The organism is Synechococcus sp. R5-15, assembly GCF_047462035.1.
Lineage (GTDB): Bacteria > Cyanobacteriota > Cyanobacteriia > Thermostichales > Thermostichaceae > Thermostichus.
The window spans coordinates 1-45,656 of sequence record NZ_JANSIK010000093.1 but is presented as its reverse complement, the minus strand read 5'-3'; the positions used below and the strand labels follow the sequence as shown (position 1 = coordinate 45,656).

The following is a 45,656-nucleotide window of genomic DNA, read 5'->3' as shown; positions in this document are numbered from 1 at the left end:
TGCTTTGCTTTGGCTACCATGTTGGCAGACTCGAAAGTAAACAGAAAGATCAACTGGTAGTAATCCGTACCGAACATATTATACATTATTTTCAGTATAGTTGAGCTTATTATTGACTAGAGTCATGCTCCTGCTTAGCAGCTCCCTATGGTTGTCTCGGATCCCTTTGGCCTTGTTGTGCAAGAAGTGCAGCAGGGCGGGTACGCAGACCGAGTGAAAAAGCTGGTTTACTTTGCCTGCACCAGCACTTGGGAAAGCGATGTCAGCAAGTTGAACCAGATAGACCTGAAAGCTCTGCTGGAGCAGCTCTGCCGCCAGCACGCTACCCTTGATGCTTTGGGCCAGCGCTTTCGAGATGCCATTAGCCGCATCAACAAAAAAGCCGAGTATGCTCGCATCGCCAAGATGCTGCTAAGCAAGCTACAGCCCCTGTATCAACAGCCCCAAGCGGATCCCTCTAGCCCACTCATGCCCTCGCCCAAGGAGCCATCAGCTTGGGCCGCACCCTCGCCTATCTTGTCCTTGGAGTATGGAAGCCCACGACTGCAAAAGCAAGACTACGATCCCTTCGAGCTGCGGGCAGGGGTGATGCGGCAAACCAGCCCTTTGCGGGCCAAGCTGGTTCTGTTCACGGCTTTGTACCACAAAGTAGAGCCTACTCTGCAGGGGTTGGCGGCCCTGCGGCGCTACAGCCTGGACGAGCTGCTCAGAGCCCTCTACGATGCCTGCGCCTCCCCCCAAGAACTGGAAGCCCGGCTGAAGGAGGCGGTGCAGCAGTTGCAGGAGCCGGATCAGGATGGCCAAGCCGCCAATGCTGTGCTGCAGATGCTGAAGCCTCTTTACGTTGACGTGTCCCCAGCGACCCTCCCCGGCGGAGGATTGGCTGCTGAGCCTCTCTCCGCCAATCTGGATTGGCTGAATACCGAAGATGCCGCTCGCGCGGGCGAGGCAGAGTCCCTGGCCAGCCCCATGACTTGGATTGACGCTGGGATCCCAGAAGATGAGGAAGAACCTGCAGATCCTCTGGCTTTTGCAACCTGGACAACACCACCCGGCCCCTCTTCTGACCTGCGACAGGAGATCCCAGAGTCCTGCCGCCAACTGCTCCATCACAGCGCCGGATCCTTGATGGTTGCCATCGAGAACACCCTAAGCGAGTTGGGCAACGCCCTGGACGAAGGTCTGCAGGATGAGGATCCCGTCCAATATCTGACGCTCAAACACCAGGTGCTGCGCGGCTTCTTGAGGGATGTCGAGGGATCCGCCGCAATGTTCATGGGGATCTTGAAAAAGCTAGAACAATCGGAGTGGCGCCTGGTGCAGCCCCCTCACGTCAGCAGTGGGGAATACGCTTTGCCGGAGGCGATCACTGAGGTGCCCACCAACCTTGCGGATCCCTATGCTTCCCTGAGACAAGTCTTGGCCAGCAGCGAGCTGGCCCGGCAAAAGCCGCAGTTGGAGCAGGAGGTGATGCGCTTGGTGCGGCGCAGCGTCGGCTCTGTCAAAACTGCTATCGAACAGGCCCTGAGCGAGTTGGGCAAGGCGTTGGATGAGCAGTTCCAAACCTGCACCCTAGAGGAAGCCTTGGTTCTCAAGTACCAAACACTACGCGCCTTTTTGCAGGAAGTGGGGGAGATCTCCACCAAATTTGCTGCTTTCTTGGATCGCATGGAGGAGGCAGAGCGCCGTCTGTTCGGGCTGGTTTGAAGCTCAAACCCGCTGTTCGGGGATCCCGTTCAACACTGGCGATCAGCTGCGCAGAGTGCTGGGGAAACGCCCGGATCCTTATCTAGAATAACCACCAGTGCAGCTCCTCTCTCACTTCTCTGAGCTCTCCCCTCTCTTCTATGGATGCCAAGGATCTGCTTCGGCTTTACCGGGCAGGACGGATCAACTTTGCCGGCGAGAACCTGGCCGCCCTTGACCTGAGCCGGGCCGATTTGATCGGGGTGGATCTCTCCCAAGCAAACCTGCACAGTGCCAATTTGATCTTCGCCTTCTTGGGGCGGGCCAAGCTGCAGAAGGCCAACCTCGTCGGGGCTAACCTTGGTGGGGCCAACCTCAGCCAGGCGGACTTGAGCGAGGCGGATCTCAGAGATGCCCAGTTGCACGGCGCCACCCTACAAGGAGCAGATTTGCATGGGGCCAACCTGACGCTGGCTCTGTTGATCGATGCCAACATGCTGGATGCGGATTTGCGTTGGGCCAACCTCACCAGTGCCAACTTGGGGGGAGCTTGCTTGCGGGGGGCTAATCTCCGTTTCGATAGCCGCCGGGGAGCGGTATTGCGCAACGCCAATCTTAGCCGCGCCGATCTCAGCGGAGCCAACCTGTCGGGAGCGGATTTGACGCGGGCCGACCTGAGCGGGGCCAACCTGAAAGAGGCCAGTCTGATCAAAGCCAACTTGCAAGGGGCCAATCTGCAGCAAGCCCGTTTGCAAGGGGCCATCCTGAGCGAGACCGACCTGAGGGGGGTTTCTTTTTTGGGGGCAGACCTGCAAGGGGTGCAGATGGCGCGGGCCAACTTGAAGGAGGCGATACTTCGCCAGGTGAATCTGACAGAGGCCAACTTGAGCGAGGCGGATCTGGCCGCAGCCGATCTTTCCGCCAGTTGTCTGTGCTCGGCCAAACTGGCGCGGGCAGATCTGAGTCGGGCCAATCTGGCCGGGGCCGATTTGCGGTGTGCCAACCTGGTGGATGCCTATTTGGGCCGCACCAACCTGGAAAATGCCGATCTCGGCGAGGCAATCCTAACCCGAGCCGATCTGAGCACAGCCAACCTCAGCGGGGCCAATTTGCGCGGGGCAACTCTGCCGGATGGACGGGTAGGCTGATTGGACAGACTCGCTACCGTATGAGGACGAGGATTCTTGTCCCTGAGTGAGACGGGGATCCGCCCCGGAAAAGGTGAGGTTTTCCCCTGCCCCAGAGGGGCCACAACCGCTACCCTACAAGGGAAGGATGGGTCAAAGAGATCCGTGAACAGCCGCCGATTTCTGTCCTTGATGGAAGCTTTGTGGGCCGATCTGCCCTTGCCGGAATGGTTGCCGGGGGCAGGAGAGCGCTCCTGGCAGCAGACGGTGGCAGCCCTGCTCCAGCTATGGCAAGAAGTTGGACAGTTTGGGGTGGTGATCGGTGGGCCGGTGTCTTGGTGGCCCCCCTGGGTGGTTCGGGATCCGCTGCCTCAACTGCCGTCGCCCATTGACGCTCCAGAACCGAACCTGAAGCTGCGGGAGCTGGCCCGTGAAGATCCCTGGCTGTTTACCCCTGACTTGTCCCCTGAGTCGATTCTGACCCCTGGCCAGACGGTGATCCCTCTCCTGCCGCGGGATCCCCTGGTGGAGGAGCCTTTTTTGCTGGTGCTCACCCCTGTTTTTTCGGCGGTGGCCGCCCAAGGGCATCACCCCCACACGCGGCAGAGGGGGATGATGGTGTCTTTTGAGCCGGAAGTGGTGCATCGGGCTTGGCAGATCCTAGAGCAGCGGGTTCAACAGGGTAGGCCGGATCGCTTGCCCTTCTGGCAGGAGCTGATCAAGCACCATCCCCTCATGGAGCCTCATGTGCGGGTGCTGGCCCGCTTCAGCAGCCTTCTTCTGCTGGGAAACCTGGCCGAGTCGGGATCCCCGCCCGCTCGCTTACCCCCCGCCAGAGCCGAGAACTCCCCTGCGCCCACAACCCGGCCAGAAGATTGGCAGAAGCGGCGGTCTCCTCCTTCCCATGGCCAGCCTGCCGGTCAAGGCCAACAGAACAGCCTTTCGGAGGCAGAACTGTTGCGGGCTCTCATCCACGAGATCCAGACGCCCCTCAGCACCATCCGCACCTTGGTTAGTCTCATCCTGAAGCGGCACGATCTGCCGTCGCGGGTACGGGAATACGTGGAGAAAATTGACCGCGAATGTACCGAGCAAATCAACCGCTTCGGGCTGTTTTTCCAGGCTACAGAAACGGTGATGCCCGCTGCTACCCCACAGGAGGGGCGTCGGCTTCAGCTAGAGCCCATTGCGCTGGTGGACTTGGTGCGGCAAAACCTGCCTCGCTGGCAGGAGCAGGTGGAACGGCGGGGATCCCAACTGGAGCTGGAGATTCCCGATGAGCTGCCGGATGTGGTCAGCGATCCCAAGGCGCTGGAAGCGGTGCTGTTTGGCATGGTCGACCGCATTGCCCGCAGCACCCCGGCTGGCAGCCACATTCGCGCCCAGTTGGTCAGCGCAGGGGAGCTGGTCAAACTTCAGTTTCAGGTCAACACACCTGAGGGCAGCGACGCCACTGTTGCCTCAGAGCCCAAATCCCCTCAGGCGATTGGGCAGTTGTTGGTCGTGCAGCCGGATACCGGTGCAGTGAGCCTCAGCCTTCCCGTCACCCAAACTCTGTTCCGCGCCTTGGGGGGCTACCTCACCGTGCGCCATCGCGCCCGTCGGGGGGAAGTTCTCAACATCTACCTGCCCCGCCAGCTATAAGCCACCCAGTTGGGATCCCGATAGCGTCTCAGGATTGATATGGCGGATTGCAGGGGAGGTAGGGCTAGGATCGATCTGCCAGCGCCGGGAGAGTCTAGAGATTGGATCCATGCCGAGAGCCAGAAAAGTTGCTGAACACCATCCAGAGCCTGAACCCGTCTGCGGAGCCGGAGAACCCAAGGTTAAGGGGGTCACTCTCTCTGCCCAGCAGCTTTCCACTTTGCTTCACGAAATGCGCAATCCTCTCACCGCCCTGAGCACGCTGGCCAAGTTATTGCAAAAACGCTTGCCCCCCGAGGATCGCAACCACTGGATTGGCCTGAGCATTGAACAGGAGTGCAAGCATTTGCAGGAGCTGCTGGCGGAGTTCGAGCGTTTGGACGGGATCCCGGCCCCCCTCCAGCTTCAGCCCCTCTCCTTGGCCGACCTGCTGCGGGAGTGGATCCCCATTTATCAAGCCTTGGCCGAAACGCAGGGACACCACTTTCAAGCCGTCCTGCCCCCTTCCCTACCCCCTGTACAAGCCGATCCGCGCGCCCTGCGCCAGGTGCTTGATAACCTGATCGACAACGCTTGCAAGTACACCCCGCCCCCGGGTGAGATCCGGCTGAGGGTGGAGTTGGGTGAAGATCCCTCAACTGCTTCGCAACGGGAAGTGTTCGTTGCCGTCTGTGACAATGGCCCTGGTATTCATCCTGAGAATCTGGAGCGGATCTTCGATCCCTTTTTTCGGGCAGATCTTTCTAAGCCAGGGCAGGGGCTGGGGTTGGCCATTAGCCGCGACCTGGCCACCCGGATGGGCGGAGATCTCCAGGTGGAAAGCTCCCCCCAAGGCTCCTGTTTTCGCCTGAGATTGCCCACAGGTTAGTAGGAAGATTGTAGAGATATGGGATGGCAGGTGCCGCCAAACGCTTGAACGCTACCCAGGAGCTGCAGATGGCCTCTTCTCCCCCAGCCAAACCCGAACCCCCTGCTGCCAGTCCAGCAGCCCGCATTCTGCTAGTAGATGATGAACCCGGCTTACGGGAAGCGGTGCAAGCCTACCTCGAGGACAGCGGCTTTGAGGTGATCCCGGCGGCCAACGCCCAGCAGGCTCTGCAACTGCTCAGCACGGCCCAGCCTCAGTTGATCATCTCCGACATCATGATGCCGGGCATGGATGGCTATCAATTTTTGGCCCAACTGCGAAAACTCGAGCCCTACAGCCATCTGCCGGTGGTGTTCCTCACCGCCAAGGGGATGACCGCCGACCGCATCCAGGGTTACCGGGCCGGTGTCGATGCCTATTTGCCCAAGCCCTTCGATCCGGAGGAGCTGGTGGCCATCGTCTCCAATCTCATTGAGCGATCCCGCGCTGCCAGCCCTTCGGAGGTGGTGGCCCGCGAGCTGGCCTCGATTCGCGCCCTGCTGTCGGAGCGCACCCTTGCCACAGCCACGCCTGCCCAGACCTCTGCCCCCACCCCCCTGCCCCCACCCATCAAGGTAGAGCTGACGCCGCGGGAACAACAGGTGTTGGAGAAGGTGGCAGAAGGGCTGATGAACAAGGAGATTGCCAAGCAGCTGCAAACCAGCGTGCGCAACGTGGAAAAATACGTCACCCGCCTGCTGAACAAGACAGGCACCAGCAGCCGCACCGAGCTGGTGCGCTATGCTCTCACCTATGGCTTGATTCGGCTGTAGCTCTCACCCCCAGCCCCTAGGAAGACTGAAGAACGTGAGACACGGTTTTATCGCTGGGGCTTTGGTGGCACAGTAACCAGCAGCTCCAACCCAAAGGCGTGATCCCCGGCAGGGTAGCTGGTAATGCCCAGCCCATCGACGCGGGTCAGCAGCTCGCGGGCCTCCGGCTCTAAGCTTGCCAAACCGCCCGGCAGCGTAGCCTCCAGCACTGTGCGGATCCCTTGCCAATTCAGCAAAAAGTAGCCGTAGTTGGGCTTGGGCAACTGATCGTAGAGGGTTTTCAGCGGCTCGGTTTGGGGAAGCAAATTGCCCTGGCGTTGGGCGAGGGTTTGCAGCGCCGCCGTGCTGCTGGTCACGATCAAATAGTTGCCTTCCCAGGCGCGGGTCAAAAGCGGGCGGTTAAACAAGGGATCCGCCCAGATCACCTGCCCACCGGCTTCCGTTACCCCTACTCCCGATTCTTGGGCCAGCCGATCCAACTGAGTCAGGGCCGCGTTGGCCTTGTCTTTTTGGCTGGTCTCGATCACCAAGGCTGCTCCCATGCCCTGCAACAGGGGATGGGCCTGGGCATCCGGTGCCACCAGCAGGGCCATCTCCCCATCCATCCAAGCCAGTAGATCTTTTTCCAAGTCCAAACGGGTATTGGCGCGAAACTCAGCCCGCAGCTCCTCTAACGACTCCTTGACCGGCGGATCTTTTTCCAGCTCAGGCATAACGGCTTGCCAGCGCTGGGCGATCTGTTGGGTGGTCAGCACCGCCAGGGCATTGCCGGGCAGCCGCTGAATAAGTTCGCCGCGAGCCGGTTGCCACCCTCCCTGCCCCTGGGTTTTCCGATCGGTCTGGGTCAACATGCGCAGCCGCAGGCCCTGCTCCTGCCAGTGGGCAGCCATGGCCAAAGAGCGCAGGGGTTGCAGGGATCCCAGCGTCGCCGGATCCAGATCCTGCATCCAGTCTTTGAAAGATTCGGGATCCTCCTGCAAAGCCTGGAAGTTGAAGTAGGCAAAGGCCAGCGTGCCGCTCTTATACAGATCGCCAACAGCGGTGCGGAAACTTTCGGAGCGGCCAATCGGCTCTGCTTCGCCGCGATACACAGCAATCGCCTGCTGCATCACCCTTGGGTCGTTGGCCACTGCCACAAAGCGGTTGCCAAACTCAGCAGTTACCCATCGCTCGCCCGGCTCCCCGTTGGTTTGCACATAGAGGGTGACCCCCTGCTCCTGGCGCTGCTCGAAGTTGGCCCCTTCTGCTGCTGCCTGTTGCCGCACCTGGGCCAAGAATTGCCCAGACAAATCAGCGTTGCGGGTGCTGGCTCCAAACAGGATCCCAGGCACCGGCTCGGCAGCTCCGGGCACCAGATTGGGGATCACCACTGCCATCGTGAATTGCTCGCCAGCCCAAGCTTGCATCTCTTCCCGAGAGAATTCCTTGTCGGTTTCAGCCAAAGCTTCTGCCGTCCAGCTCTCCCACTGGGCCAAAAGGTCAGGGTGAGTGCGAAAAGATTCTTCCGGTTGGGTAGAAAAGGTCAGCACCAGGGGCGCCGACTGGGGAACCAGCGCGGTTTCCGGCAGAACATCGCCGGGCAACTGTACCTGTGGCCCTCTGAGTTGGCAGGATCCCAGGAGCCAAGAGCCCCCCACCGCCATCAACGTAAGGGAGAGAGGACGAAACCGGCACTGAAGTTGGGTCTTCATATCACACCTGCGACGAGCCGTCCTCTTGAGGATAGGCGATGGACTCAGAGCCTGTCTGTGATCGCAGCCTCATACATCGGAATATGTAGAAATTGTTACTTTGGCCGGGCGCGAGCGACCAACTCATCCACGTACTCGTTCCAGCGCAACCCTTCGTGAGCCTGGATCCAAACCACCTGCACCTGAGGGCACTGCTGCTTTAGTTGATACAGTTCCTGAACCAGATCCAAGTTTTCCACCGGCCCGGTGCGCCGCCGCCACCCCTGCGCTGCCCAGCGATCCATCCAGTCGTTGTAGGTCTGTACGCAAAGGTGGGAGTCGCTGTAGATGGTATCTACGCCGTTGCCCTGGGTGTGGCGGCAATATTGCAAAGCCCGAATTAAGCCGGTCAGTTCCATGCGGTTGCTGGTGCTATCGGGATCCCCTCCCCAAAACTCTTCCACAACCCGATCATCTTGAACCACCACCACGGCCCATCCCCCTGGCCCCGGATTGGGAGAACATCCCCCGTCGGTGAAGATGCCACTGTGGGGGCAGGCAACCAGACGGCTGGGGCCCGCTCCTTTGCGGCTGCGCATCCGTGAAATCTTGGTCATGGTGCTCATCCGATGCTAACGGGAAGATTTGGGATCCCGGCTCGACAACAGACACTGCATCTTACCGCACAAGGGCGTGCCAGCACCACTATTTAGTGTATCTAGTTCCGGGAAAGTTTTACTTTACACTATCAGTAGTATAAACCTCGTCAACACCAGCTCACGTGACGTAAGGTTAGAGAGACAGGGAAATTCTGCCAAAACGGCGCGAACAAAAACCCCCAGAAAATCTGGGGGAGGAGTGGTGTGTTGAGGTGATGAATACTCGCATGATATCTCTCGAATTCGGTGAGTAGGCCAAACCGGCGATAGATCCCTGCGTTTTTTTGCAGAAATCATTGCAGATACTGGAAAGCATCAGACACTAGAAGCCAGCGCATCAAAACTGAGCTTATTTCATCTTGATCAGGTATAGTGCTCGCTCTCGGAGAACTACCTATTTAGACACCAGATGTAGAGAAGCCTTAATGACTTTATCCTACGCACCTGCCGCCGACACTAGGGGTTGTGTTAAGCCCAAATGGGCATAGAGACGGGAAAAGTCAAAATTCGCTGACATTAGCTCTTGGATGCAGCGGACTTTCACCTCCTCGTGCAGGCGAATCTGCCCAAAAACCCGTTCGATGCGGTTGATGGTGGTGAAGGTGTCCAGATCCACCGAGAGGATCGGCACTTCCAGCTCTTCTGCTCGAGACTGAATGCGGGGATCCAGAGGGAGCTTGCCGGTCAAGATCAGGCAGAGGGTGGAAGTTTCTAGGGCGGCCAGTTGAATATCGGTGCGGTCTCCGCCGGTGATCACCGCCTTGTGATCCAGCTTACGGAAGTACTTCAAGGCCGAGTTGACGTTCATCGCCCCTACCGCAATGTCTTCAACCATCAGGTCCATCCGATCCGGACAGCAGAGCACCTCGGCATCCAGTTGCCGCACCAACTCCCCAACGCTGATGCTGCGCAAAATGCGATGGGAGGGCAAAATCCCCAGCACCGGGATCCCGTGTCCCTCCAAAAAAGGCCGAATGATCGTTTTTGCCGGTTGCACCTGGTCGGGCGGCACATCGTTCAGCAGCACGCCTGCCAAGCGGGATCCCAGTTGGCGATGGACAAAGAGAAGAGAATCAACAGCCAAGGAGGAATGGTAGCGACTGATCAGCAGTACCGGAGCATCCAGGGCTTGGGCCATCTTGGCCAGCGACAGGCCAAACAATTCCCCCTCGTAAAGATCGGCTGGGCCTTCCAGCAGCACCAAATCGGCAGGGGAGCGCTGGACAAACTCCAACAGAGGGGCAACCGGGCACTCTGGAGCTGGATCCCCGGGAGCTCGCTTCATTTGAGCCAGCAAAGCCTCTTCGTTGAGCCGGAGCAGCATCGGCGGCATTTGATCCATCGTCAGCCGCAGAGACTCCGCCACAAAGCGCATATCCGGATCGCCCCCTTCCAGCGAGCAATCTTCCCGCTCGCAAGAACCGATGGGCTTCCCATAGGTGACTTTTATCCCTTGCTGCTGCAGATGCTTGGCCAAACCCAAGATGGCAGCCGACTTACCGCTGAAGGGCTCAGTAGAACCAATTAAAAGGAACTTGGACACGGATGGCTCCCGGTAACGAGAGGGACGAAGGGATCCCTTACTCAGTCTAACGGAGGCTGCTCTCTCCTCAGTTCTGGACTAACCGATTAGGATCGACTCTTCAGGGTAGGTTACCAACGGGCGGGGCTGTTGTTGAGCCAAGGCCAAGACAATCGTCAATGCCCCCAACCGGCCCCAGAACATCACCAGCACAATGATCAGTTGGCCAAACCAGTTGAGCTCCCCGGTAAAGCCCGTCGAGAGGCCGCAGGTGGCAAAGGCGGAGATCACCTCAAACAACACCGGATCCAACCTACTGTTACTGTGGGTCAGCAAAATCAACCAAGCCGCCAACAATACCACAAACAGAGAAACCGTTAACACCGCTGCCGCCTTGCGCACCATGGAGGGATCCAAGCTGCGCCCGGCAATCTGAGCGCTGGGCAAACCGCGGGCATAGCCCCAGAGGGCCAACACCAACACCGCCAAGGTGCCGGTGGTCATGCCGCCCCCCATAGAAGCTGGGGCTGCCCCAATAAACATGAGAGCCATCAGCAGCAACTGGCTTGCCGGGGTCAAATCCTCAATGGGGATCCCGGCAAACCCAGCCGTTCGGGCAGAAACCGACTGAAAAAACGTCAGGCCCAAGCGGTGGGGCCAGCTCACCTCCAGCAGGGATCCACCGGGCAAGCTCTCTCCCAAAAACAAACCAATGCCGCCCGTGCAGAGCAAAACCACCACCACGCCCAGGGTAATCCGGGTGTGCAGAGAGGGGCGGTGGCCCCGTGGCCAGGTTAACAAATCCGACAAAACTGGGATGCCCAAACCGCCGATAAAGATCAGACCGGCCAAAATCGCCAGCGACAGACCGTCTGTAGGGATCCCTTCCCGGCCAAACAGGTCAAATCCTGCATTACAAAAGGCCGACACCGCGTGAAAAATAGCCAGAAAAACTGCCCGCCCCGGCCCATAGAGATCCCGCCAGTGCACCCAGAGCAGCAGAGCCCCCCCCAACTCAATGAGGGTGACCCCCAGCAGCACCCGCCGAGTCAATTCCAGGATCGCCCCCGGATCGATTAGACCCAGCGAATTGCACAGCGCCAAGCGATTGAGGAGGGAAATGCGCCGCCCGATCAATTGAAACACCACCACCGCCAACACCATGAAGCCCACCCCGCCAATCTGAATCAGGATCAGCAGCACAATCTGGCCCAACAGGGTGAGATCCTCCGCCGCCACAATCGTCGAGAGCCCCGTCACGCTCAGGGCCGACATGGCCGTAAACAGCGCCTCATTCCAGCTCAAGGGATCCCCGCGCCCGATCCCCGGCAACATGAGCACCAAAGTTCCCACCACTGCCAAGAGCCCCAACCCTACAACCAGGCGCAATGGCGGTGGCAGCGGGCGACGCCTGTCCCCCCCGAAAAACCACTGCAGACGATTCCCGAAGGCCCTAGAGGACTGAGACAATGCCGAGCCCGGTGTCGGCAGGTAGCGGGCGCGGGATGGTACCGGTGGAACCAAGCGCTCAGAGCCCTCCTCTCGCGGAAGCGGGGCGGAGCCCTCTCTCATCGGATCCCTCCCTACATCTCATTCAGCCGCGAGATATTGGTATTGGCCCCCAGCACCACCAGCAAATCCCCCTTTTCCAATAGGTAGTCTGCGGGGGGAGAGACCACCAGCGATTGCTTTCGCTTCACCACCAGCACCGTGATGCCGAAGCGGCGACGCAGATCCGACTCCGCCAGCGTATGGCCCACCAACGCCTCCGGCACCTGTAATTCCGTAATGCTGTAGCCCGGCTCCAGCTCTAGCTGATCTAGGATCCCCGGTGCTGTCAACACCTGAGCCAAACGGCGCCCTGCCTCTTGCTCCGGCAACACCACCCGATCTGCCCCCACTCGCAGGAGAATAGAGCGTTGCCGCTCGGTCGACGCCTTACAGACCACATTGCGCACCCCCAGACTTTTCAGGGCCACCGTCGTCAGCAAATTGCTCTCAAAATCGCTGCCAATGGCCACCACCACCGTGTCGAAGGAGAGGATATCCACCGCTCGCAGCGCATCTTCATCGCTGGAATCGAGTGCCACCACCTGCGTCAGCTGATCCGCCAGGCGCTGCACGATCTCACGGCTGCGGTCGATCCCCAAGACATTGTGCCCTCGCTCCATCAAGGTGAGAGCCAAGCTAGAACCAAAGCGCCCCAGACCAATTACCGCATATTCACGATCCACCCGCTGTCGTTCGCGCCAGCGGAACGCAGTCCCTGCCATAGGATCTCCTGCCCCCTCTTTCAAGAACAGATCATAAGTTCATCCAGCAGGGATCGGAAGGGCCGCGACTCTAGGCCGACTCAGGCTTGGGCAGCGTAGAGGGGTGAGGAATCAGCTCGCGGGTGGAACGGCGCTCCACCATCTCTGCGGTGATGCGGATGTGCTTTAGGTCGCGGCGGGAGGGTGCCTCGTACATCACATCCAGCATTAGCTCTTCCACAATGGCCCGCAGGGCGCGAGCCCCGGTCTTGCGGCGATAAGCCTCTTTGGCAATGGCAGCAATGGCGGCAGGTTCAAACTCCAGTTCCACCCCGTCCATGCGCAACAGCTTCTGCGCCTGCTTGAGAATGGCGTTTTTGGGCTGCGTCAGGATCGCCTCCAGCGCCTTCTCATCCAGCGGATCCAAAGTCGCCACTACCGGGAGCCGCCCCGTGAATTCGGGAATCATGCCGTACTTGATCAAGTCTTCAGGCTCCAAAGCCTTGAGGGCATTGGCCATACGTTGCTCGCGGCTAACCGACAATTGCTCCCCTGGCTTGATAAAGCCCATCGATTTCTTGCCAATGCGCTGCTCGATTACTTTTTCCAGGCCAACAAAAGCCCCCCCGCAAATGAAGAGGATGTTGGAAGTGTCGATTTGAATGCAGTCTTGATAGGGGTGCTTGCGCCCTCCCTGGGGAGGCACGTTGGCTATTGTCCCTTCCAGCATCTTCAACAAAGCCTGCTGCACCCCCTCGCCGGAGACATCGCGGGTAATGGAGGGGTTCTCGCTTTTGCGGGCAATTTTGTCGATTTCGTCGATGTAGATGATGCCGCGCTGGGCCTCTTCTACGTCCATGTCCGCCACCTGCAGCAGGCGCAACAGGATGTTTTCCACATCCTCGCCCACATAGCCAGCTTCCGTAAGGGTGGTAGCATCTGCAACCGCAAAAGGCACATCCAACATGCGAGCCAGGGTTTCCGCCAGCAGGGTTTTGCCGGAGCCAGTGGGGCCAATGATCAAAATGTTGGACTTCTGTAGCTCCACCTCATCCAGTTCCGAAACTCCGACGCTACCGGGGTTGGCCTTGGCAGCCAGACGCTTGTAGTGGTTGTAAACCGCCACCGACAAAACCTTCTTAGCTTTTTCTTGGCCAATCACATATTGGTCGAGATAGCGCATGATCTCCTGCGGCTTGGGCAACTGCGCCAAAGAAGGCAGGCTGCGGGAGGATTTTTTAGGAGCTTCACGCCGGCCGCCGGCAGGGGCGGCAGCAGGAGGAGTGTTGCCGTCGTAGAGTTCCTCATCCAAAATCTCGTTGCAGAGCTCCACGCACTCGTCACAGATGTAGACCCCCGGCCCCGCAATCAACTTACGCACCTGATCCTGTGACTTGTTGCAGAAGGAGCACTTTAGATGGGAGTCATATTTGGCCATGGGATCCTCGTTGCTGCTTGCTCTTGGCTATCCTAATCCGGCAAAAGCCAGAAGAAAACTAAACCTTCCAATCCAGTCGCAAATTGGCTGCGAAAGCGTAAGGAGGCCGAAGTTGGTGGAATCTCACTGACCTACTAGTCTAGCATCTCCACTGGGCTCGTAGGGCTTGTTTCCGGATCCCCAAGGGGGCAGGGTGCCAAGAGATTCCCATGGGGATCAACTGGAAAGACTGGAGATATAGTCATTTCAAACTGGATTGAGACACTTCCCAAGCGCTCCGTGCCGCTTCCGCGACCACCCACTCTTCAAAAGGGAGCTGGAAGCAATGCAACGGAGGTGTTTCATTCTTGCTTCAAAGTGACCATAAGCTTCTCCAGCGCTCTGCGCTACCCGTGCAAACGCCACAGCCTCGGTTCTCCCCAAGTGTCTTACAAGGAGGAAAACTGGAAATGGAAGGGGTGAGCCGTTTCGCTGCTATCGGGAATGGTCATACATCCTTTGGACGGATTTATAGAAAAACCGCCCGACTTGACGCCGAGCGGAAGATGGTGTGAGGAGTGAACGGAAACATGCGTCTCCGCTGATCCCATCATAGTTGAACTTATCTGGCACTGGCAAAGGAATCCTTCAGTTAAGTTGGATACTTTTTGGAGGTGTGGCCGCGCCTTTTTGTAACCAAAAAGGGGAAGGAACTGTCCGTGTTTCGTTCGCTTCCCCCTATTGGCGTCCACTCCTCACTAGAGGTGAATCATAAATTATCCCTGCCGCTAAGACAACCCACCCTACCCAAGTTTTTCGGGGATCCACCCTGTCAAGGATGCAGATCACCGGATTCGCCGGTGGGATCCAGCGCCAACAGCTCCGCTTCGGTCAGCAGGGGGATCCCCAGTTGTTGGGCTTGCTCTAGCTTGGAGCCGGGGTCAGAGCCCACCACCACGTAGTCGGTTTGGCGGCTGACGCTGGCGGTGACTTTGCCCCCCCGACTCTCAATCCAAGCCTTGGCCTGCTGGCGGGAGAGAGTGGGCAAGGTGCCGGTGATTACGAATTTTTTCCCGGCCAGGATCTGGGAGACGGCAGGGTTCTCCTGCTGAGGAAGAGCGGGGATCCCGAGCGCCTGCAACTCCTGCAACAGGCGACGATGGGCCGGATCGGCAAACCAGGCCACCACCGCTTCCGCCACTTCCGCACCTATCCCGTAGATCTGGGCGATGGTTTCTGCGCTGGCTTGGGCCAAAAGCTCAGGGGTGGGAAAATGGCCAGCCAAAATCTGGGCAGTGACCACCCCCACATGGGGGATCCCCAGCCCGTAGAGCACCCGTTCCCAGGGCTGCTGGCGAGAGCGCTGAATGGCTTGCACCAGCTTTTGGCTGGAGCGGGATCCCATTCCCTCCAAACCCTGCAACTGCTCTGGGGTGAGGCGGTAGAGATCGGCTACGGTGCGCACTCCCAAGTTCTCCACCAATTGGGCTGCCCGCTTTTCCCCCAAGCCTTCGATATCCAAAGCATCGCGGCTGGCCCAGTGCTGCAATTGGCCCCGCAGCTTGGCCGGGCACTCGGGGTTGGGGCAGCGGGTCACGGCTTCGCCAGGGGGACGAACCAAAGGGGCGTGGCATTCCGGGCACTGGCTGGGCAGGCTGTAGGGAACGGCATCGGCAGGGCGCAATTCCTTCAGGATCCCGACCACCTCCGGGATGATCTCCCCGGCTTTGCGCACGATGGCAGTATCGCCGATGTGCACGTCCAGCTCCCGCAGGCGATCGGCATTGTGCAGGCTGGCGCGGCTGACAAGGGTGCCGGCCAAAGGAACCGGCTCCAGCTCTGCCACCGGGGTGACGGCGCCGGTACGGCCCACGCTGGCCACGATGGCGCGGATGCGGGTGGGGACTTCCTGGGCAGGGTATTTGAGGGCAATGGCCCAGCGGGGAAATTTTTGCGTAAAGCCGGCCTCCTCCTGCAGCCGCAAGGAGTTCAATTTCACCACCACCCCGTCGCTGGCGTAGGGGAGCTGGGCACCCCGCCACCGCTCATAAAATTGGATCACTTCTCCCAAGCCCCGACAGACCTGGGAAAGGGGGTTGACCGGAAATCCCAATTCCTTGAGCTGCTGCAGACACTGCCACTGGGTTTGCGGGGGATCCCCGGCGGGCCATCCTTCCGGCCAGTGGAGGGCGTAGGCGAAGAAGCTGAGCTTGCGGGCGGCCACAACGCGGCTATCCAACTGCCGCAGGGTACCGGCAGCACAGTTGCGCGGGTTGGCAAAGGGGGGATCCCCGGCGGAACGACGCTCTTGGTTGATCCGTTCAAACTCGGCTAGGGCCAGATAGACTTCCCCCCGCACCTCCAAAACGGGAGGCGGATCTGCTGTCGCCAGCCGCAGGGGAATCGAACGAATGGCGCGCACGTTGGGGGTGATGTCCTCTCCGGCCTGTCCGTCCCCCCGAGTAGCACCCCGCTCCAAAAGACCCTCGATGTAGGTTAGGGCCAAGGCGGCGCCATCAATCTTCAGCTCACAGACATATTCCAGCTCTCCCTCTGTCCCGCCGTCGGGAACAGGGGCACGGCCCAAAACTCGCAGCAGGCGCTCTTGCCACTCCTCCAGTTCTTCTGGGTTGAAAGCGTTTTCCAAACTGTAGAGGGGGATGCGGTGGAAGACGGTGGGAAAATGCTCTGCAGGTTTTTCTCCCACCCGCTGAGTAGGGCTATCGGGAGTGACCAGTTCAGGGTAAGCCCGCTCCAGCTCTTGCAGCTCGCGGTAGAGGCGGTCGTAAACGCTGTCTTCCAGGATGGGCGCATCGTGGACATAGTAGGCAATGCTGGCCTTCTGCAGCAGGGTGCGCAGCTCGCGGGCGCGTTCTTCCAACTTGGGATCCATAACTCCTTGGGTGAGCAAGGTCTACCCCTAGGTTAGGGCTCCTGAGGAGCGAACAAGTAGGAGCCGATATTCTCCAAGCTGGGAGGATGTAGGAAGGGGATGGTCAAGATGGCCTGCTGGGAAAATGGCTGGGGGAGCTGGGCCAGAAGAGTCTGGTGACGACGGCGGAGGGCCTCTCCAAAGGGGGTAGAATCCTCCAACCACACCCGATTGAGAACGGCGTAGGGATGAGGGATCCCCAAAGCATCCAGTTCCGCCAAGAGACGCTCGGTTTCCGCCAGAACTGCTTGCTCGGGGTTAAAGACGGGGATAAAGGTAACAAACTGGGGATCCTGGAGCTGCTGCCGGAGCTGTCGCACCTGGGCCAAGAGCTCCCGCATCCGCTGCGCCCATTCCGACCTGCCCACCACATCCCGATATTTCAGCCACAGCTTCAGGGCCAAGCTTACCCAACCTTCCAGAGCCTGGGGCATCTGCAGAAACCGCAAGAGATGGCCTGTGGGAGCCGTGTCCAGCACCACCAGGTCGAACTGCCCGCTCGTCTCCTGTCGGAGAACACTCAACAGGGCCATCACCTCATCCAAGCCGGGTGGGGGCATCTGCAGCAGTTGCCGCCACGCCTGTGGGTCGTATTGGACTTCCACCCCTGCCGTCCCCTCCCCTGCCAAGATGGCCGCCACCTCCTCCAGATAATCCTGCCGGAATTGCTCCAGCACCGCCGCCGCATCGACCTCCTGCCCCAGCAGGTTGGGCAGCAGGGGAATGGGATCCTGACCCAGTTTCGTCTGAAACAGATCCCCCAACGAGTGGGCCGGATCGATGGAGACCAGCAACAGCTGCTTGTCGGGATGGCGCTTGGCCAAGGTCCAAGCCAGGGCCCCGGCCACCGTCGTCTTGCCCACACCCCCTTTGCCCCCCACCAACACCAGTCGGATCCCTTGGGCCAAAAAGTCCGGTAGAGCCGGGATCCCCCTGAAGGAAGGGAAGAGGGTGGAGAAGAGAGACTTTCTCTTCTCTTGGCTCTCTGCTTTTTGCTCTGGGATCCCTTCCAACTGCAGCAGCACCTCTGGCAAGGGGCGAAGCTGCTGCACCAGCCCATCTAGGGCCGCCAACCCAACCGGCTCCTGCAGTTGATAGGGACAGATCCAGATAGGATATCCGGGCAGCTCCTCCTGCAGGGCTTTGAGCACACGCCGCTGTTCCTGTTGCCGCGCCGAGTAGAGAGGAGAGGGGAGAGCAGCGGGCAGCGAAGGTTGGCTGTTATTCTCTCTTGCAAGCAGCACCTGATTGACCAGAAGACCGCCGATGGGCACGCGGCGGTTTTGCAGTTGCTGACAAAAGCGGCGGGTTTCCGCCACGCTCAACTGGTCCGGGATCATCACCAGCCAAGCAGAGGTGCTCTCCGGAGTGGTCAAGCGGGCTTTGCCCCCCTCCAGTTCCCTCTGCAACTGGGCTAAAAATGCATCCGCCTCATCCGGTCGATAGGTGCCCGTCAGGGCTTGGGCGATTTCCCGGTGCTTGGCCTGAAAGGTGGCAAACACGGCCAGCAGATTATCCAAAAAGTCGGGCAGCTCCAACAGCCGCAGGGTATGCCCGGTGGGGGCCGTATCCAGAATGACCGTATCCACCTCCTCCCTCGCCAGCAGCCGGTTGACCTCCAGAATGGCCATCAGCTCATCCACCCCCGGCCACGCCAAATCCCAGATCGGCAGCAGATCCTCTCGGCCAAACCAACTGCCCCGCTCGGCAATGAGCTCCAGGGCCGGCCCATAGGTTTGCCGAAAAGATTGCAACAAAATCTCCGCTTGCAAAGCCCGCACCTGTAAATTGGGGCGATCCGGCAAGGGTTGGGCCACATCCGTAACCGAGATTTGCAGCACGTCCCCCAACGAGTGGGCGGGATCCGTGGACATCAGGAGCAGACGGCGCTGGGGATCCACCTGGGCCAGTTGGCGAGCCAGCGCGCAGGTCAAGGTTGTTTTGCCCACTCCCCCCTTGCCACTGAACAGCAGGAGACGTTGGGAAGGAGAGAGCAGAGAAGGACGGTAGGCACTCCTGCCACTGTTGAGATGAGAAAGCTGCAAAGGGATCCCCTCCCACATAGGTCGCCCCTATTTTGGCCTGGATCCCTCTTGGGGATGTTCCAGATCACTGCAAAAGTGCTCCGCACCGCTGACGGGATGGGAAGAGCTTGTACGGGAGCAGCTCACCGCAGTTTCTCCTCTCCAAGCCACACCCGGCGACGTCCTCTGTCCCACACCAGCAGGGTGTGGATCCCAATCCAAAGTCCTGTCCACAGCCAGTTGTGCAGCCAGATTTTGCCTAGAATGGGCAGGGTCAGGCCCTCCGTTCCCCCCAAAACCAGGCCGGCTGCCAAAATCAGCCCTTCAAAAGCCAGAAACCCCAAGATGAGCATGGCCGGGATCCAGAGATAGTTCAGCAGCAGTTGCCTTGGCCGAAGCGGCTTGGACTGAGAAAACAGAGGTCGGTAACCGCCAGCAAGAGCAATCCCCACCGTGCCGATCCCCAGCACCAACCCCCAGGCAAACGAATCGGGAGTGCGGGGATAGTTGTGCCAGGTGTAGCCAAAGATTTGGTTTGCCAGCCAAATCATCAAAGCACTAATGGCTGCCCTTTGGCGGGTTAAAGTTGTGCCCGCAACAATACCAACAGTTACAAAGGGAAGGGTACATGTATAAGCAATATTGCTGAGGCAGCCGACGGTGGTAAACAAGCTGGGCCAGAACCAGCCTCGGGCCAAATCTTGAGCAGCTTGTATCCAAAGTGGGGCTGAGATCAAGCGGCAAGATCTGGGGATAGGTTGAGCACTCGATTGCAGGCCAATCATGCTTTAATCTCCTGGAAAAAGGTGGTCTTTCAGAGGACAGCTATTAAGCAAATGCTCAAAAACAATTTGCCGAGCTACTTGGGGAGTAACCCGCTTGTACCAGGTGCGATCCCCAGAGTAAAAAACCACGGGCCCCTGTTGGCAAACTTCCAAGCAGCCTGAGGTGATAACCTGTACGTCTAGGTTGGCTTCTCGAAGGGCGGATTCCAGAGCTTCTACAACCGGTTGGTAGTTGCGGGAAGGATAACAACGGCTGGAACGACAAACAGCAAGGTAGGGACGTTTAAGAGGGTTATCCTCATAGGGGATCCGCTCTTTCCCCTCCACATAGATGGCGCGGATGCGCTCGTAAAGAGAAAGCTTTTGGTAATCTGCTTTGCCTTCCGGCAGGTAGTCTTCCTCTGGCCCCAAAAAGGGGCTGGGCAGAAAAATCTGCAGCAAAGGCTCTTCTGCTCCATTCCAGAATTGGATCCCCCACATGCGGGGCTGACCTTGGGGATTGAGGCGCCGGTAGAGAGCAGCACGGCTAACCAATCTTTTGCGGCGCAGCTCGGGTGGGGTCTTGCGATGGGGGCCGCCTTGGTGCTCCTCCAGGCACAAATGCAGGTGCCAAGTTTCGGTGGCAACGGTTAGATAGCCATCGTAGAGCACGCACAAAGCTGGAGGTTTCTTGAAAGCCAGCTCCAGCACCCCGCCTTCCGCCACATGGCCCACCTGGATCTCGGCCCAGTGCTCTTGAAACAGCTCGTAGAGCAACGGCCCCAAGCAGTCGATGTGGGCAGGGATCCCTTCATAAAGGGTTGTCCAACCCGTTAAAGAAACTTCCTGCCAAGTTTGATGGAGAGGGGTTATCCAGGGCGTGAAAGCGGCCATGAGAGAGCTCCTCAAGGTAGTGGTGGAATACGAGTAATCACCTCTTTTTTCAGAGGGCGCTCGGCCCAGGGTAGGATCCCATCCAACTTGGTTAGGTAGAGCTCTGCTGTCTGCAGAATCAGCTCCACATCTTTTGGATCCAGATCTCCAAAAACATAGGTCATCTTTTGAGGTGCTGCCAACGCAACAACGCAAGCATGGCTGCAGGCGCTCATACAGGCAACTGGTTTTAGAGTTAGTTGGGGGTGGAGGGTTTGGGATTGCAGGGCAGACAGCAGCATTTCTCCCTTGCTAGTCCCTTCTTTTTGGCCGTTAACCCACCGAGATCCGCAAGTGACACAAACCCAAAGACAATGGCTGCTGGGTTGCTGGGCAGCGCTGCCAGCTTGGATGGGCAACTGGGAAGTTGATCGAGACATGGTGCTCCTTGATATAGTCATAGGTTTCTGTCCAAGCAAAGGGTGTGAGAAGAGGCAAAGACGATCTCAATGTCTTGGCCAAGAATTCAGCAGTGAGTTAGACAGCTAAAAGTCAGCCTCAAGTCGCTCTAAAATTGGCCCCTTAAATTAAGCCGAACGGTGCGACCCACTCCTGGGTAGCCGGGGAAAACCTCATATTGCTCATCCAGCAGGTTATCAACCCCCACTTCTAGAGCGAGATTTTCTGCTACTGGGATCCCTCCCCGCAGAGCCAGGTTGGTGTAGCCGGGCAGAGATTGGGTATTGGCGTTGTTGGTAAAGAAAGTGCCAATGTGATGCAGGAAAACTGAGGCATACCGATCCTCTGCATCGCGGTAGCTCAGGCCCAGGTTGAAGCTGTCTGCTCCCACGAAGGCTAGCTGTTTGCCAACCGTTTTGGGATCCAGCGCCGAGCGGATGATGGGATCGTTTAGGGTGTAGTTGGCAAAAAGAGTCCAGTTTTCCCCCAGCCGCAAATCCAGGGCTGCTTCTATGCCTGTGTATTCCACGAGCTCAATGTTTTCGTAGGTTCCCCTGCGCGGGCCGGTGCTGACAAAGGTGATGCCATCGCGGATGCGGTTATGGGCAAAGGTCAAGCGCAGTAGGCCAAAATCTCCCAAAGCCTGATCCAGGCCAATGTCAAAACTCTCTCCCCGCTCCGGTCGCAAATTGGGGTTGCCGTCGACTTCAAAAAAGCCGCGCAGCCGAAAGAACAGGTTTGAGATCAAGGGGGTGCGAAAGCTGCCGGCATAATTGGCCCTCAGGGTGGTGCCTTCTGCCAAAACCCAGCGGATCCCTGCGGCAGGAGAGGTGGCCGAACCGTTGACCAGATTGCTCGAATCTTGGCGAACACCTAAGTTGAGATAAAAGTTGGGCTGTGGCTTGTAATCCAGACGGGCAAAGAGGGCCCCTTGGTTCACGGTATTGTCGTAGTTGACATTGGTGGATCCCCTGGCAAAGGAGAAGGTGGTGTTGCGAGCTGAAATGGATCGGTAGTCTGCTCCTAGAGTAAGCTCCAGGTTTTCAGCAGCCTTCCAGGTGTATTGCAGTTGGGATCCCCACCCCGTTCGCAGGATCTCATCCCGGGATCCCTGGCTTTGTGGGGCGCTGAAGCGATAGTTGAGGTCGTCAAAAAATACCCTAGCTTGCAGGGATCCCTTCTCTTGATTCCACAGCCAACTGAGATCTAACAGCAGGTCGTTGGTGTTTTGCCCTGCATCGGGGGAGGGAAACTCGGTGCTGCCGGGCACCTGAAACGCTTTGTTGAGATAAAGGGCATTTCCGGTTAGGACCTGGCCTTCTGCCAGTTGCCAGGTGAGCTTGGCTTGTAGGTTGTGGTACTCCACTGCCGAGTTCTCCCGCCTGCCTGCTTTGCCCAAACGCCTAATTTCAAAGGGAAAGTCGTTGTTGCTCTGCAGACGGCGATAGCTGACCACCCAGCCCAGATCCTGCGCTTGGCCGCGGTTTTGGATCCCTTGCTCGTTGAGGCCGTAGCTGCCGATAGCCGCTTCCAGCACGGTCTCGGATCCCGGCTTTGGCTCCAGGGTTACGATGTTGATGACCCCGCCAACGGCATCGGAGCCGTATAAGGTGGAGCCCCCACCTGGAGAGATCTCAATACGCTCGACCACATCTGTAGTGATCTGAGACAGATCGAACCCGCCAAAAAAGCCCAGGTCGTTAATGGGGCGGCCATCCAAGAGCACCAACACCTGGGCCGTTCGTCCTCCCCGCATAAACTGGGAGCTAAGGGCTCCCAACTGGGTTCCCGCCGTGCCGTCGCTGAGGATCCCGGGCAGGTAGCGCAGGGCCTCCTGAACCGTTCTTGCCCCTTGCTCTCGAATTTGCTGGCGGGTAACGACGTAAACCGGGCGGGAAGAATCCCGCAGCAAGCCGGGGCGACGAAAAGGCGTGGTGACGGGTTGATTTAAAATCTCGGCGCTAACACCGGTTTCCAACACCTCTTGAGCTGAAGGTGAAGAGGCCGCCGGCTGCGCCCACGCTGGGATCCCCAAAACAAAGCCCCCCAGCGCCAGGCTGAGACCTAGAATGGGATTCATTTTCTTTCTTGAAGCTCCTGATTCCGTGCGACGCGGAAGAAATGCGAGCCAAAACCGCAGGCGGGCATCCTGACTGAGGGCATGGGTCTAGCCCAAGCCCATCACAGTTGCGGCACAGCGCCGGATTTGCACCGGACTTTCCCCTTTACATGCCCTGGCTGATCCCCAGGACAACCTGTCGGTACAGCTTTCTCTGCGATTGCTCCGAAAAAGCCGTGCTAGGCATCATACATCCCCTGCTCTGGAGTTCCTATCCTGCCAGGGGGGATGTCATCCCCAGGGGTGAACGGGATCCCAACGGCAATCCCAGGGCTTCGGATGGGCCACATCCCATTTAGGCCAGATTTCTTCACTGCTTTGTAAGCAGTTGAAGGATAGCCCGCTGCTACTCCAGATCGCGAGGCCCAGGGATCCCTTAGCCTTTTAGAGAACAGAGATACGCTGAGACTTCACAAGACCCACAGCTTTTGGGAAAGCAAGATGGGGACGCTGGCCTAGCCGTCATGGGCGGGATCCGTATGAATTAGTACCCAACCGGATAGAAAAGAGGGGCTTTTTCGATTTCTGGCAAAGCCGTTGCCTGGTGGGCTGGATCCGGCTCAACTTGGCTGGGAGAGGCAATCGGCACCTCGATCATCCGATCCGGTACCAGCGGCACCATTTCGGAGCGGTCGGCAATTTCCCGCAGAGAATTGGCAATGGATTCTTGAGTCAGCAGAAACTGTCGTTCGTTGCGCTGCATCTGCTGCCACACCTGGTAACGCTGGCTCCACCGGCTTTGGGTATGCACAGTCCAACTGTAAAGGCTCAACACTGAAACGCCGGAGAGGATAGCCATCCCTGTGGAGATTTGCTTCCACCAGGCTAGGTGTTCTGCCCAAGCAAGATGCTGGCTGCGAGGATGGGCTGATTTCAACTTCAAATCCAAAGGCTGGGTGCGGCTGGCTTGAACTGTACCGGAGAGGGGTCGGCTCAGAGCAGAAGACCGTCTGTGGCGACGAGGGCTCTTGGGACGATCAAGACCTGCGTTCAAAGGCTGGCTAACCATAGGGCTTAACCTCACACACACCAAGGGATCCGACGGTGCAGGACTGCCGGTTCCGCTTCACCCTAGTTCCCCGCATCCCCCAATAGCAACCCCCTTCTCCCGATTCCTGGTCTCGGCGGGCTAGCCGTCCGCTTCACAGTAGCCGATCTCTTGAGAGCGGGAGAACCAACCTAAACCTACATCTGACTGCTGCGGGCAGCCACTCGCAGTTTGGCAGAGCGGGCCCGTGGATTGCGTTGCCGTTCCAGTTCGGAAGGGGACAAGGGCTTGGGGGTGAGCACCTGCCAACGGGGATCCCTGCGAAAGGCCCATTTCACCAGGCGATCTTCAAGGCTATGGAAGCTGATTACGGCCAACCTGCCGCCGGGTTTCAACCAAGTGGGGGCTTGGGCCAGCAAGGTTTCTAAAGCCTCCAGTTCTCGGTTCACGGCAATGCGCAACGCCTGAAAGACGCGGGTGGCCGGGTGGATGCGGCCTCGCCGAGCTGCCGGAGGTACCGCCTGCCAAACCACCTGGGCCAACTGAGTGGTTGTGGCGAGGGGACGAGCCTGCTCGATGTGATGGGCGATGCGGCGGGCAAATCGCTCTTCGCCGTAACGGGTGAAAATCTCGATCAACTCTTCGACCGGGCGATGATTAACCCAATCGGCGGCAGTCTCCTGAGCTGTACTGGGATCCATGCGCATGTCCAGCGGCCCCTCCCCGCGAAAGCTAAATCCCCGCTCAGGACAGTCCAGTTGCGGAGAACTCACCCCCAAGTCGGCCACGATGCCATCGAAGGGAATCCCCTGCCCCTGCTCATCCCGAAAGCCATGCTGCTGCAGATCGAAATCGGCAAAATTGAGGTGCCACAGTTGGATGCGGCTGCCGGGGATCCCTTCTGCTGCAAAACGCGCTTGCGCCGCCTGTAGAGCCGCCGGATCCCGATCCAACCCCACCACTCGGGCAGCTCCCCCCCGCAGCAGCGCCAAGCTGTGCCCACCCCCTCCCAACGTCACATCCAAAAAAATACCGCCCCCCTGGGGTTGCAGGTAGGCCATCACCTCCTCGGTCAAAACGGAATCGTGTTGATACACCTCGCCAAGCACGGTTTGCGGGGGTTCTATTTCTGCTGCTACAAAGTTCAGTATCTGCAAAAAAAAGGCCGAGGCCAGGCCCCGACCGAGGAATCCATGTTGTTAAGGTGATCCTCTGAGAAAAGAGGGGTGGCCGTCAAAAGACAGGCTGTCTTGGGATCCCCGGCAAAATCTCTGGGGCGCGAGTCCCGCTCTGAGTATGATGAGACTGCTCCCGCTTTTGCCAAGTCTGCCGTCAGGGTTGCTGTGTTGACTCACTCTTCTGCTACTGATATCTTGACCCTCTCGCCGGCCAAGGGCCTGCGCGGCCAAGTCAGCATCCCCGGCGACAAATCCATTTCCCACCGCGCCCTGATGCTGGGATCCCTGGCCGAAGGAGAAACCACCATCCAAGGGCTGTTGCTGGGAGAGGATCCCCGCAGTACGGCAGCCTGTTTTCGGGCGCTGGGGGCAGATATTTCGGAGCTCAACAGCGAGTGTGTTCGCATTCGGGGAGTTGGCCTGGGCCAGCTGCAAGAACCGGCAGACGTGTTGGATGCAGGTAACTCCGGCACCACCTTGCGCCTGATGCTGGGGATCCTGGCTGGCCAGGCCGGGCGCTTTTTTGCCGTCACCGGCGATCGCTCCCTGCGCTCGCGGCCCATGGGGCGGGTGGTAGAACCGCTGCGGCAGATGGGGGCCAGCATTTGGGGACGGGCCGGTGGGACGTTGGCACCTTTGGCCGTACAAGGGGGATCCCTCAAGGGCATTCACCATCGCTCCCCGGTGGCTTCGGCGCAGGTGAAATCCTGCCTCTTGCTGGCGGGCCTGCTGGCAGAAGGCACCACCCAAGTCACCGAGCCGGCTCTCTCTCGGGATCACTCGGAACGGATGTTGCGGGCCTTCGGAGCCGACATTCACGTGGATCCAGAGGCGAAAACCGTGGCCGTGGTGGGCGGATCCCGCCTGGTGGGCCAGAGAGTTCAGGTGCCGGGGGATATCAGCTCGGCAGCCTTTTGGCTGGTGGCCGCCTCCATTGTGCCCGAGAGCGAATTGCTGCTAAGGGATGTGGGCCTCAACCCCACCCGTACCGGTGCGCTGCAGGTGTTGCAGGAGATGGGGGCCGATATTCAAATTGAAAACTGCCGGGAAATGGCCGGCGAGCCCCTGGGAGATCTGCGGGTGCGTTCGGCCCGCTTGCGCGGCTGCACCATCGCCGGCGATCTCATCCCCACCCTGATCGACGAGATCCCGGTTTTGGCGGTGGCAGCTGCCTTTGCCGAAGGGATCACGGTGATTCGCGATGCCGCAGAGCTGCGGGTCAAAGAAAGCGACCGTCTGGCTGCCATAGCCCAAGAGCTGAGCCGCATGGGAGCCCAGGTCACTGAATATCCCGATGGCCTGGAAATCAAGGGAGGGATCCCTCTTCACGGGGCCGAGGTCGATAGCCACGAGGATCACCGCATCGCCATGAGCCTGATGGTGGCAGCTCTAGGAGCGCAGGGATCCACCCTCCTCAGGGGAGCCGACTGTGCCCGCATCTCCTACCCCGACTTCATTCCCACCCTGCAACGATTGACTGCTTCCCCCCTGGAGTCTTGAGAGGGCCCATCTTTAACTTTGCCGCCTCTGCTCCTATGTCGACCTGCCCCAGCCCGCCCGGCCCTATCGCCATCGAACATCTCTGCTTCCGGGTTCCTCCCGGTGGGCAAGCAGCCTTTCTTGAGCAAGACGAGCGGGTTTGGGGATCCGCCCTGCGCCGGCATCCGGGTTTTCTGGGCAAAGAAGTTTGGCTGGATCAAGAGGATCCCGAACTTGTCCACCTCATCCTCCGCTGGGCCAGCCGTGCTGACTGGAAGGCCTTTCCCTCCGAGCAAGTGGAGGCATTGGATCGGCAAATGCGGCCTTTTTATGTGCGCTTGGAACAGGCCAAAGAATACCAGCTCTGGCAGCCCGGCCCTTCTGCAGGGACAGGAAAGCAGGATTAAGGGATCCCTTCAGTCTCAAAACCTACCTCAGAGCCCACCGAGTCAGCCCTGGGGGATCCTGCCACCCGCTCCTGCTCCACCAGCTCCCGCAAGCTGGGCATGGTCACGGCCAAAGCTCCTTCTCGCCGCTGCAGCCCCGCTTCAAAACTCTCAGGGGTGACAATGCCGCCGGAAATGAGCATCTTAAAAGCATCTTCCACCGGCATGAACACTTCCACCACCTGGTCTTCCGGCACAATGGCGTACCAGCCCGTCGTTGGATTGGGGGTGGTGGGCACAAACAGGCCAAGGGAGCGCTGCGGCCCATCGGGCCGAATGGGAGTTTGAATGGTGCCCGTCACAAAGGCCAGCGCCCAAGCTCCTGGTCGGGGATATTCCACCAGCACCACCCGCCGAAAGCGCTGATTGTTGGGGGCAAACAAAACACTGACCAATTGCTTCAAGGTCTTGTACACCAGCCCCGCCACCGGAATCGCATGGAGCAACTGTTCGCTGAGATTGAGCAGCCACTGGCCGACAATGTTGCGGGCCATGAAGCCAATCAACAGGATGAGCACAATCGGCGTCAACAGGCCCACCGCCAGATCGATGAGGTTGATCAAGATCGGGTGCAAACCCTGGATGGGATTAAACTGCTTGGGAATGCTGGTCAGAAAGCCAATGCTCCAGGTGGCCACCTCCACCGTCAGCCAAATGGTGGTTGCTAGAGGGATCACCACCAGCAACCCCGCCACGAAGTAGTTCTTCAGATGCTGTTTCCATTGAGAAACCATGGTGAGGTCGTTCCGTCAAGTCAACCGAGTGGATGCACCGAACCCTTGCAAGTGGAGCTTGCAGATGGCAATCATGATACCTGCCTTCTGCATTGCCCTCATGGGGGGCAGCCGCAACTTGCCGGCAAAAGAAACCGGGCTGCCAAAAAGCGCAGAGCCCCAAACTTTCATCAGGCCGATAATGCTATCTTAGGTCGATATAAAATTTTGTAAAGGCAGGGATCCCGTCCCGAGGCGTTGTGGCCAAGCCCCTGGATGGTTTGTGTTTCTGCTGGGTGTTGCGTGGGAGGCCCTATGTCAGAGTCGGATTGGCTAGAGCATACCTGTCAGGTGGAGGTACCTGTTCCCATCGAGCAGGTATGGGATTTGTGGGCCAACCTCACCCTCATGCCCCGCTGGATGAAGTGGATCCGCTCGGTGGAATTGCTGGATCAGGAGCTGTCCCGGTGGACACTGGATACCCGCGGCCTCACCTTCAGTTGGATCTCCCGCACCCACACGGTGGTGAAACACCAACACATCGGCTGGAGTTCGGTGGAGGGGCTGCCCAATCGGGGCGCGCTGCGCTTTTACGACCGCAAAGGCAGTACCATTGTGAAGCTGTCGGTGGCCTACAAGCTCCCGGGGATCCTCGGCAAAATCTTGGATGGCCTGTTTGTGGGCAAAGTGGTGGAGAGCACCATCCAGGCGGATCTGGAGCGCTTCAAGGCCTATGCCCTAGAGCAGGCGGGGCCAGCCGCCGACAATGCCTCGGCCAGCTAGCCTCAGTTTGTCAGGCCCAAGCGTTTTGTTGAACTTCCCCTTGCCAACCCTCACTGCTGCAAAGGTTTTCTTCATGCCCGATCCCTCTCCTGAGCCTGTCATCGCCCTCTCTCGTCAGCCGGTGGACAACCGCAACATTCGCTTCTCTCTGGAGCGGGGCGAGCTGGATCTGGATCAACTTCTCCTGCTGTTGAACCGCAATGCCTTTTGGGCGCAGAATCGCCAGCGGCAGGAGATGGAGCGGGCCGTTGCCCACAGCCATCCGGTGGTCAGCGCCTGGGATGGGGAGCGCCTGATTGGCTTTGGCCGCGCCACTTCCGATGGGGTTTACCGAGCCGTCCTCTGGGATATCGTGGTTGATCACGATTACCGACGTCAGGGCATTGGCCGCAAGTTGGTGGAAACCCTGATCAGCCATCCCCACCTGCAGTCGGTGGAGCGCATCTACCTGTTCACAACCCATCAGCGTGGCTTTTACGAGCGAATCGGCTTTGTGGAAAATCCCAGCACCACCTTGGTTTTACACGGGCGCCCTCTGGAGTTTTTAGTCCCGGCTGCCGAGCAGGAGCAGGCTTGACCGACAGGGATCCTGGGTGAGTGTATCTTGAACAACAGTGGGTTGGTTCGGCCTCGGCAGGAGAACGCGCTAGCCTGAAAAGCAAAAAAAGGTGAGAGGGTGTACCTATGGCCAATCGCCTCGCCACAAGTTCCAGCCTTTACTTGCGCAAGCACGCCGAGAACCCGGTGGATTGGTGGCCTTGGATCCCAGAAGCTCTGGAGAAAGCCCGGGCCGAGGATAGGCCGATTTTCCTATCCATCGGCTATTCCAGTTGCCACTGGTGTACGGTCATGGAGGGCGAGGCCTTCTCCAACCCTGAAATTGCCGCCTTTTTGAATGCCCATTTTTTGCCCATCAAGGTGGATCGCGAGGAGCGGCCGGATCTCGACAGCATCTACATGCAGGCGTTGCAGCTCATGAGCGGGCAGGGGGGGTGGCCCCTCAATGTTTTCCTCACGCCCGATGACCTGGTGCCCTTTTATGCTGGCACCTATTTTCCCGTAGAGCCCCGCTTTGGCCGCCCGGGGTTTCTGGCCTTGCTGCAGCGCATCCTGCAGTTTTACCGGCAGGAAAAGGAAAAAATAGAGGAGATGAAAGGCCAGATTTTGACGGCTCTGACCACCCTCAGCGACTTAGTGCCGGAAGACCACATTCCCGCCGACCTGCTGCGCTCTGGGATCCCCAAGATCCAGCCTTTGCTCTCCAATGCCGGGGCGGTGCAGCAATTTCCCATGATGCCCTACGCCCAGTTGGTGTTGCGCTCAGCCCGCTTCGACCCACCGGAAGGGATCCCCGGCTCGCAGAGCGCTCTGGAACGGGCCAAAGAGCGAGGCATGGCCTTGGTGCTGGGAGGGATCTTCGACCATGTGGCCGGCGGATTTCACCGCTACACCGTGGATCCCACCTGGACGGTGCCCCACTTTGAAAAGATGCTCTACGACAACGGGCAGATCCTAGAGTTTCTCTCCGATCTGTGGGCGCACGGTATCCAAGATCCGGCCATCGAGCGGGCGGTGCGGCTGACGGTGGAGTGGGTGGCGCGAGAGATGACCGCCCCTGCCGGGTATTTCTACGCCGCTCAAGATGCCGACAGCTTTGCCCGGGCAGAAGATCGAGAGCCAGAGGAGGGAGAGTTCTACGTCTGGCGCTGGCAAGAGCTGCAGGAGCTCTTGGGGGAAGAAACCTTCCGCGCCTTGCAGCAGGCGTTTGACCTGTCTCCGGGGGGCAATTTCCCTGATCGGCCCGGCTGCATCGTCTTGCAGCGCAAACAGGGGGGGACGTTGCCGCCAGAAGTTGAAGCCGCCTTGACCACCCATCTGTTTCAGGCACGCTATGGCTCTGCGGATCGACGAGTTCCCTTCCCTCCGGCAGTGGATGCCCAATCGGCCCGTCTGCAATCCTGGCCAGGGCGAATCCCACCTGTCACCGACACCAAGATGATCGTCTCTTGGAACGCCTTGATGATCTCCGGCCTGGCGCGGGCCTATCAAGTGTTCGGCAACGCAGACTATCTGCAATTCGCTCTGCGGGCTGCCCAATTCATCCTCAGCCAGCAGCGCCACCCTGAGACCGGATCCCTGTTGCGCCTGAACTACGATGGCACAGCTCAGGTGCCCGCCAAATCGGAAGATTACGCCCTGCTGATCAAGGCCCTGTTGGACTTGCAGCAAGCCTGCCTGCCTCTGGTGGGGGATCCCACCCCTCAAGACTGGTTGCAGGCTGCCCTCCAGCTCCAGCAGGAGATGGATGCGCAACTGTGGGATCCGGCCAGGGGGGGATACTTTGTCAGCGATGCCCAGAGTGCCCCTGAGCTGTTGGTGCGAGAGAAGGAGTTCCAGGACAACGCTACCCCTGCAGCCAATGGGGTGGCCATTGCCAACCTGGTGCGCCTTGCCGCCCTCACTGGAGATCTGGACTACCTGGAGCGGGCAGAGCAGGCCTTGAAAACCTTTGCCCACATCATGAGCACCCAGCCGCGCACCTGCCCCAGCCTTTTTGCCGGACTGGATTGGTATAGCAATTGGGTGAAAGTCACCCTGGAGGCCGATTCCATTCCCGCCTTTCAGCAACGATCTTGGCCCACCACCGTCTTTGCTCTCCCCACCGAAGCCGAACCTCTGCCGGAAGGAGCTTTAGGGCTGGTGTGCTGGGGCAACAAATGCCTGGCCCCTGCCAGTTCTCTCGAGCAAATCCAGTCCCAAATCACCAAAGGCCAAAACCGGGCTTACTGACCTTTGCCCAATTTTTTCCCAGGACAGCAGGGATCCCTTTGCCAAGGTTACGGCTGGGACTGCGCAGGCTTTTCCACCCCAAAAAACTCAATGCGGTAACTTTGGATGCGGGTGCCCGTTTGTTGCTCCACTTGGGCCAGCAGTTCAGGCGGCAGCTCCACGTCCACATCCAAGATGCGGTTGCTATCCAGACAGTTCACGTGGCTGTGGGGATGGGTGCGGTTGCCGTAGCGGCGCCCATCGGCACGATCCAAGCACTCGACAATGTTGTGGCTGGCCAAAGCTTCCAGGTTTTGATAAACGGACGTGTGGCCAATCGGTTTGCCCTGCTGATTTAGGCGATCGTAAATCTCGCGGGCGGAGAGGTGCTCGCCACACTGCCACAGCAGCTCCAGGATATAACGGCGCTGTCGGCTCAAACGCAGATTGCACTCCCGGCACCGTTCCAAAGCAGCTTCCAAAGAATCCAAGGGGCGAGGCATGGAAAACCTCAAGTCATACCGAGTCTGAGATAGGTAGTTGCTCATCTCTACCAAGGTAGCATTTGTGCGTCAACAGTTGTTCAAAAAACACCCCGAACTCTACAAGAGCTGCCGCGCATAGCCATCTTCGAGCCGAGTCCAGGCCGTGCGCAGATGGAAGAGCCCAACATCAGCCTTTTGATTTTCTACAATACCGCTGGAGTGTTGGGGGCAAAGATCATGCAGCGGCGCAAGGTAATTCTGGGTTTGTTGGGGTTGGCCAGCAGCAGTGGATTGGCAGGAGCCTATTGGGCCAGTCGGCAGCAGCCCTCTCATCTAGCCCCAGGGATGGGATCCCCTAGAGCCGCTCTCCCCTCTCCTACCCCCCAGCCCACCCCCACCGTCGTCCCCCATCCAGATGCCCCCCATGGCCTCTACATCCCCCCCCGCCGAGATCTGCGCCTCTTGGTCATCAGTGACATGAACGGCATCTACGGCTCGGTGGAATACGACCCAGAGGTGGATCGGGGCATCGGCCTCATCCCCTATCTTCAGCCGGATATTGTTTTGGGAGGAGGAGATATGGTGGCCGGTCAGGATCCCCGCCTGTCGGAGGAGCGCATTCGCGCCATGTGGGCAGCCTTCGACCGGCATGTGGCTGGCCCAATCCGTGCGGCCAAACTTCCCTACGGCTTTACCTTGGGCAATCACGATGCTTCCTGTGCCCGCACCACGCGGGGCGGCTTTCTCTTTCAAAAAGAACGGGATCTGGCCCGCGAGTTTTGGAACGATCCGGCCCACGACCCAGGTTTGAACTTTGTGGATCGGGGGGACTTTCCCTTCTACTACACCTTTGAAAAAGACGATGTGTTTTACCTAGTCTGGGATGCCACCTGCAATTACATCCCGCCCGAACAAATGGCCTGGGCGGAAGCGGCTCTGGCCAGCGAACGGGCTCAGAAGGCCAAGTTGCGCATTGTCATCGGCCATCTGCCCCTCTACGCCATCACCGTCGGGCGCGACGATCCGGGAGAAGTGCTGCTGGAGGCGGATGCCAAACGGGCTCTGCTGGAGAAGTACCGCGTCCACACCTACATCAGCGGCCACGACCACGGCTACTACCCTGGCCACAAAGGGCAACTGCAACTGCTTCACTGCGGCATTCTCGGCTCTGGCCCTCGTCCCCTCTTGGGCAGCCCTCTGCCCCCCCGCAAGACCCTCACCCTTATCGACGTGGATTTCGAGAGCCCAGATGTTACCTATTACACTACCTATCACATGCGGGATCTGAGCGTGATCGACCAAGCAGAGCTGCCCCGTTTCATCACTGGGCACAATGGCTTGGTGCTGCGCCGCGACGTCAATTGGGACAACCTCACCCCCCAAGAAATCGCCACCTGCCAAGCTCGTATTGGATCCCTGTGTCGGGATTAACGTCTCCGTCTTGGCAAAAGATTGATGAGCCGTTTGTAGATGCTCTCGCGAGGGTTCTGCACACTTCGCGAGCAGCCCAGGCTTTTCAACAGATGATTCAAAGCAGCTTTTTCCAGCAACACCAGCCATAGCCGGTGCAACTGTGTCTCTCGCATAACGGATCCCAGTGATTGATTTCAGCGAAACTGTAGAGAGCTTGTGAAGGCAGCAACAAGAAACGTTAAAGAGAACACAAAGTTGGCAACGGAATGTTGGCAGTGTTATCTTCAAGCGCGGTTGACCTACCGTCGCTGAGCCGGTTGACTGTTGCGCCTTTTCCCTGCCGTCCAACTGATCGACAACTGGAGCGCAAAACTCCTGCTACCCTGGTTGAATGATGGTTTCGTTCCTGGTTGAGGTAGAGGGGAATTTGACAGATGAGCAGGTGCGGGAGGGATTCCACGCCCTCTCTGACCCGATTCGCCTGCGCGTGCTGCAACTGCTGCAGGGGCGTGAGTTGTGTGTTTGTGATCTCTGCGAGGAGCTGAAGGTGAGCCAATCCAAGCTCTCGTTTCACCTAAAAACCCTGCGGGATGCGAAATTGGTCAATGCTCGCCAGCAGGGGCGCTGGATTTACTACAGCCTCAACCCACCCGGTTTTCAGCTCCTGCAGCATTTTTTGGATAGATTGGGGCAAGCTGGCCCTGTCAAGGCCGCAGTTCCCTGTGTGGAAGACCTCTAAGGCGCGCAGGGATCCCAAAATGTCCCTAGAAAAACTGTCGGATCCCGCCCTTGTACATTCCGAAGACGGGCTTGCTGCAACACAAGAAATTACAGATGTGAATGGTGTTCCCTGCTGGCAACCCCAGGGATCCCGGCGGGTCAACTCGGAGAAAATGAGGATCCCATCTCCTAAAATCCATCAAAGTTCCCTGACACCAGCTCCCCTGTTGCTTAGTTAGGATTGATACAAGAGAGGTGGGAACAACATGATACGTGAACAGCGAGAAGAGTTGGAACGCATCCACCGAGCACACCTGTGGAATCGCCTCAAGGAGCGGGTGAAACGCGCCCAGTTGAATCCATCTCTGCTGGCTTTGCTGGCACGAGAGGCTTTTGAGTTGGGCTTCCCCCTTCCCTCTTTATCTGACCAACCCCAGGTCAATTCCCCTGCTGAGCAGCCCCAAGATGGAAGTAATCATCGCCGCACTCGGTGAGTCCACCCTCTCTTCTGGCCGAGAAAGCGGGCAGCCACGATCATAGGAGAATTTCTCTCCAGAGACTCTCAAAGCAGCTAGTCTAGGCAATGATTTTGTTTGAATAAATCAGAGCCCATGATGAACACCGCCGAAGCCCTTCAGATTCTCAACCTTCCGCCGGACGCAACCGAGCGGCAGATCCGGGGGCGACTGTTTCAGGAATACCAAACCCTCAGTACTGCCCTCGCAGAACTGGAGGACGAGCGACAAAGACCCTTGCTAGAGGCGCAACTGGCGCGGCTGAATGAGGCGCGGGATGTATTGCTTAGCGGGGGATCCCAGGCTGAGAAGGGTTTGTCTTGGGTCAGCCCAGAGGACTTGCCCCCCCAGGTGATTGTGCTGCTTTACCAAGCCAATGGACAAGAGGGGATCTGTACGCGCCAGGTTGGGGGTCAAGATATTGTCATTGCTTTTGAGAGCTCGTTTGCGGCAAGAAAATATGCGCAGAGGCTGGCTCAACAGGGGCTGCCCAAGCCCGTGGCAGAACGCTTTGACACGCAGGAGATCGTCGATTTTTGCCGCAGCGGAGGGTATGGGTTGATGGTGGTTCCGGCCAGCGAAACGCTGGAGCCCCTACAAGAAAGCACGGAAGCTGCCCGTGATTGGCAGGGCAGGTCTTGATGCCGTTTGGCCTCGATCCACTTGCGTTAAGGGTGCCCTCGATGATTAGTGTGGAACCGATCTCTGTGGACGAGTTTCGCCAGCTCATGGCCGCCGATCTGGACGCTTGCTGCGAGGCCTTTGATTTGCGGGCGGAGTACCTGCGTCTGCAGCAACAGCGGCTACGCTTCTGGGGCATGCTGGCCTTTGGTTGGGTGGCAATAGCCTTGGTCATCTTCTTGGGGATGCGGGATCCCGGCTCTTGGGTGCCCTATGCCGCAGCTGCCGGGATCCTACTGCTGCTCCTGTTGGGGATCCTGAGAGTCAGCCTGCGCTTGGGAAAAAGCCTGCATCGCATCCGCCAGCGTTGGCAGGAGGCCCACCTGCTCAACAGCACCCCTGAGATGATGAAGTTTGCCACCGATCTGGCCCGCAAGGTAAAAGACTACAACCACTGGGTCAACGAGCTCCAACAATCCCTGCAGGGGGGGCAGCATTGGCGGGATTTTCGGCAACTCAGTGAGGCTGAGCAAAAGTACATCCAGTCGCTGTTTTTGCAGGTGCGGGCCCAACTGGTGATGGCCCTACAGGTGTGCCGAGCTTTGATCGAGGATCCACAAGCCTCTGTGGCTCAGTATCTCAACCAAATGGTTGCCCGGGATCAGCAACTGCTGGAGCAGTTTACCGCCAAAAACCTGACCGCCAACCGCTACGTGACCTTGGCTCGCCAGCTATCTGTGCTGGAGGAAGATTTGCAAGCCCAGCTCAGAACCTTGGGATCCCGATGATACCCTGTTGGAGGTGTCCAGCAGCGTACTCATGGGCAGTAGAGGCACTCGAAAATTGTACGGCCTGTTGCTTGCCGGCGGGCTGGGCTTGCTGGGATGCGGGGATCCGAATGTACCTCTGACCCAACCGCCCCCCGATGCTTTTCGGGTCAGCACCCCACGGCCACCGCGCTTGGATCTCTATCCCACCCCATCACCAACACCAACTCCTACCCCGACACCACCCCCCAGCTTGCTGGAGATCACGGCCCGTTGGTTGGGGATCCCTTGGCCGCCCCAAGAGACCAGCCTGGTGAGATTGAGCGCCCGTTTCCTGGAGATCCCACTACCCCCGAAGCCGCGCCGCTCCGCCAGCCCCTCACCTCAGCCTTCCCCCAGCCCAGAGAGTGAGGAGAGAAGGCAACAAGGCCGGGAAACTTAGTCCGCACCGCTGGCCTCTGGGGATTTAGGCGCCTACGGTCGCCGGCTCCGTTTCTCGAACGCGCAGCTTTTCACAGGGGATGGTGTCTGCCAGAATGGAGCTGGCCATCATGCCCGTGTGAATCTCTAGCTTGGCTCCAGGCACCGCTTCAAAGAGCAGCCGCTGGCCTGGAAAGACCACCCGCTCAAAGTACCAGTTTTCGATATTCGTGATGCGAACCACCTGAATGGAGCTGGTCGCATTGATGTAGCTACAGGTTATTCGCTCTGCTCGTTTTTTATCGGGGATTGCATCGAGTGTTTGCATAATTCAGATTACCAGCCCACGTTGCTCAGCCTACCATCTACCCTAACACCGTCTGGGGATCACTGCGGTAGTCTGCGATACGGCGATCCCAACTGGCAGAAATCAATCCTGGAAAAAATAACTTCTGTATTTTACCTTACTGTTTCGATTTCCAAGAGGGTTCTGCAATTCGAGGAAGATTTGAATTAGGATTTTTCCCCAATATGGGACAATTTCTCATAGAAAATCTCCGCAGAGTAGTAGTCAAGACTACACTTTTAAGCTGCCTTGGAGTTTGGGGATCAGGGCTCTTGGATCCTCGATCCCGTCGTCGGCTGCGGCGAGGATTGGCCGGGATCCCAGTTCAGGCCCTCCACCCGCAGCTCCAGAGCCCCCGACTGGCGCACCGGATTGTATTGCAGGCTGAAGCCATAGGTGCGGCGGTCGTAGCCCAGGCGATAGACGACATCCACCTGCTGGCCTGACTGCAAATCTACCGTCGTCTCTGCCCCCACCCGCAGCGGGCCGTACAGTTGTTGCAAAAAGCCCAGGACGAGCTGTTCCCGCGTGGTGATGCGGTCAAACAAAAATGGCGAGGCTCCGGCCAAAAAACCGTTGGAGTAGGTCACCCTCAGGTTGGTGTAGTCGAAGGTATCGGCCACAAAAGCCCCAATCACCGCATCAATGCCAATACTGCCGGCAGTATAGCTCTGGGCTCGGCCATTGGAGTAAAAAGACTGGCTGCTGCTCACACCGGTGCTGAGCCAGATCCCTTGCTCGATGGGCAGAGCGGAAAAGCGGGGTGGGGGATCCGCCGCCGTCTTGGGAGGGCTCCAGAGGGGAAAGGAGCGATTCAAGGTTGCCCCCAGTTGCAGGCGGGAGAGCTGAATGCGGTCGGTGGTGTTGGCTAAGGCCAACTCCGGATCCGTGTCGATTTCATCCGGCTGCCCCAAGGCATCAATGTAGTCGGCGGCTATGCGGTAGCTGAGATCCAAGCCGGTATTGCCCAGGCGGAGGGTGGGTGAGCGGTAGCTGGCACCGAGGCGGTTTTCCACAATTTGAAACCCCAGGCGACCGCTGAAGAAGCGTTCCCGATAGGCGTAGGTGTAGGCGACTTCTCCGCCATCGCCGGTGGTGATGCGGTGTTCGACCTGAGCTCGCAAGCGCTGAGCAAACTCCTGGAAGACGATCCCCCGCAGCTCGGCAAACAGGGAGGTTTGGGCATTCGCCTCCGGTTGCCGCCAACGCAAATCGGCCCGCAGCCCGATCCCATCCAAAAGGCCCTGCTCACTGCCCCAAAGACGTTGTGGATACAGTTGCGGGGAGAGCACCAAGCTCACGTTGGGATCCCGCAGCAGCTCGATGTTGGACTGGAGGATCAAGCCGCGCCGCAATTCTTCCCTGTCGAAATCATCGTAGAAGATGCTGACCGGAGGCTGACGGTTTAATGAGTCGAAGCGCAACCGAATGGGCAGAGGCAGAAACAAGACCTGGTCGAAGGCCAGTTGGCCGGCCTCGGCAATCAAAAGGCTGGAGCCATCGGCTTGCAGGGTGGAGGTCACCCGTGGGCTACGAATCTCCAACTCCGGCGGATCCAGCGGGTCGTTGGTCAGCCGCACCTGTTCTCCTTCCCAGGTGTTGGCATCGAAGCGGATGCGAACGGCACGAAAGCGCACCAGCCGCTGCGGAGAGAGGGCGGCTGCCGGGGATCCACTGGCCTGCAACTGGCCAATATCCACCTGCCCGAAGGCCTCTTCCAAAAATCCCCGCTCTTGCTCAAAGTCGTACTCCAGCCGGGATCCCTGGATGCGCTGCCGATCCAGTTGAATAGAAACATTGCCCTCGGCCACAGCCCGCCGCTGTCGCAGTTCAATGCGCAGGCGATCCGCCCGCAACACAGAGCGGCCCAGCCGCATCTCCACATTGCCTTCTGCTTGGAAGACTTCCGCCCGTTGATCGAAGGTTTGCCGGTCAGAACGCAGCCGTAACGTTCGGTCGGCAACGGCGCTGAGGTCAGTCGTATCCATGGGCTGAGCGCCCCCCTTCTTCTGGGACTCCACCTGAGCCGCAGTAGGGCCGGCAACTGCTAACCCCAGCACCCCCAAGCAGAGCCAGAGCAACCGCAACCCTCTCATAATCACCCGGCGCAAAACTTCAACACAGATCCCCTACGGCTTCCCCAGCCCGCTAGCTTGTGGCCAACTGGGAAAGGTTGAGGACTCGGTTGAGCTTGCCGCTGCGGTAGCCCTCCAAATCGAGACTGACATAGAGATAGCCGAAGGATTGCAGGGCCTTGACCAGCGCTTCCAGATTGGTTTTCTGCACAAACTCCACGATCTGATCCGGAGGAAGTTCGATGCGGGCGGTGTCCTTCTCCGAGCGCACCCTGACCTGCCGCCAACCCAAGCTGCGCAAGTAGCGCTCCGCCGCTCCCACCCGACGCAGCTTCTCAGGGGTGATTGCCTCCCCGTAGGGAAAGCGAGAGCTGAGGCAGGGTTGGGCCGGTTTATCCCACCAAGACAGCCCCAGGTGGCGAGACAATTGCCGCACCTCCAGCTTGCTCATCCCCACCTCCGCCAAAGGGGAACGCACGCCGCGCTCCCGAGCTGCCTGTGTCCCCGGTCGGTAATCGGCCAGATCGTCGGCATTGAGACCATCCACCACATGGTTATATCCCTGGGCTTGGGCCAACAGGCGCAAGGTATCGTGCAAGTGACTTTTGCAGAAGTAACACCGGTTAACAGGGTTGGCGGCGTAGCCCGGATCTTCCAGCTCGTGGGTTTCGACGATCTGATGGCGGATCCCGATTTGCCGAGCCTGCTGAATTGCTTCTTCCAAATCTTCGGGCAGCAGCGAAGGAGAAGCAGCGGTGACGGCCAGGGCCCGCTCCCCCAGCTGATCGCAGGCCAACTTGGCCACCAGGCTGCTATCAACCCCCCCAGAGTAGGCCACCAAGACCTGCTCCATCTCGGCGAAGATCTGGACAAGCTGCTGGAACTTGTGCTGCAGGACGGGATCCCACTCCAGCAGGGGGTTGGCCGCTATTCCTCCCTCTCCCGGGGGGAGAAGGTCGAGACGAGAAGCGGTTGGGTCTTGGGTTGTGTTCATGAAGCCAGGAGATGCCAAACGTTTGGAGAACCAAGCAAGGGCACCGTCTCGCCACCGCCGGCAGGAGAAAAGCCGGTTGCTATCAGGGGCAGGGATCCCCCCTCTTTCTATTCTTTCCCAGAGATCCCCGATTTTCCAACGCTTCCCTCCAGCTTGGGATGCGGGATCCCTCAAGGAAAAGTAGACAATTGGGCAATCTATCCGTAGTCCGCTCACCCGCTGTCGCGATGGTGCTATGCCTCCGGCACCCTACCGGGAACCGCACCGCTTCGCGATACGCTGAATAAGATGGGTTGCAGTGGCCCCTTATAATTTTTTCTGGGTTCTCTGCCGCAATTGACCTCACAGCTTTTTCCGGCGACACTTGCTACAGCCAATGCAGAGATCTCTCTTGGCTATGGGGATCCCACCTATCTTGCAGAACTTCATGAAACTTAGAAAAAGCGGTACCCCTCTCCTAGCGCACCATGGCTTTGCAACTTGAACCCGCCAGCCCGCCAGAAGTGGCCGTCTATCAGCCCTATTACGCTGTTGCCCGCCGACAGTACCTAGCCCTTGCGGTGGGCCTCTACAAAAAAGCCAGCTTAGAAGGGCAGAGGGCCATCGAGGGGGAAGAGCCTGTCCGCTTCTTGGCCAGTTGGCACATGTCCCCGTTGCCCTCGGATCTGACGGTGGTTCAGGTGATCTTTGCTCAGGATGCAGATCTCACCTATCAGCTCTCCATCGCCAACTACGAGTTTGTGGATTATCTGATTGATGTCGTCTCTTTGGTGCAGCGCGGACAACAGCCGGATTTCTCCACCGCCTTTTACAAGAAACTGATGCGATATGAAGATTGATCTGGGTTGCTCAGCCACCATCACTCTCTACGACACCACACTGCGGGATGGGGCCCAGCGAGAGGGGCTATCGCTGTCGGTGCAAGACAAGTTACAGATTGCCAAGCTGCTGGATCGGCTGGGGATCCCGTTTATTGAAGGGGGCTGGCCAGGAGCCAATCCCAAGGATGTGCAGTTTTTCTGGCAGATGCGGGAAGAGCCCCTAGAGCAAGCCGAGCTGGTGGCTTTTTGTTCTACCCGCAAGCCGGGGCGGCGGGCGGCAGACGATCCCATGCTGCAGGCCATTTTGGCGGCGGGCACCCGCTATATAACCGTCTTCGGCAAGTCTTGGGATCTCCACGTCACCGAGGGCCTGGGCACCACGCTGCAGGAAAACCTGGCCATGATCCGCGACACCATTGCCTATCTGCGATCCCAGGGGCGGCGGGTCATCTACGATGCCGAGCACTGGTTCGACGCCTATCGCCACAACCCCGACTATGCCCTGCAAACCCTGGTGGCGGCTGCCGAGGCAGGGGCAGAGTGGCTGGTTCTCTGCGATACCAACGGCGGATCCCTGCCCCACGAGATTGCGGCGATCACGGCAGCTGTCTTGGCAGAATCCCATCACCTGCAGCACTTGCCCCTAGGGATCCACACCCACAACGACTCCGGCACTGCTGTGGCCAATGCCCTGGCGGCGGTGCAGGCAGGGGCGCGCATGGTGCAGGGCACCATCAACGGCTATGGGGAACGCTGCGGCAATGCCGACCTGTGCAGCGTCATTCCCAACTTGCAACTGAAGCTGGGCTATCGCTGTCTGCCGCAAGAGAAGCTGCAACACCTGACGGAGATCTCCCGCTCCATCAGCGAGGTGGTCAATTTGGCCCCGGATGACCATGCGCCGTTTGTGGGCCTATCGGCCTTTGCCCACAAGGGCGGGATCCACGTCAGCGCCGTTCAGAAAAACCCTCTCACCTACGAGCACATCGCCCCGGAGCAAGTGGGCAACTGTCGCCGCATTGTGGTCTCGGAACAGGCGGGGCTGAGCAACATCCTCCACAAAATGGCCGGATTCGGGATCCGGCTGGAGAAGTCGGATCCGCAGGTGCGCTTGATTTTGGAGCGGCTGAAAACTTTGGAGCTGCAGGGCTATCAGTTTGAGGCGGCTGAGGCCAGCTTTGAGCTGTTGGTGCGGGGCTTGCTGGGACAACGCTCCCATCCTTTTGAGGTGCTCAGCTTCAACGTGACGACCACCACACGCTCCGATTGGAACAGCAAAGACTGGGATCCCAGTGGCGAAGCAACGGATGTGCAATCTTTGGCGGCGGTGAAGATAGCGGTGCAGGGGCAAACTCGGGTGACGGCGGCGGAAGGCAATGGGCCGGTGGCTGCTCTGGATGGGGCGCTACGCAAAGCGCTGCTGGAGTTTTATCCCCAACTGGAAGCGATTCACCTGTCCGACTACAAGGTGCGCATTTTGGACGGGCGGGCCGGCACCTCGGCCAAAACGCGGGTGCTGGTGGAGTTTAGCGACGGTCACCGCCGTTGGACAACGGTGGGGGTTTCCACCAACATCATCGAGGCCTCCTGTCGGGCCTTGGTGGAGGGCTTGGAGTACAGCCTGCTGCCGCCCAGCTCCCCCTTGCCCGCTTCTGCAGAGCACCGTTCTAACGACTCCGTCCGAGTAGCGCAAACGGCAATGGCCGCACCAGAGGCCTTTTCTTGACTATGGCCTACAGCTCGATGAGGATCATCGGCCTGACGGGCGGAGTGGGCACGGGCAAATCCACGGTGGCCCGCATCCTGGAGCAGCACGGGATCCCGGTGGCCGATGCCGATCAAATGGCCCGCCAGGCTTTGGCATTGGGATCCCCTATTCGAGACAGGGTGCTGGAACGCTATGGAAAGGCCATCCAAACGCCCTCTGGAGATCTGGATCGCCGGCAGTTGGGCCAGATCGTGTTTGCAGATGCCGCTGAGCGGGCTTGGCTAGAGGCCCAAATCCACCCTTTCGTTAGAGCTCAACTGCAAGATTTTCTGTCCGCGTTGGCGGAGCAGAGCTCTAAAGTCCATGGGGTGCCGCTTGAGGAAGGGCCTGGTTCCCAAAAGAACAGCGGGCCAGGGTTTTCCTCTGCCCAGGGATCTCAAACCGTTTGTCTGATGATCCCGTTGCTGTTTGAAGCCCACATGGAAAATTGGGCCAGCGAGATTTGGGTGGTGACTTGCACTCCAGAGCAGCAGCGGCAACGCCTTGCCCGCCGGGATCCCCTGACGCCGGAAGAAATCGAAGCTCGCATTGCCAGCCAGTGGCCTTTGGCGGAAAAAGTGCGCCGTGCAGACGTGGTGCTGGACAACTCCGGATCCCTGGCTGAGCTGGAAGCCCAGGTGAAGCAAGCTTTGGCGTCGGCGGGCCAGAGGCCATTTGCCTCACCCCCGCGGGCCGGATACAGTGACGGATAGGGGATCCCCTACGCCCCGGTGGGACGGAGGGTAGCCATGTACGGGTGGGTTGAGGGAGAAACGATGCAGGAAGCAGGCTGCGTTGGCGAGACGGAGTTTGCTCAAGCTCTGGCCGCGCGGGAGCGGGAAATCCAGCTTTTGCGAGAGCGCAATCGCATCTTGCAGGGCCAGATAGACCTTCTGGAGCTGCGCCAAGAAAAGCAACACCGGCAAATTCGCAGCTATGAGGCGGAGATCGAGCAGCTTTACCAAGAGAAGCAGTTGCTGGAGCAGATGATCCAGGAGTTGCCGGAGCTCTACCGGCGCAAGCTGCAAGCCCGCCTGCAGCCCATCCGCCAGCGCATCGCCGCCATCCAGGCAGAGAATCGCCAGCTCAGGAAGGAGGTGTATCAGCTCAGCTACCGCGTGCAGCACATAGATCAGCTCGACTCGCCCGGCTGGATCCAGCTTCCCTCTCTGCGTCGCCGGGATCCCAAGTCCTCAGCGGAGCGGAGCACAAAAGCTCTGCCGGTCTCCCCCCCTAGTGTCCAGCCCTGCTCTTGATGGGCAGGGAGGGATCCCGCCATCGAGAAGCCAGAATAGGAGAGCCCCGGTGGGATCGCGTCAGCAGAGCAGAGCTCTTGCGCGGTTCCGGTTGGGGCGCTGCTTGCTTGGAGATCCCGGAAATGGCCACCGCTGGCAACTATGAACCCCTGCATTTAAAATACCGCCCGCAGCGCTTTGCCGATGTGGTCGGCCAAGGAGCGGTGGTGCAAACGCTGGCCAATGCCATCCGGCTGGGGCGGGTGGCGCCTGCCTATTTGTTCTGCGGGCCGCGGGGCACGGGAAAAACCTCCAGCGCCCGCATCTTGGCCAAGTCTTTGAATTGTGAACAGGGGCCGACGCCGGATCCCTGCCAGGCGTGCAGCCAATGCCGCGCCATCACTGCGGGAGCCTCCCTGGATGTTCTCGAGATTGACGCGGCCAGCAACACTGGCGTAGACAACATCCGCGAGCTGATCGAGCGGGCCCAGTTTGCCCCGGTGAACAGCCGCTACAAAGTCTATGTCATCGACGAGTGCCACATGCTCAGCAATGCGGCCTTCAACGCCTTGCTGAAAACTCTTGAAGAGCCGCCCCCCCGCGTGGTATTTGTCCTGGCCACCACTGACCCGCAGCGGGTTTTGCCCACCATTGTTTCCCGCTGTCAGCGGTTTGACTTCCGCCGCATCCCCCTCGACGACATGGTGGCCCACCTGGGCAAGATCGCCGCCCAAGAAGGGATCCCTATCACGCCGGAGGCGCTGCAACTGGTGGCCCAACTTTCCCAAGGGGGCCTGAGGGACGCCGAACGCCTGCTGGACCAGCTCAGCCTCTTGGAAGGATCCATCACCCCGGAGGCGGTTTGGGACTTGGTGGGCGGGATCCCGGAACAGCAGCTTTTGGCTCTGATGGATGCGCTGCTGGCTCAGGATGTGCAGGCGGTGCTCAGCCAAACTCGGCAATTGTTGGAGCGGGGCAAAGAGCCCTTAGCCCTGTTGCAGAACTTGGTGGCCCTTTACCGGGATCTGCTGCTGGTCAAGACAGCCCCCCAGCAACGGGAGTTGGTGGCTGTAACGGACTCCACCTGGGCAGCCCTGCAGCAACGGGCCCCTCGCTACTCGGTGGAGATACTGCTGGCAGCCCAGAGCCATCTGCGCCAGTGTGAGCCGCAAATTCGTCAAAGCGGACAGCCCCAACTGTGGTTGGAAATTGCCCTAGTGGATCTGCTGGGCCAGCTGCGCCTAAGCATGGTGGCTGAGGATTCAGCGGAACGGAGTCCTTTCCCAGCCCTTGACCTATCTCCTGCACCCCAGAGAACTCCCCCGGACGGGACAGCCCCTCCGGCCCCTGCTGCGACCATCAGCCCATCAAGCCCATCAACTGTTGGTGAGATAGATGAATTAACTGTTGGGCCTTTAGCCTCCCCTGCTGTTGCGTCGAGCCAGAAGGCAGATCGCGCTACTCGGACGGAGTCCTCGGAGCAGCCCAGAGAACCGGCAAGGGAGGCCGCCAAAGTCAAGCTGCTGCGCCCCCACTGGGACGAGTTCCTCAAGCGCCTCTCTCCCCTCACCAAGGCTCTGATGGGATCCGGCCACCTGCACCAAGAGACTCCTGAAGCAATTACCCTCGCCTTTCCCAGCAAGGGTCTGGTGGAAAAAGTGCGCAGCAAAGAAGCCGAACTGCGGTCGGTGCTCCACAACCTGCTGCAGCGCCCTGTGCAGCTCAACTTGATTGTGCAGCGCTCCAGCGGGCCGCATGTTTCCATTCGCGTCAGCGGTGCGGAGTCCTCGGCACTGCTCAGCCGAGAAACAGACCTGCCCCCCGCCCCCCCAGATTCTGTCACCACGCCGGGGTTGCAGAGCGATAGCACCAACAGTCGTGCTTCCTCAAGGGAGCCCAGAGCAGAACCGCAGAGCCACGGCCTTGCCCAGCGACAGCAACATTCCCCTTCTGACTCCAGCCCACCTTCGCCAGAGCCTGAGCGGGACAATCCTATGGGTGGCCCCAAGGTGGCCGGCTTGGCAACCCAAGGACTTTTTCCTGCCGGTGCGAACAAAGTGCTCCGCACCGCTGTCGCGACCGATTCTCCAAGTCGTGCAGAGCGCCGCGACACCCTGCACGGTGGGCAGTCCTTCGAGCTAACCCAGGAGCTGGCGGAGATTGCCCGCCGTTTTGCCGACCACTTCAACGGCAGCTTGGTGGATTTGGAAGGGGTGTTGGAGTCTGACGTGACGGGATCCACGGAAGAGCATGACTCTAGTCAATAATAAGCTCAACTATACTGAAAATAATGTATAATATGTTCAGTACGGA

General features: G+C 59.1%; 40 protein-coding genes and 1 riboswitch. Of the genes, 21 read left to right on the top strand and 19 right to left on the bottom strand.

Going from position 1 to position 45,656, the window contains the following annotated elements; all coding sequences use genetic code 11:
* Positions 1 to 147 precede the first annotated feature (147 nt).
* The 5 genes from NW839_RS08640 (at position 148) to NW839_RS08620 (ending at position 6,137) form a co-directional block, all read left to right on the top strand.
* Entirely contained in the window at positions 148 to 1,707 is a 1,560-nt protein-coding gene (locus tag NW839_RS08640; RefSeq protein ID WP_414351951.1) for a hypothetical protein, read from the top strand.
* Positions 1,708 to 1,847: 140 nt separating this feature from the next.
* On the top strand, positions 1,848 to 2,834 hold the full coding sequence (locus tag NW839_RS08635; protein ID WP_414351952.1) for a pentapeptide repeat-containing protein: 987 nt from the start codon (positions 1,848 to 1,850) through the stop codon (positions 2,832 to 2,834).
* Between the two features lie 144 nt (positions 2,835 to 2,978).
* Complete coding sequence (locus NW839_RS08630; protein ID WP_414351953.1) at positions 2,979 to 4,457, top strand: sensor histidine kinase; 1,479 nt, start codon at positions 2,979 to 2,981, stop codon at positions 4,455 to 4,457.
* Positions 4,458 to 4,566: 109 nt separating this feature from the next.
* Positions 4,567 to 5,325, top strand: a complete 759-nt coding sequence (locus tag NW839_RS08625) for a sensor histidine kinase (protein WP_414351954.1) — start codon at positions 4,567 to 4,569, stop codon at positions 5,323 to 5,325.
* A 68-nt stretch (positions 5,326 to 5,393) separates the two neighbouring features.
* Positions 5,394 to 6,137 carry a response regulator transcription factor gene (locus NW839_RS08620; RefSeq protein ID WP_011432966.1) on the top strand — a complete coding sequence of 248 codons (744 nt, stop codon included), beginning with the start codon at positions 5,394 to 5,396 and terminating at the stop codon, positions 6,135 to 6,137.
* Positions 6,138 to 6,184: 47 nt separating this feature from the next.
* Here the strand turns inward: NW839_RS08620 and NW839_RS08615 are convergent, their stop codons facing one another.
* From NW839_RS08615 to rsmH, 14 genes are all read right to left on the bottom strand, one after another.
* On the bottom strand, positions 6,185 to 7,828 hold the full coding sequence (locus NW839_RS08615; RefSeq protein WP_414351955.1) for a DUF3352 domain-containing protein: 1,644 nt from the start codon (positions 7,826 to 7,828) through the stop codon (positions 6,185 to 6,187).
* 95 nt (positions 7,829 to 7,923) lie between these two features.
* Positions 7,924 to 8,424: a ribonuclease H family protein gene (locus NW839_RS08610; RefSeq protein WP_414351956.1), complete on the bottom strand. Its 501-nt coding sequence runs from the start codon at positions 8,422 to 8,424 to the stop codon at positions 7,924 to 7,926.
* 478 nt (positions 8,425 to 8,902) lie between these two features.
* Positions 8,903 to 10,009, bottom strand: a complete 1,107-nt coding sequence (locus tag NW839_RS08605; protein ID WP_414351957.1) for a phosphotransacetylase family protein — start codon at positions 10,007 to 10,009, stop codon at positions 8,903 to 8,905.
* A 78-nt stretch (positions 10,010 to 10,087) separates the two neighbouring features.
* Positions 10,088 to 11,512, bottom strand: a complete 1,425-nt coding sequence (locus NW839_RS08600) for a TrkH family potassium uptake protein (RefSeq protein WP_414351958.1) — start codon at positions 11,510 to 11,512, stop codon at positions 10,088 to 10,090.
* A 59-nt stretch (positions 11,513 to 11,571) separates the two neighbouring features.
* A complete protein-coding gene (locus NW839_RS08595) occupies positions 11,572 to 12,261 on the bottom strand; it encodes a potassium channel family protein (protein WP_414329043.1) in 690 nt (229 codons plus the stop codon).
* A gap of 70 nt (positions 12,262 to 12,331) precedes the next feature.
* The gene (clpX, locus tag NW839_RS08590) at positions 12,332 to 13,678 is read right to left on the bottom strand and encodes an ATP-dependent protease ATP-binding subunit ClpX (RefSeq protein ID WP_414343692.1); all 1,347 of its coding nucleotides are present in this window, start codon (positions 13,676 to 13,678) and stop codon (positions 12,332 to 12,334) included.
* 811 nt (positions 13,679 to 14,489) lie between these two features.
* Positions 14,490 to 16,550, bottom strand: coding sequence for an NAD-dependent DNA ligase LigA (ligA, locus tag NW839_RS08585; protein WP_414351959.1), 2,061 nt, complete (start codon positions 16,548 to 16,550; stop codon positions 14,490 to 14,492).
* A gap of 32 nt (positions 16,551 to 16,582) precedes the next feature.
* Positions 16,583 to 18,634 (bottom strand): ArsA family ATPase, encoded by a 2,052-nt coding sequence (locus NW839_RS08580; protein WP_414380577.1) that lies wholly within the window; start codon positions 18,632 to 18,634, stop codon positions 16,583 to 16,585.
* Between the two features lie 122 nt (positions 18,635 to 18,756).
* Positions 18,757 to 19,164 (bottom strand): hypothetical protein, encoded by a 408-nt coding sequence (locus NW839_RS08575; protein WP_414351961.1) that lies wholly within the window; start codon positions 19,162 to 19,164, stop codon positions 18,757 to 18,759.
* Positions 19,165 to 19,401: 237 nt separating this feature from the next.
* On the bottom strand, positions 19,402 to 20,271 hold the full coding sequence (locus NW839_RS08570) for a (2Fe-2S) ferredoxin domain-containing protein (protein ID WP_414351962.1): 870 nt from the start codon (positions 20,269 to 20,271) through the stop codon (positions 19,402 to 19,404).
* An 11-nt stretch (positions 20,272 to 20,282) separates the two neighbouring features.
* Positions 20,283 to 20,690: a DUF1636 domain-containing protein gene (locus NW839_RS08565; RefSeq protein ID WP_414380575.1), complete on the bottom strand. Its 408-nt coding sequence runs from the start codon at positions 20,688 to 20,690 to the stop codon at positions 20,283 to 20,285.
* Positions 20,691 to 20,818: 128 nt separating this feature from the next.
* Entirely contained in the window at positions 20,819 to 22,789 is a 1,971-nt protein-coding gene (locus tag NW839_RS08560) for a TonB-dependent receptor plug domain-containing protein (RefSeq protein WP_414351964.1), read from the bottom strand.
* Positions 22,790 to 22,830: 41 nt separating this feature from the next.
* A riboswitch (cobalamin riboswitch) is annotated at positions 22,831 to 22,983 on the bottom strand.
* Between the two features lie 329 nt (positions 22,984 to 23,312).
* Positions 23,313 to 23,837 carry a hypothetical protein gene (locus NW839_RS08555; RefSeq protein WP_414351965.1) on the bottom strand — a complete coding sequence of 175 codons (525 nt, stop codon included), beginning with the start codon at positions 23,835 to 23,837 and terminating at the stop codon, positions 23,313 to 23,315.
* Positions 23,838 to 24,013: 176 nt separating this feature from the next.
* The gene (rsmH, locus tag NW839_RS08550) at positions 24,014 to 24,925 is read right to left on the bottom strand and encodes a 16S rRNA (cytosine(1402)-N(4))-methyltransferase RsmH (RefSeq protein WP_414351966.1); all 912 of its coding nucleotides are present in this window, start codon (positions 24,923 to 24,925) and stop codon (positions 24,014 to 24,016) included.
* A 234-nt stretch (positions 24,926 to 25,159) separates the two neighbouring features.
* Between rsmH and aroA the strand changes: the two genes are divergently transcribed.
* Together aroA and NW839_RS08540 are read left to right on the top strand one after the other, a co-directional pair.
* Positions 25,160 to 26,494, top strand: a complete 1,335-nt coding sequence (gene aroA, locus NW839_RS08545; protein ID WP_414351976.1) for a 3-phosphoshikimate 1-carboxyvinyltransferase — start codon at positions 25,160 to 25,162, stop codon at positions 26,492 to 26,494.
* Between the two features lie 35 nt (positions 26,495 to 26,529).
* Positions 26,530 to 26,880 (top strand): TIGR03792 family protein, encoded by a 351-nt coding sequence (locus NW839_RS08540; RefSeq protein ID WP_011432948.1) that lies wholly within the window; start codon positions 26,530 to 26,532, stop codon positions 26,878 to 26,880.
* Here the strand turns inward: NW839_RS08540 and NW839_RS08535 are convergent.
* Positions 26,877 to 27,653 (bottom strand): DUF502 domain-containing protein, encoded by a 777-nt coding sequence (locus tag NW839_RS08535; protein ID WP_238376947.1) that lies wholly within the window; start codon positions 27,651 to 27,653, stop codon positions 26,877 to 26,879. The two genes, NW839_RS08540 and NW839_RS08535, sit on opposite strands and share 4 nt — an antisense overlap.
* A 294-nt stretch (positions 27,654 to 27,947) precedes the next feature.
* On the opposite strand from NW839_RS08535, the gene NW839_RS08530 reads away from it, so the two are divergent.
* The 3 genes from NW839_RS08530 to NW839_RS08520 all read left to right on the top strand — a co-directional run bounded on the left by NW839_RS08530 (position 27,948) and on the right by NW839_RS08520 (position 31,205).
* The gene (locus NW839_RS08530) at positions 27,948 to 28,415 is read left to right on the top strand and encodes an SRPBCC family protein (RefSeq protein ID WP_414329520.1); all 468 of its coding nucleotides are present in this window, start codon (positions 27,948 to 27,950) and stop codon (positions 28,413 to 28,415) included.
* A 73-nt stretch (positions 28,416 to 28,488) separates the two neighbouring features.
* Positions 28,489 to 28,992, top strand: coding sequence for a GNAT family N-acetyltransferase (locus NW839_RS08525; protein WP_414329522.1), 504 nt, complete (start codon positions 28,489 to 28,491; stop codon positions 28,990 to 28,992).
* Between the two features lie 107 nt (positions 28,993 to 29,099).
* Positions 29,100 to 31,205: a thioredoxin domain-containing protein gene (locus NW839_RS08520; RefSeq protein WP_414351967.1), complete on the top strand. Its 2,106-nt coding sequence runs from the start codon at positions 29,100 to 29,102 to the stop codon at positions 31,203 to 31,205.
* 47 nt (positions 31,206 to 31,252) lie between these two features.
* Here the strand turns inward: NW839_RS08520 and NW839_RS08515 are convergent, their stop codons facing one another.
* Positions 31,253 to 31,687: a Fur family transcriptional regulator gene (locus NW839_RS08515; RefSeq protein ID WP_414351968.1), complete on the bottom strand. Its 435-nt coding sequence runs from the start codon at positions 31,685 to 31,687 to the stop codon at positions 31,253 to 31,255.
* A 153-nt stretch (positions 31,688 to 31,840) separates the two neighbouring features.
* Here NW839_RS08515 and NW839_RS08510 point away from each other — a divergent pair, with 153 nt between their 5' ends.
* The 6 genes from NW839_RS08510 (at position 31,841) to NW839_RS08485 (ending at position 36,147) form a co-directional block, all read left to right on the top strand.
* A complete protein-coding gene (locus NW839_RS08510; protein ID WP_238376945.1) occupies positions 31,841 to 33,100 on the top strand; it encodes a metallophosphoesterase family protein in 1,260 nt (419 codons plus the stop codon).
* Positions 33,101 to 33,476: 376 nt separating this feature from the next.
* Positions 33,477 to 33,821, top strand: coding sequence for an ArsR/SmtB family transcription factor (locus tag NW839_RS08505; protein WP_414330075.1), 345 nt, complete (start codon positions 33,477 to 33,479; stop codon positions 33,819 to 33,821).
* Between the two features lie 247 nt (positions 33,822 to 34,068).
* Entirely contained in the window at positions 34,069 to 34,296 is a 228-nt protein-coding gene (locus NW839_RS08500) for a hypothetical protein (protein WP_414351969.1), read from the top strand.
* Positions 34,297 to 34,395: 99 nt separating this feature from the next.
* Complete coding sequence (locus NW839_RS08495; protein ID WP_414351970.1) at positions 34,396 to 34,959, top strand: DUF3110 domain-containing protein; 564 nt, start codon at positions 34,396 to 34,398, stop codon at positions 34,957 to 34,959.
* Between the two features lie 41 nt (positions 34,960 to 35,000).
* Positions 35,001 to 35,726, top strand: coding sequence for a hypothetical protein (locus tag NW839_RS08490; RefSeq protein ID WP_414351971.1), 726 nt, complete (start codon positions 35,001 to 35,003; stop codon positions 35,724 to 35,726).
* A 31-nt stretch (positions 35,727 to 35,757) separates the two neighbouring features.
* A complete protein-coding gene (locus NW839_RS08485) occupies positions 35,758 to 36,147 on the top strand; it encodes a hypothetical protein (RefSeq protein WP_414351972.1) in 390 nt (129 codons plus the stop codon).
* 24 nt (positions 36,148 to 36,171) lie between these two features.
* Here the strand turns inward: NW839_RS08485 and NW839_RS08480 are convergent, their stop codons facing one another.
* The 3 genes from NW839_RS08480 to larE form a co-directional block, all read right to left on the bottom strand.
* The gene (locus NW839_RS08480) at positions 36,172 to 36,453 is read right to left on the bottom strand and encodes a DUF1830 domain-containing protein (protein ID WP_414343190.1); all 282 of its coding nucleotides are present in this window, start codon (positions 36,451 to 36,453) and stop codon (positions 36,172 to 36,174) included.
* A 281-nt stretch (positions 36,454 to 36,734) separates the two neighbouring features.
* Positions 36,735 to 38,567: a DUF3769 domain-containing protein gene (locus NW839_RS08475; protein WP_414351973.1), complete on the bottom strand. Its 1,833-nt coding sequence runs from the start codon at positions 38,565 to 38,567 to the stop codon at positions 36,735 to 36,737.
* Between the two features lie 52 nt (positions 38,568 to 38,619).
* Positions 38,620 to 39,540, bottom strand: coding sequence for an ATP-dependent sacrificial sulfur transferase LarE (larE, locus tag NW839_RS08470; protein ID WP_414332028.1), 921 nt, complete (start codon positions 39,538 to 39,540; stop codon positions 38,620 to 38,622).
* A 467-nt stretch (positions 39,541 to 40,007) separates the two neighbouring features.
* Here larE and ebsA point away from each other — a divergent pair, with 467 nt between their 5' ends.
* From ebsA to NW839_RS08445, 5 genes are all read left to right on the top strand, one after another.
* Positions 40,008 to 40,379 carry a type IV pilus biogenesis protein EbsA gene (ebsA, locus tag NW839_RS08465; protein ID WP_414332026.1) on the top strand — a complete coding sequence of 124 codons (372 nt, stop codon included), beginning with the start codon at positions 40,008 to 40,010 and terminating at the stop codon, positions 40,377 to 40,379.
* Complete coding sequence (gene cimA, locus NW839_RS08460; RefSeq protein WP_414351974.1) at positions 40,369 to 42,087, top strand: citramalate synthase; 1,719 nt, start codon at positions 40,369 to 40,371, stop codon at positions 42,085 to 42,087. Before ebsA ends, cimA begins: the two co-directional genes overlap by 11 nt.
* A 17-nt stretch (positions 42,088 to 42,104) precedes the next feature.
* Positions 42,105 to 42,821 carry a dephospho-CoA kinase gene (coaE, locus tag NW839_RS08455; protein WP_414351977.1) on the top strand — a complete coding sequence of 239 codons (717 nt, stop codon included), beginning with the start codon at positions 42,105 to 42,107 and terminating at the stop codon, positions 42,819 to 42,821.
* A gap of 36 nt (positions 42,822 to 42,857) precedes the next feature.
* A complete protein-coding gene (locus NW839_RS08450) occupies positions 42,858 to 43,364 on the top strand; it encodes a hypothetical protein (RefSeq protein ID WP_414351975.1) in 507 nt (168 codons plus the stop codon).
* Positions 43,365 to 43,486: 122 nt separating this feature from the next.
* Positions 43,487 to 45,610 carry a DNA polymerase III subunit gamma/tau gene (locus NW839_RS08445; RefSeq protein WP_414351978.1) on the top strand — a complete coding sequence of 708 codons (2,124 nt, stop codon included), beginning with the start codon at positions 43,487 to 43,489 and terminating at the stop codon, positions 45,608 to 45,610.
* Positions 45,611 to 45,656: the final 46 nt, after the last annotated feature.

Bases quoted from the DNA above. Each gene is read 5' to 3' on its own strand.
- NW839_RS08635 (WP_414351952.1), top strand. From the start codon at position 1,848: ATGGATGCCAAGGATCTGCTTCGGCTTTACCGGGCAGGACGGATCAAC.
- NW839_RS08505 (WP_414330075.1), top strand. From the start codon at position 33,477: ATGGTTTCGTTCCTGGTTGAGGTAGAGGGGAATTTGACAGATGAGCAG.
- NW839_RS08530 (WP_414329520.1), top strand. From the start codon at position 27,948: ATGTCAGAGTCGGATTGGCTAGAGCATACCTGTCAGGTGGAGGTACCT.
- NW839_RS08565 (WP_414380575.1), bottom strand. From the start codon at position 20,690: ATGTCTCGATCAACTTCCCAGTTGCCCATCCAAGCTGGCAGCGCTGCC.
- NW839_RS08535 (WP_238376947.1), bottom strand. From the start codon at position 27,653: ATGGTTTCTCAATGGAAACAGCATCTGAAGAACTACTTCGTGGCGGGG.
- NW839_RS08515 (WP_414351968.1), bottom strand. From the start codon at position 31,687: ATGCCTCGCCCCTTGGATTCTTTGGAAGCTGCTTTGGAACGGTGCCGG.
- larE (WP_414332028.1), bottom strand. From the start codon at position 39,540: ATGAACACAACCCAAGACCCAACCGCTTCTCGTCTCGACCTTCTCCCC.
- NW839_RS08450 (WP_414351975.1), top strand. From the start codon at position 42,858: ATGTACGGGTGGGTTGAGGGAGAAACGATGCAGGAAGCAGGCTGCGTT.
- NW839_RS08570 (WP_414351962.1), bottom strand. From the start codon at position 20,271: ATGGCCGCTTTCACGCCCTGGATAACCCCTCTCCATCAAACTTGGCAG.
- NW839_RS08510 (WP_238376945.1), top strand. From the start codon at position 31,841: ATGGAAGAGCCCAACATCAGCCTTTTGATTTTCTACAATACCGCTGGA.
- cimA (WP_414351974.1), top strand. From the start codon at position 40,369: ATGAAGATTGATCTGGGTTGCTCAGCCACCATCACTCTCTACGACACC.
- NW839_RS08620 (WP_011432966.1), top strand. From the start codon at position 5,394: ATGGCCTCTTCTCCCCCAGCCAAACCCGAACCCCCTGCTGCCAGTCCA.
- NW839_RS08525 (WP_414329522.1), top strand. From the start codon at position 28,489: ATGCCCGATCCCTCTCCTGAGCCTGTCATCGCCCTCTCTCGTCAGCCG.
- NW839_RS08610 (WP_414351956.1), bottom strand. From the start codon at position 8,424: ATGACCAAGATTTCACGGATGCGCAGCCGCAAAGGAGCGGGCCCCAGC.
- NW839_RS08445 (WP_414351978.1), top strand. From the start codon at position 43,487: ATGGCCACCGCTGGCAACTATGAACCCCTGCATTTAAAATACCGCCCG.
- NW839_RS08640 (WP_414351951.1), top strand. From the start codon at position 148: ATGGTTGTCTCGGATCCCTTTGGCCTTGTTGTGCAAGAAGTGCAGCAG.
- ligA (WP_414351959.1), bottom strand. From the start codon at position 16,550: ATGGATCCCAAGTTGGAAGAACGCGCCCGCGAGCTGCGCACCCTGCTG.
- NW839_RS08615 (WP_414351955.1), bottom strand. From the start codon at position 7,828: ATGAAGACCCAACTTCAGTGCCGGTTTCGTCCTCTCTCCCTTACGTTG.
- NW839_RS08575 (WP_414351961.1), bottom strand. From the start codon at position 19,164: ATGATTTGGCTGGCAAACCAAATCTTTGGCTACACCTGGCACAACTAT.
- NW839_RS08480 (WP_414343190.1), bottom strand. From the start codon at position 36,453: ATGCAAACACTCGATGCAATCCCCGATAAAAAACGAGCAGAGCGAATA.
- NW839_RS08625 (WP_414351954.1), top strand. From the start codon at position 4,567: ATGCCGAGAGCCAGAAAAGTTGCTGAACACCATCCAGAGCCTGAACCC.
- coaE (WP_414351977.1), top strand. From the start codon at position 42,105: ATGAGGATCATCGGCCTGACGGGCGGAGTGGGCACGGGCAAATCCACG.
- NW839_RS08595 (WP_414329043.1), bottom strand. From the start codon at position 12,261: ATGGCAGGGACTGCGTTCCGCTGGCGCGAACGACAGCGGGTGGATCGT.
- NW839_RS08520 (WP_414351967.1), top strand. From the start codon at position 29,100: ATGGCCAATCGCCTCGCCACAAGTTCCAGCCTTTACTTGCGCAAGCAC.
- NW839_RS08475 (WP_414351973.1), bottom strand. From the start codon at position 38,567: ATGAGAGGGTTGCGGTTGCTCTGGCTCTGCTTGGGGGTGCTGGGGTTA.
- NW839_RS08540 (WP_011432948.1), top strand. From the start codon at position 26,530: ATGTCGACCTGCCCCAGCCCGCCCGGCCCTATCGCCATCGAACATCTC.
- clpX (WP_414343692.1), bottom strand. From the start codon at position 13,678: ATGGCCAAATATGACTCCCATCTAAAGTGCTCCTTCTGCAACAAGTCA.
- NW839_RS08560 (WP_414351964.1), bottom strand. From the start codon at position 22,789: ATGAATCCCATTCTAGGTCTCAGCCTGGCGCTGGGGGGCTTTGTTTTG.
- NW839_RS08555 (WP_414351965.1), bottom strand. From the start codon at position 23,837: ATGGTTAGCCAGCCTTTGAACGCAGGTCTTGATCGTCCCAAGAGCCCT.
- NW839_RS08485 (WP_414351972.1), top strand. From the start codon at position 35,758: ATGGGCAGTAGAGGCACTCGAAAATTGTACGGCCTGTTGCTTGCCGGC.
- NW839_RS08490 (WP_414351971.1), top strand. From the start codon at position 35,001: ATGATTAGTGTGGAACCGATCTCTGTGGACGAGTTTCGCCAGCTCATG.
- ebsA (WP_414332026.1), top strand. From the start codon at position 40,008: ATGGCTTTGCAACTTGAACCCGCCAGCCCGCCAGAAGTGGCCGTCTAT.
- NW839_RS08500 (WP_414351969.1), top strand. From the start codon at position 34,069: ATGATACGTGAACAGCGAGAAGAGTTGGAACGCATCCACCGAGCACAC.